Origin of the sequence: Roseomonas sp. HF4, from assembly GCF_005222755.1 — a bacterium.
In the GTDB taxonomy this organism is placed as follows: Bacteria; Pseudomonadota; Alphaproteobacteria; order Acetobacterales; family Acetobacteraceae; genus Neoroseomonas.
The window spans coordinates 1-55,807 of sequence record NZ_STGD01000017.1; the positions used below are offsets into that span (position 1 = coordinate 1).

Annotated in this window: 51 protein-coding genes and 2 pseudogenes (1 of these 53 cut by a window edge); 25 read left to right on the plus strand and 28 right to left on the minus strand. The window is 71.1% G+C overall.

Going from position 1 to position 55,807, the window contains the following annotated elements; translation table 11 throughout:
- Positions 1–443 precede the first annotated feature (443 nt).
- The 4 genes and pseudogenes from E8M80_RS21360 to istB all read left to right on the plus strand — a co-directional run.
- Positions 444–722, plus strand: a pseudogene (locus E8M80_RS21360) (DDE-type integrase/transposase/recombinase); the annotation flags it as partial.
- A gap of 85 nt (positions 723–807) precedes the next feature.
- Positions 808–1,167 (plus strand): annotated as a pseudogene (locus E8M80_RS21365) (transposase); the annotation flags it as partial.
- A 92-nt stretch (positions 1,168–1,259) separates the two neighbouring features.
- A complete protein-coding gene (locus tag E8M80_RS26735; protein WP_240790156.1) occupies positions 1,260–1,685 on the plus strand; it encodes a hypothetical protein in 426 nt (141 codons plus the stop codon).
- On the plus strand, positions 1,610–2,362 hold the full coding sequence (istB, locus tag E8M80_RS21370; RefSeq protein WP_305013425.1) for an IS21-like element helper ATPase IstB: 753 nt from the start codon (positions 1,610–1,612) through the stop codon (positions 2,360–2,362). The genes E8M80_RS26735 and istB overlap by 76 nt, the downstream gene beginning before the upstream one ends.
- 406 nt (positions 2,363–2,768) lie before the next feature.
- Here istB and E8M80_RS21375 read toward each other — a convergent pair whose 3' ends face one another.
- The 6 genes from E8M80_RS21375 to E8M80_RS21400 all read right to left on the minus strand — a co-directional run bounded on the left by E8M80_RS21375 (position 2,769) and on the right by E8M80_RS21400 (position 11,833).
- On the minus strand, positions 2,769–4,118 hold the full coding sequence (locus E8M80_RS21375; RefSeq protein WP_170979555.1) for an MFS transporter: 1,350 nt from the start codon (positions 4,116–4,118) through the stop codon (positions 2,769–2,771).
- 97 nt (positions 4,119–4,215) lie between these two features.
- Positions 4,216–4,548, minus strand: a complete 333-nt coding sequence (locus E8M80_RS21380) for an FKBP-type peptidyl-prolyl cis-trans isomerase (protein ID WP_170979554.1) — start codon at positions 4,546–4,548, stop codon at positions 4,216–4,218.
- A gap of 79 nt (positions 4,549–4,627) precedes the next feature.
- A complete protein-coding gene (glgX, locus tag E8M80_RS21385; protein WP_137127766.1) occupies positions 4,628–6,607 on the minus strand; it encodes a glycogen debranching protein GlgX in 1,980 nt (659 codons plus the stop codon).
- The gene (glgA, locus tag E8M80_RS21390; protein WP_170979567.1) at positions 6,600–8,030 is read right to left on the minus strand and encodes a glycogen synthase GlgA; all 1,431 of its coding nucleotides are present in this window, start codon (positions 8,028–8,030) and stop codon (positions 6,600–6,602) included. The genes glgX and glgA overlap by 8 nt, the downstream gene beginning before the upstream one ends.
- 9 nt (positions 8,031–8,039) lie before the next feature.
- Positions 8,040–9,308, minus strand: a complete 1,269-nt coding sequence (gene glgC / locus E8M80_RS21395; RefSeq protein ID WP_170979556.1) for a glucose-1-phosphate adenylyltransferase — start codon at positions 9,306–9,308, stop codon at positions 8,040–8,042.
- 83 nt (positions 9,309–9,391) lie between these two features.
- Positions 9,392–11,833 (minus strand): glycogen/starch/alpha-glucan phosphorylase, encoded by a 2,442-nt coding sequence (locus E8M80_RS21400; RefSeq protein ID WP_240790167.1) that lies wholly within the window; start codon positions 11,831–11,833, stop codon positions 9,392–9,394.
- A gap of 360 nt (positions 11,834–12,193) precedes the next feature.
- On the opposite strand from E8M80_RS21400, the gene E8M80_RS21405 reads away from it, so the two are divergent.
- The 9 genes from E8M80_RS21405 to E8M80_RS21445 all read left to right on the plus strand — a co-directional run bounded on the left by E8M80_RS21405 (position 12,194) and on the right by E8M80_RS21445 (position 19,578).
- Positions 12,194–12,550: an SH3 domain-containing protein gene (locus E8M80_RS21405; RefSeq protein ID WP_170979557.1), complete on the plus strand. Its 357-nt coding sequence runs from the start codon at positions 12,194–12,196 to the stop codon at positions 12,548–12,550.
- 410 nt (positions 12,551–12,960) lie between these two features.
- Entirely contained in the window at positions 12,961–14,112 is a 1,152-nt protein-coding gene (locus tag E8M80_RS21410; RefSeq protein ID WP_240790157.1) for a sigma-54-dependent Fis family transcriptional regulator, read from the plus strand.
- Positions 14,113–14,170: 58 nt separating this feature from the next.
- Complete coding sequence (locus tag E8M80_RS21415; RefSeq protein WP_137127770.1) at positions 14,171–15,511, plus strand: outer membrane protein; 1,341 nt, start codon at positions 14,171–14,173, stop codon at positions 15,509–15,511.
- Positions 15,512–15,925: 414 nt separating this feature from the next.
- Positions 15,926–16,903, plus strand: coding sequence for a hypothetical protein (locus E8M80_RS21420; protein ID WP_137127771.1), 978 nt, complete (start codon positions 15,926–15,928; stop codon positions 16,901–16,903).
- Positions 16,904–16,979: 76 nt separating this feature from the next.
- Positions 16,980–17,294, plus strand: a complete 315-nt coding sequence (locus E8M80_RS21425; RefSeq protein ID WP_137127772.1) for a hypothetical protein — start codon at positions 16,980–16,982, stop codon at positions 17,292–17,294.
- Positions 17,295–17,303: 9 nt separating this feature from the next.
- Positions 17,304–18,083, plus strand: a complete 780-nt coding sequence (locus E8M80_RS21430) for a C39 family peptidase (RefSeq protein WP_137127773.1) — start codon at positions 17,304–17,306, stop codon at positions 18,081–18,083.
- Between the two features lie 19 nt (positions 18,084–18,102).
- Positions 18,103–18,801 carry a hypothetical protein gene (locus tag E8M80_RS21435; RefSeq protein ID WP_137127774.1) on the plus strand — a complete coding sequence of 233 codons (699 nt, stop codon included), beginning with the start codon at positions 18,103–18,105 and terminating at the stop codon, positions 18,799–18,801.
- Positions 18,798–19,097 carry a hypothetical protein gene (locus E8M80_RS21440; RefSeq protein ID WP_137127775.1) on the plus strand — a complete coding sequence of 100 codons (300 nt, stop codon included), beginning with the start codon at positions 18,798–18,800 and terminating at the stop codon, positions 19,095–19,097. The genes E8M80_RS21435 and E8M80_RS21440 overlap by 4 nt, the downstream gene beginning before the upstream one ends.
- Before the next feature lie 28 nt (positions 19,098–19,125).
- Positions 19,126–19,578, plus strand: coding sequence for a hypothetical protein (locus E8M80_RS21445; RefSeq protein ID WP_137127776.1), 453 nt, complete (start codon positions 19,126–19,128; stop codon positions 19,576–19,578).
- Positions 19,579–19,593: 15 nt separating this feature from the next.
- On the opposite strand, the gene E8M80_RS21450 is transcribed toward E8M80_RS21445, so the two are convergent.
- The 4 genes from E8M80_RS21450 to E8M80_RS21465 all read right to left on the minus strand — a co-directional run bounded on the left by E8M80_RS21450 (position 19,594) and on the right by E8M80_RS21465 (position 23,857).
- Positions 19,594–21,342, minus strand: a complete 1,749-nt coding sequence (locus E8M80_RS21450; protein ID WP_137127777.1) for an ABC transporter transmembrane domain-containing protein — start codon at positions 21,340–21,342, stop codon at positions 19,594–19,596.
- Between the two features lie 178 nt (positions 21,343–21,520).
- Positions 21,521–22,300 (minus strand): SDR family NAD(P)-dependent oxidoreductase, encoded by a 780-nt coding sequence (locus E8M80_RS21455; RefSeq protein ID WP_240790158.1) that lies wholly within the window; start codon positions 22,298–22,300, stop codon positions 21,521–21,523.
- A gap of 92 nt (positions 22,301–22,392) precedes the next feature.
- Complete coding sequence (locus tag E8M80_RS21460) at positions 22,393–22,737, minus strand: hypothetical protein (protein ID WP_137127778.1); 345 nt, start codon at positions 22,735–22,737, stop codon at positions 22,393–22,395.
- 145 nt (positions 22,738–22,882) lie between these two features.
- Complete coding sequence (locus E8M80_RS21465) at positions 22,883–23,857, minus strand: tripartite tricarboxylate transporter substrate binding protein (protein ID WP_137127779.1); 975 nt, start codon at positions 23,855–23,857, stop codon at positions 22,883–22,885.
- Between the two features lie 61 nt (positions 23,858–23,918).
- Between E8M80_RS21465 and E8M80_RS21470 the strand changes: the two genes are divergently transcribed.
- From E8M80_RS21470 to E8M80_RS21480, 3 genes are read left to right on the plus strand one after another with little or no spacing between them, the layout of a single operon-like run.
- Entirely contained in the window at positions 23,919–24,932 is a 1,014-nt protein-coding gene (locus E8M80_RS21470) for a sodium-dependent bicarbonate transport family permease (RefSeq protein ID WP_240790159.1), read from the plus strand.
- A gap of 5 nt (positions 24,933–24,937) precedes the next feature.
- Positions 24,938–25,240, plus strand: coding sequence for a P-II family nitrogen regulator (locus tag E8M80_RS21475; protein ID WP_137127780.1), 303 nt, complete (start codon positions 24,938–24,940; stop codon positions 25,238–25,240).
- A gap of 57 nt (positions 25,241–25,297) precedes the next feature.
- Positions 25,298–26,224, plus strand: a complete 927-nt coding sequence (locus E8M80_RS21480) for a lytic transglycosylase domain-containing protein (protein ID WP_137127781.1) — start codon at positions 25,298–25,300, stop codon at positions 26,222–26,224.
- Here the strand turns inward: E8M80_RS21480 and E8M80_RS21485 are convergent.
- From E8M80_RS21485 to E8M80_RS21540, 12 genes are all read right to left on the minus strand, one after another.
- Entirely contained in the window at positions 26,193–27,311 is a 1,119-nt protein-coding gene (locus tag E8M80_RS21485; protein ID WP_170979558.1) for a glycosyltransferase family 87 protein, read from the minus strand. The two genes, E8M80_RS21480 and E8M80_RS21485, sit on opposite strands and share 32 nt — an antisense overlap.
- A 108-nt stretch (positions 27,312–27,419) precedes the next feature.
- Entirely contained in the window at positions 27,420–28,184 is a 765-nt protein-coding gene (locus E8M80_RS21490) for a tetratricopeptide repeat protein (protein ID WP_137127783.1), read from the minus strand.
- A complete protein-coding gene (locus tag E8M80_RS21495; protein ID WP_137127784.1) occupies positions 28,181–29,152 on the minus strand; it encodes a type II secretion system F family protein in 972 nt (323 codons plus the stop codon). The genes E8M80_RS21490 and E8M80_RS21495 overlap by 4 nt, the downstream gene beginning before the upstream one ends.
- Positions 29,152–30,111, minus strand: a complete 960-nt coding sequence (locus E8M80_RS21500) for a type II secretion system F family protein (RefSeq protein WP_137127785.1) — start codon at positions 30,109–30,111, stop codon at positions 29,152–29,154. The genes E8M80_RS21495 and E8M80_RS21500 overlap by 1 nt, the downstream gene beginning before the upstream one ends.
- Before the next feature lie 3 nt (positions 30,112–30,114).
- A complete protein-coding gene (locus E8M80_RS21505) occupies positions 30,115–31,482 on the minus strand; it encodes a CpaF family protein (RefSeq protein ID WP_137127786.1) in 1,368 nt (455 codons plus the stop codon).
- Positions 31,482–32,723: a P-loop NTPase gene (locus E8M80_RS21510; RefSeq protein WP_206035716.1), complete on the minus strand. Its 1,242-nt coding sequence runs from the start codon at positions 32,721–32,723 to the stop codon at positions 31,482–31,484. The genes E8M80_RS21505 and E8M80_RS21510 overlap by 1 nt, the downstream gene beginning before the upstream one ends.
- Positions 32,707–33,045 (minus strand): hypothetical protein, encoded by a 339-nt coding sequence (locus E8M80_RS21515; protein WP_137127787.1) that lies wholly within the window; start codon positions 33,043–33,045, stop codon positions 32,707–32,709. The genes E8M80_RS21510 and E8M80_RS21515 overlap by 17 nt, the downstream gene beginning before the upstream one ends.
- A 5-nt stretch (positions 33,046–33,050) precedes the next feature.
- Positions 33,051–35,315 carry a type II and III secretion system protein family protein gene (locus E8M80_RS21520; protein ID WP_137127788.1) on the minus strand — a complete coding sequence of 755 codons (2,265 nt, stop codon included), beginning with the start codon at positions 35,313–35,315 and terminating at the stop codon, positions 33,051–33,053.
- A complete protein-coding gene (gene cpaB, locus E8M80_RS21525) occupies positions 35,312–36,181 on the minus strand; it encodes a Flp pilus assembly protein CpaB (protein WP_170979559.1) in 870 nt (289 codons plus the stop codon). Before cpaB ends, E8M80_RS21520 begins: the two co-directional genes overlap by 4 nt.
- 15 nt (positions 36,182–36,196) lie before the next feature.
- Positions 36,197–36,706 carry a prepilin peptidase gene (locus E8M80_RS21530; protein WP_170979560.1) on the minus strand — a complete coding sequence of 170 codons (510 nt, stop codon included), beginning with the start codon at positions 36,704–36,706 and terminating at the stop codon, positions 36,197–36,199.
- A gap of 74 nt (positions 36,707–36,780) precedes the next feature.
- A complete protein-coding gene (locus tag E8M80_RS21535; protein WP_137127791.1) occupies positions 36,781–37,050 on the minus strand; it encodes a hypothetical protein in 270 nt (89 codons plus the stop codon).
- A 242-nt stretch (positions 37,051–37,292) separates the two neighbouring features.
- Entirely contained in the window at positions 37,293–37,481 is a 189-nt protein-coding gene (locus tag E8M80_RS21540; RefSeq protein ID WP_137127792.1) for a Flp family type IVb pilin, read from the minus strand.
- 578 nt (positions 37,482–38,059) lie between these two features.
- On the opposite strand from E8M80_RS21540, the gene E8M80_RS21545 reads away from it, so the two are divergent.
- Genes E8M80_RS21545 through E8M80_RS21560 form a run of 4 tightly spaced genes read left to right on the plus strand, consistent with a single transcriptional unit; the run spans position 38,060 to position 41,380 of the window.
- Positions 38,060–39,499 carry a TadG family pilus assembly protein gene (locus E8M80_RS21545; RefSeq protein WP_170979561.1) on the plus strand — a complete coding sequence of 480 codons (1,440 nt, stop codon included), beginning with the start codon at positions 38,060–38,062 and terminating at the stop codon, positions 39,497–39,499.
- Positions 39,496–39,954 (plus strand): TadE family protein, encoded by a 459-nt coding sequence (locus E8M80_RS27065; RefSeq protein ID WP_137127794.1) that lies wholly within the window; start codon positions 39,496–39,498, stop codon positions 39,952–39,954. Before E8M80_RS21545 ends, E8M80_RS27065 begins: the two co-directional genes overlap by 4 nt.
- Complete coding sequence (locus E8M80_RS21555) at positions 39,932–40,384, plus strand: TadE/TadG family type IV pilus assembly protein (protein WP_137127795.1); 453 nt, start codon at positions 39,932–39,934, stop codon at positions 40,382–40,384. Before E8M80_RS27065 ends, E8M80_RS21555 begins: the two co-directional genes overlap by 23 nt.
- A gap of 33 nt (positions 40,385–40,417) precedes the next feature.
- Positions 40,418–41,380 carry an oxaloacetate decarboxylase gene (locus E8M80_RS21560; protein WP_137127856.1) on the plus strand — a complete coding sequence of 321 codons (963 nt, stop codon included), beginning with the start codon at positions 40,418–40,420 and terminating at the stop codon, positions 41,378–41,380.
- A 108-nt stretch (positions 41,381–41,488) separates the two neighbouring features.
- Here E8M80_RS21560 and E8M80_RS21565 read toward each other — a convergent pair whose 3' ends face one another.
- Positions 41,489–42,460 carry a tripartite tricarboxylate transporter substrate binding protein gene (locus tag E8M80_RS21565; protein WP_137127796.1) on the minus strand — a complete coding sequence of 324 codons (972 nt, stop codon included), beginning with the start codon at positions 42,458–42,460 and terminating at the stop codon, positions 41,489–41,491.
- 114 nt (positions 42,461–42,574) lie between these two features.
- Here E8M80_RS21565 and leuC point away from each other — a divergent pair, with 114 nt between their 5' ends.
- Genes leuC through leuB form a run of 3 tightly spaced genes read left to right on the plus strand, consistent with a single transcriptional unit; the run spans position 42,575 to position 45,768 of the window.
- Positions 42,575–43,990 (plus strand): 3-isopropylmalate dehydratase large subunit, encoded by a 1,416-nt coding sequence (leuC, locus tag E8M80_RS21570; RefSeq protein ID WP_137127797.1) that lies wholly within the window; start codon positions 42,575–42,577, stop codon positions 43,988–43,990.
- Positions 43,991–44,002: 12 nt separating this feature from the next.
- Complete coding sequence (gene leuD, locus E8M80_RS21575; protein WP_137127798.1) at positions 44,003–44,629, plus strand: 3-isopropylmalate dehydratase small subunit; 627 nt, start codon at positions 44,003–44,005, stop codon at positions 44,627–44,629.
- Positions 44,626–45,768, plus strand: a complete 1,143-nt coding sequence (gene leuB, locus E8M80_RS21580; protein ID WP_137127799.1) for a 3-isopropylmalate dehydrogenase — start codon at positions 44,626–44,628, stop codon at positions 45,766–45,768. The genes leuD and leuB overlap by 4 nt, the downstream gene beginning before the upstream one ends.
- 21 nt (positions 45,769–45,789) lie before the next feature.
- Here the strand turns inward: leuB and E8M80_RS21585 are convergent, their stop codons facing one another.
- Positions 45,790–46,194, minus strand: coding sequence for a VOC family protein (locus E8M80_RS21585; protein ID WP_137127800.1), 405 nt, complete (start codon positions 46,192–46,194; stop codon positions 45,790–45,792).
- 82 nt (positions 46,195–46,276) lie between these two features.
- Positions 46,277–46,834, minus strand: coding sequence for a hypothetical protein (locus tag E8M80_RS21590; protein ID WP_137127801.1), 558 nt, complete (start codon positions 46,832–46,834; stop codon positions 46,277–46,279).
- 365 nt (positions 46,835–47,199) lie between these two features.
- Between E8M80_RS21590 and E8M80_RS21595 the strand changes: the two genes are divergently transcribed.
- Positions 47,200–48,537: a TAXI family TRAP transporter solute-binding subunit gene (locus E8M80_RS21595; protein WP_137127802.1), complete on the plus strand. Its 1,338-nt coding sequence runs from the start codon at positions 47,200–47,202 to the stop codon at positions 48,535–48,537.
- Between the two features lie 181 nt (positions 48,538–48,718).
- Positions 48,719–49,198 (plus strand): large conductance mechanosensitive channel protein MscL, encoded by a 480-nt coding sequence (mscL, locus tag E8M80_RS21600; RefSeq protein ID WP_137127803.1) that lies wholly within the window; start codon positions 48,719–48,721, stop codon positions 49,196–49,198.
- A 9-nt stretch (positions 49,199–49,207) separates the two neighbouring features.
- Here mscL and E8M80_RS21605 read toward each other — a convergent pair whose 3' ends face one another.
- From E8M80_RS21605 to E8M80_RS26120, 3 genes are all read right to left on the minus strand, one after another.
- The gene (locus tag E8M80_RS21605; RefSeq protein WP_137127804.1) at positions 49,208–53,863 is read right to left on the minus strand and encodes a DUF4011 domain-containing protein; all 4,656 of its coding nucleotides are present in this window, start codon (positions 53,861–53,863) and stop codon (positions 49,208–49,210) included.
- 163 nt (positions 53,864–54,026) lie between these two features.
- On the minus strand, positions 54,027–55,595 hold the full coding sequence (locus tag E8M80_RS21610; protein ID WP_137127805.1) for a Na+/H+ antiporter: 1,569 nt from the start codon (positions 55,593–55,595) through the stop codon (positions 54,027–54,029).
- A 46-nt stretch (positions 55,596–55,641) separates the two neighbouring features.
- Positions 55,642–55,807 carry the 3' portion of a hypothetical protein gene (locus E8M80_RS26120; protein ID WP_170979562.1) on the minus strand. Its footprint extends 5 nt past the window's final position, so 166 of the gene's 171 nt are visible here — the last part of the coding sequence; its start codon lies off the right edge, out of view; the stop codon is at positions 55,642–55,644.

Sequence of the window (55,807 nt, forward strand, 5' to 3'; positions counted from 1 at the left end):
CCCGACCAGGCGCCATTCGTCCCTCGGCTACCTCTCGCCCATCGAATTCGAAGCAAGGAAGATGCTCATGAAGGACTGACCACTGCCCGCAGACCGTCCACAGAACCGGGGCAACTTCACCCCGACCGTCCGCCGGGACACCAGTCTCCACCGTAGCGATACTGATCGGGCCCGCCATGCGCTTCGCGCTGTTACAATTCTACCTGTAGCGGCGCGGAATCCGCATCCGATAGAGTCTTCCCACGGTGAAGGAGTACGAGCGCAGCCCTCGCACCGCAGGCGCCCGGAGCCCACGGCCCGGGCGCTTTGCGTTGATGGGGTGAGCGCGATGGCGAGGCTCAGCATGCTGCCATCCCGCATCGCACGCCACGACACGCGCACCGTGCTGCCGCCGCCGAAGCAGCCTGACCCGCACTACGGTTCCACCGACCATCGCAACTGGCGTGCGGCCGGAGCGGCCGAACCACGTCTGGGCCTACGGCTTCGTTGAGGACCGGACCCGGGAGGGGCGGAAGTTCCGGATGCTGTGCGTGGTGGACGAGTTCACGCGTGAGGCGCTGGCGATCAGGGTGGCGCGCCGGCTGAGCTCGTCTGAGGTGATCGACGTGCTGGCGGACCTGTTTCTCGCGCACGGCACGCCTGTGCACATCCGCTCGGACCAGGGGCCGGAGTTCATCGCCGAGGCGGTGAAGACGTGGATCGCCAGCGTGGGTGCTTCGAACCTCACCTGCCCGAAATCCGTACTGTGCCTCGGCGCGCCACGGGACCAACCGCGCCGAAGCGATCAAGCGCCTGGTCGTGGCCGATGCCGAAGGCGCAAAGCGCCACTGGCGCACCGTCGCGGACCAGCTCCGCCACAGGGTGCCCAAGCTCGCCGCACTGATGGACGCCGCCGAGGACGACGTGCTGGCGTTCATGGCGTTCCCCAGGGAGCACCGCGCCAAGATCCACTCTACGAACCCGCTGGAACGGGTGAACGGGGAAATCAAGCGCCGCAGCGACGTGGTCGGCATCTTTCCCAACAAGGCCGCCGTCACCCGCCTCGTCGGCGCCATTCTCCTCGAGCAGAACGACGAATGGGCGGTGCAGCGCCGCTACATGAGCCTTGAGACGCTCGCGCCGATCAGCGATGCTCCCAATGTCAGCCTGCCCGCGGTGGCAGACTGACCGCGGCTCATACCCGCCAGGAGACCAGGGCGCTCCTACACCACGGTAAGGAACACGACCGCTACGCTTCACCGAATGTCAGGGGACGGCGCATGAAACGAACGATTCCTGCCGCTCTGATCGCCATCTTGGCGACCACTGCATTCGCAGGCGAGCCGTTCACCGGCACGCACACCTATCGGTTCGACCAGCAGACTTGGTCGCCGATGCCCGATGCCGGATGGCGGACAGTCACGATGGTGGGCGATTTTACGCCAGTTTCCGGCCCGATTATCGCCAGCAGGATCGAGTGCCGGGGCGCCAACTTCTGGAACGGTCCGATCCGCGAAGCGGACGGGGTCTGCGTGCTCGGCGAGGGTCGCGACACCTGGATGCTGCGCTACCGCATGACGCGAACGGACGTCGCCAGCCAGACGATCGATCCATTCCGGCGAAGCGGCGAGTGGACGGTCGTGGGGGGCACCGCGACGGCGTCGATCATCCGCGCTACCTGCTGCGGCTGCTCGAACTGGAGTTGATCGACCGCGAACGGCGCCTGGTCGAGCGGCGGATCCGCCAGGCGCGGTTCCCGGCGACCAAGAGCCTGGACAGCTTCGTGTTCACCGCCATCCCCAGCCTCAACAAGATGCTGGTCCTCGAGCTGGCGCGCTGCGAGTACATCCTGCGGCGCGAGAACATCATCGCGCTCGGCAACAGCGGCACCGGCAAGAGCCACGTCGCGCTCGGCCTCGGCCTGGCCGCGTGCCAGCGGGGGTTCAGCGTCGTGTTCACCACGGCGGCTCAGCTGGTACACCAGCTGATGGAAGCGCGTGACGAGAAGCGCCTGCTGCGGTTGCAGCGGGAGCTGCAGGCGGCGAAGCTGCTGATCATCGACGAGCTTGGCTATGTGCCGCTGTCGCCGATCGGGGCGGAGCTGCTGTTCGAGGTGTTCAGCCAGCGCTACGAACACGGCTCCACCATCGTCACCTCGAACCTGCCGTTCGAGGAATGGACCGCGGTGCTCGGCTCGGAACGCCTCACCGGCGCCCTGCTCGACCGGCTCACCCATCATGTCCATATCCTGACCATGAACGGCGTGAGCTACCGCCTGGCTCAATCCACCGCCCGGCGACGCCCCTCGACAAAGGCAGCGCCAGCCGACCCCGCTGCAAACGAGCAGATCGACCAGGATACAGGCGAGATCCTGCAGGACTGACCACCAAGGAAACCAGCCGCAGACTTGGCCGGCCCCCGATCGGGGGCCGGCCAAGTCTGATGCCGCCATGTCGCCAGTGGCCTTGTTTTACGCCGCCGCGCTGGCCTGGTTTTGCTCCGCCGTTGACACCAGGCGGGTTGCCGCGCTGCGACAGGCCATCGAGGGCGGCGACGCGCCGGAGGTGCTGGAGGCAGCACGTGCGCTGATCGACAAGGTGGTCATCAGCCCCGGCAAGGACCCCGATGATCCGTCGGAGATCGAACTCGTCGGCCACCTCATGGCCATGCTCAAGGCCGGTGGCGCCTTTCCCGGCCGCGAGGATGCCACCGCGACCCGGCTCGTGACAGGCGTGGCCTCAGGTTCGACAAAGGAGGGTATGGGGGAGGTTCCCCTCCCCCGACCTTCCTCACCCCCGTCCGCGCAGCAGCGGCAGCGCCAGCAGCGGCAGTGCGCCCGCCACCAGGAACACCCGGCGGAAGGCGCCGAGGAAGGCCGCGTCCGGCGCCGCGCCGGCGCCCAGCAGCGCGGCCTCCGTCGCGCCGAACAGCAGCGTCAGCAGCGAGGCCGCCAACACCACGCCCAGGGTGCGCGTCAGCATGGTCAGGCTGCCCGCGACGCCGCGGTCCTCCCGTCGCATCGTCCCCGTCACGACGTCCGTATAGGCCAGCGTGAACAGCCCCGTGCCGATGCCCTGCACCGCCAGCGCCACGGCGAGCAGCGCGACCGGCGTCCCCACGCCCCAGCCCGCGACGCCGAGCAGCCCTGCCGCGGTCAGCACCGCTGCCGCCCGCACCACCGCGCGCGCGCCGAAGCGCCCGACCGCCCGCCCACCGAGCGCCGCCCCCGCCATCGCGCCGCCATGGCTCGCCGCCAGGAGCAGGCCGAGGCCGAGCGCCGGCAGCCCCGCGATGCGCGCCAGGTAGAAGGGCCCGACCAGCATCACCGCGAAGGCCGCGAAGCTCACCATGGTGCTCGCAAGGTTGAGCGCCGCGAAGCCCGGGCGCCGAAACAGCCCGAGGTCGATGATGGGCCGCGCCGCGCGTGCGCTCCGCCAGGCGAAGCCGAGCGAACACGCCGCGGCGGCGGCGAACAGGCCGAGCGCGATCGGCGCCGGCGCCCGGTTCACCGCGAGCAGCAGCAGCGCGACGGCCGCGACCAGCAGCGCCGCGCCGGCGGCATCGAAGGGCTCGCGCGCCGGGGCCGCGGGCGGGTCCGCCAGGCGCCGCGCCAGCACCAGCGCCAGCAGCGCGAGCGGGGCCCGGAACCAATAGACGCCCTGCCAGCCGAAGGCACCCACCAGCACGCCACCCATCAGGGGCCCGGCGGCGGCGGCGGCCGCGAAGCCGGTCGCATAGGCCGCCAGCGCGCGGGTGCGGAGCGATTCCTCGAACATGTTGGCCGCCAGCGCCGGGCCGCAGCCGATGACGAGCGCGGCGCCGATCCCCTGCAGCACGCGTGCGCCGAGCAGCGCCCCGTAGCCCGGCGCCAGCGCGCAGAACACGAAGGCCGCCGCCGACCACGCCAGCCCCAGCCGGAACACGCGCAGGTGGCCGAAGATGTCACCGATCCGCCCGACCGCCAGCATCAGGCTGCCATAGGTCAGCACGTAGCAGATCACGACCCACTGGATCGCCGGCACCTCGAGCCCGAAGGCGGCGGCGATCGACGGGAAGGCGACGTTCACCGCGCCGTCCAGCGGCACGATCGCGGTGCCGAGGAAGATCGGCGCCAGCTTGAGGAGCCCGTGCCGCCCCATGGCGCGCCTAGGGCGGGCCGCATACGGCTGGACCCAGCCGCATGCGTGAAGATGCGCGCGCAACGGCGCGTGAGCGGCTTCCGGGCATGGAAACCGCTCAGCCGACGGCGAGCAGCTCCACCTCGAAGACCAGCGTCGCATTGGGCGGGATGACGCCGCCCGCGCCGCGCGCGCCGTAGCCCTGCTCGGGCGGGATCACGAGCGTCCGGTGGCCGCCGACCTTCATGCCGGCGAAGCCGTTGTCCCAGCCCTGGATCACGTGCCCGGCGCCGAGCTCGAAGGTGAAGGGGTCGCCGCGGTCGCGGGAGCTGTCGAACTTCCGCCCCTTGTTGTCCGGCGCGCCTTCATCGAACAGCCAGCCCGTGTAGTGCACGGTGATGACCTGCCCGGGCACGGCCTCCGCGCCGGTGCCGATCGTCGTGTCCGTCATGGTCATCCTCCGTGCCTGGGGCGCGGCGCGCGGCCGCTTCGGGGCATCCCGTACACGCTGCGCGCCGCGCGTGCCAGGGTCAGGGGGCCGATCGCGGCGCCTCGACGAACCAGGCGACGGCGCGGGGCGCGAGCGACATGTCGCCCGAGACGGCGCCCTCGCGCGCGGGGTCGCCGCTGTCGGCGAGGATGCGCCAGCCATGCCCGGCCCGCGGCGGCGGCAGTGCGATCCGCGCCGCGGCCGCGCCGCGATGGACCACGACCAGCACGCGGTCGCCGCCGGCCTGGAGCAGCATCGCGACACTCGCCGCGCCAGGGTCGGTCCAGTCCGCATCCGTCATCGGCGCACCGTCGAGGCGCAGCCAGCGCAGATCCGCCTCGCCTGCCGCATCGGGGGCGCCGGTCAGCGGCGCAGCGCCATGAAGGGCCGGGTGCGCGCGCCGCGCGGCCACCAGCCGCGCCGTGAAGTCCAGCAGCGCCGCATCCGCATGCTGCCAGTCGAACCAGGACAACGCGCTGTCCTGGCACCAGGCATTGTTGTTGCCGTCCTGGCTGCGGCCCGCCTCGTCGCCCATGTTCAGCATCGGCGTGCCGCGCGCGGCGAGCAGCGTCGCCAGCAGCGCCCGCACGTCGCCCGCGCGCAGCGCCAGGATCGCCGGGTCGTCCGTCGCGCCCTCGACGCCGTGGTTCCAGGAATTGTTGTCCCCGGCCCCGTCGCGCCCGTCCTCCCCATTCGCGCCGTTGCGCTTGCCGTGATGGCTGACCAGGTCGGCCAGGGTGAAGCCGTCATGCGCGGCCACGAAGTTCACGCTGTCCGTCGCCGGGCGCGGGCCGAAGATGTCGCGCGAGCCCGCGATGCGCGTCGCGAATTCCCCGAGGCTGCCCGCATCGCCGCGCCAGAAGCGCCGCACGCCGTCACGGAAGCGGTCGTTCCATTCGCCCCAGCCCGGCGCGAAGGCGCCCAGCCGGTGCCCGCCCATGCCCACGTCCCAGGGCTCGGCGATGATCCAGCGGTCGCGCAGCAGCGGGTCCTGGCGCATCGCCTGCAGCAGCGGCGCATCGGCGTCGAAGCCGTCGTCCCGTCGGCCGAGGGTGGTCGCGAGGTCGAGCCTGAGCCCCGCCAGCCCCGCCTGCCCCACCCAGTGCCGCATCGCATCCATGGCGAGCCTGAGCGGCCAGTGGCGGTCGAGCGCCAGCGTATTGCCGCAGCCCGCGTCGTTCGCGTAGGCGCGCTCCGCGCCGCGATACCAGGCCATGTCGCCGAGACCCCGCAGCGACAGCGTCGGCCCCGCCGCGTCGCCCTCCCCCGAATGGTTCAGCACGACGTCGAGAATGACGCCGATGCCGGCCTCGGCCAGGGCGGCGACGGCGGCGCGCACCTCGGCCATGCCGCCGGGGGCGAGCCGCGGGTCGGGCGCCAGCCAGCCGACGGGATTGTAGCCCCAGTAGTTGGACAGCCCGCGCGGCGGCAGCATCGGCTCATCGACCCAGGCCGCGGCGGGCAGGAGCTCGACATGCGTGACGCCAAGGCGCGTCAGATGCGCGATGGCGGCCCGGTGGCCGAGCGCCGCGAAGGTGCCGCGGATCGCCTCGGGAATGTCGGGATGGGCGCGCGTGAAGCCGCGCACATGCATCTCGTAGATCACGCGCGCGGCGGACGCGGCGGGCGGCGGCGGCGCGGGCGGCAGCGGCCGCGTCAGCACCGCCTTCGGCATGGCGGCCGCGCTGTCGGCGCCGGGCGCGAACATCGACGCGTCCAGCGCGAAGGGCCGGTCGATCTCCCGCGCCCAGGGGTCGAGCAGCAGCTTCGCCGCATCGAAGCGCGGCCCCGCGCCCTGCGCGCGCAGGCCGTAGCGGGCGCCCTCGGGCACGCCGCACACCAGGCCGTGGAACACGTCGCCCGTGCGGCCCGGCAGGCGATGGCGCGCGACCTCCCGCGTGCCGGTGGTGTCGAACAGGCAGAACTCGACGGCATCCGCGCCCGGTGCCGGGATCGCGACCTGCGCGCCCCCGGCCGCCGTCAGGTGGACGCCGAGCGGTTCCGCTGCGCCGTCACGCATGCCGGGCGGCGAGCCCCTTCAGGATCGCGGCGTAGCGCCCGGCGGAAGGCCCCCAGGAGACGTCGGTCGCCATCGCGCGGGCCTGCATGCCCCGCCAGGTTTCCCGGTCGCGGAACAGCGCGAGTGCGCGGCGCAGCCCCGCCGCCAAGGCATCCGCACGGCCCGGCGCCACCTGCACGCCGGTCGCGCAGCCGGCGGCCAGCGCCATGGGGCTCGCGTCGATCACCGTGTCCGCCAGCCCGCCGGTGCGCGCGACGACCGGCGGCGCGCCGTAGCGCAGCGCCGCGAGCTGCGCGAGCCCGCAGGGCTCGAAGCGCGACGGCACCACCAGCGCGTCGATGCCGCCATAGACGCGGCGCGCGAGCCCTTCGTCGAAGCCAATGAAGGCCGCCGCGCGGCCCGGATGCGCGGCCGCGAAGCGCCGGCAGGCTTCCTCGAGCGGCGCATCGCCCGAGCCGACCAGCGCGAGCTGCGCGCCCTGTTCCATCAGCACGCCCGCCGCCTCGAGCAGCAGGTCCGCGCCCTTCTGCCAGGCGAGGCGCCCGATGAAGCCGAACAGCGGCGCGTCCGGGTCGGGCGCCAGGCCGAGCCGCGCCTGCACCGCCGCCTTGTTCGCCGCGCGCGGCGCCGTATCGGCGGACGAAAAGCGCGCCGCTAGATGCGCATCCGTGGCGGGGTCCCAATCCGCCACGTCGAGCCCGTTCAGGATGCCATGCAGGTCGCCCGCGCGGCCGCGCAGCAGGCCCTCGAGTCCCATGCCGCCGTCCTGCGTCAGGATCTCCTCCGCATAGGATGGCGAGACGGTGTTGATGGCATCGGCGAACCAGAGCCCGGACTTCAGGAAGCCGACGCCGCCATGGTATTCGAGGCCGTCGCGCGCGAAGGCCTCCGGCGGCAGGCCCAGCGCGGGAAACAGCGTGGCCGGGAAGCGCCCCTGGAACGCCATGTTGTGGATGGTGAAGAGGCTGGGGATGCGCCGCGGCGCGAATCGCAGGTAGGCCGGCGCGAGCCCCGCCTGCCAGTCATGCGCATGCACCGCGCCGACGCCCAGCGCCGTCGCCATCGTCGCCGCCGCGCGGCCGAGTGCGGCGAAGCGCAGCCCGTTGTCGCGCCATTCGGCGCCGCCCGGCGCCAGATACGGGCCGCCCGCGCGGTCGAACAGATGCGGCGCGTCCAGCACCAGCAGGTCGAGGCCGCGATGCGTCGCCGCGAGCACCCGCGCCTGGGCGCCGAAGAAGGCGGGCAGGTCGTGCGCGACCCGCGGCCGGTCGAGCACGCGCATCACCTCCCGGTAGCCCGGGAGCAGCGTGCGGACCGCGACGCCGTGCGCCGCCAGCGCCGCCGGCAGCGCGCCGACGGCATCCGCGAGCCCGCCGGTCTTGACGAGCGGATAGGCCTCGGAGGCAACCGCGAGGACGGGCAGCGCCATGCGTCAGGCGAGCCGGTCGATCATCGGCTGCGTGATGAGGCAGATGCCCTGTTCCGTGCGGCGGAAGCGCGCCGCGTCGGCCTCGGGGTCCTCGCCCACCACGAGGCCGGGCGGGATGCGCACGCCGCGGTCCACCACGACATTCGTCAGCCGCGCGCCGCGCCCGACATCGACCTGCGGCAGCACGACCGCGCCGTCCAGCGCGGCGTAGGAATGCAGGTGGGTCCCCGTCGAGAGCAGCGAATGCCGCACGAGAGCGCCCGAGACGATGCAGCCGCCCGAGACGAGGGAGGAGATCGCCTCCCCGCGCCGCCCGTCGATGTCGTGCACGAACTTGGCCGGCGGCGTCACCTCGGCATGGGTCCAGATCGGCCAGGCGTTGTCATAGAGGTCGAGGTCGGGAACGATCTCGGTCAGGTCGATGCTCGCCTGCCAATAGGCGTCGATCGTGCCGACGTCGCGCCAATAGGGCGCGCGCTCGGCGCCGGACCGGACGCAGGAGTTCTCGAAGCGGTGCGCGACGGCGCGGCCGTGGCGGACGATGTGCGGGATGAGGTCCTTGCCGAAATCGTGGCTCGACGCGGCGTCCTCGGCGTCGCGGCGAAGCTCGGCCGCGAGGAAGCGCGTGTCGAAGACGTAGATGCCCATCGACGCCAGCGCCATGTCGGGCTGCCCCGGAATGCCGGGCGGGTCGGCCGGCTTCTCCACGAAGGCCGTGATGCGGTCGGCCTCGTCCACGTGCATGACGCCGAAGCCCGTCGCCTCCATGCGCGGCACGGTGAAGCAGCCGACCGTGACGTCGGCGCCGCTGTCCACGTGCTGGGCCAGCATCTGCTCGTAGTCCATCTTGTAGATGTGGTCGCCCGCCAGAACGACCATGAAGCGCGGCGCGTAGTCCTCGATGATGTCGAGGTTCTGGAACACCGCGTCCGCCGTGCCGAGGTACCAGGAACGTTCATCCACGCGCTGGCTCGCGGGCAGGATGTCGAAGGTCTCCCGCCGTTCGGGGCGCAGGAAGTTCCAGCCGCGCTGCAGGTGGCGGATCAGGCTGTGCGCCTTGTATTGCGTCGCGACCGCGATGCGCCGGATGCCGGAATTGAGCGCGTTGGACAGCGCGAAGTCGATGATGCGCGACTTGCCGCCGAAGAAGACCGCCGGCTTGGCGCGGCGGTCGGTCAACTCCATCAGGCGCGACCCCCGCCCGCCGGCCAGCACATAGGCCATGGCGTGGCGCGCATAGGGCGGGCCGATCGCGGGGCGGTCTTGTGACATGCGGTCCTACCTGTCGGTCCTGGCGCCATCATGCCCGGACCGGGCCGTCCGGGGAAACCCGGTCGGTCCGGCGCCCCCGGGGGTCATGACAGCGGCACGCCCCAGATGCCGGACGCGTACTCCGCGATCGAGCGGTCGGAGGAGAACCAGCCCATGCCCGCCGTGTTCATCACCGCCGTCCGGCGCCAGGCCTCGGGGTCGCGGTAGAGCGCCGCGGCGCGGCCCTGCGCCGCGGCATAGGCGTCGAAATCGGCCGCGACCATGAACCAGTCCTCGGCGCGGATCGCCGCGACCAGGTCGCGGTAGCGGCCGTGATCGTCCGGCGAGAAGACGCCGCCACCGACCGCGTCGAGCACCTCGGCCAGGCTGTCGGAGGCGGCGATCGCCTGTTCGCCCCGCCAGCCCGCGGCGCGCCGCTCCGTCACCTCCTCGGCCGACAGGCCAAAGAGGAACAGGTGCTCCGCGCCGATCTGCCCGGCCATCTCGACGGTCGCGCCGTCCAGCGTGCCGATGGTGAGCGCGCCGTTCAGCGCGAGCTTCATGTTCCCCGTGCCGGACGCTTCCATCCCCGCCGTCGAGATCTGCTCCGACAGGTCGGCCGCGGGCACGATCGCCTCGGCCGCCGAGACGTTGTAGTTCGGCACGAACACGACCTTGAGCAGGCCGCGCACGGCGGGGTCGCGGTTGATCACGCGGCCGACGTCGCAGGCGAGCTTGATGATCAGCTTCGCGCGGTGATAGCCCGGCGCCGCCTTGCCGGCGAAGATCTTCACGACCGGCGTCCATTCGCGCATCGGCTGCGCGCGCATCGCCTCGTACAGCGCGATGGTCTGCAGCACGTTGAGCAGCTGCCGCTTGTATTCGTGGATGCGCTTGATCTGCACGTCGAACAGCGCGGCGGGGTCGACGCGCACGCCCGCCTGCTCGCGGATCATGAGCGCGAGCGCCTCCTTGTTCGCGCGCTTGACCGCGGCGAAGCGGCCCTGGAAGGCGGCGTCGCCGGCCAGCGCGCGCAGCCCTTCGAGCGCATCGGGCTCGTCCAGCACGCGGGGCCCGATCGCGTCCACGATGAGCGCGGTCAGGCCCGGGTTGCACTGCATCAGCCAGCGGCGGAAGGAGATGCCGTTGGTCTTGTTGACGATGCGTTCGGGATGCAGCGCGTGCAGGTCCTGGAACACCGTCTGGCGCATCAGCGTGGTGTGCAGCGCCGAGACCCCGTTCACCCGGTGCGATCCCACGAAGGCGAGCTGCCCCATGCGCACGCGCCGCCCATGCTCCTCCCCGATCAGGGAGACGGAGGCGAACAGCCGGTCGTCGCCCGGATGCGCCGCGCGCACGGCGTCGAGGTGCTCGGCGTTGATCCGGTAGATGATCTGCATGTGCCGCGGCAGCAGCCGCTCCATCAGCGGCACCGGCCAGGATTCCAGCGCCTCCGGCAGCAGGGTGTGGTTGGTGTAGGAGGTGGCCGCACGGGTGATGCGCCACGCATCGGCCCAGGCGATGCCGTGCTCGTCCACCAGCAGGCGCATCAGCTCGGCGATGGCGATCGCGGGATGCGTGTCGTTCAGCTGGATCGCGACGCGGTCGGCCAGCGCCGAGAGGTCCGCCTCCTCCCGCAGGTGGCGGCGGATCAGGTCCTGCAGGGCGGCCGAGGTGAAGAAGTATTCCTGCCTGAGGCGCAGCTCCTGCCCCGCCGGGCTGTCGTCGGACGGGTAGAGGATCTTGGAGATCGCCTCGGCCCGGACCTGGCCCGCGAGCGCGCCGAGGTGGTCGCCGCGGTTGAAGGCGTCGAGGCGCATCGGGTCCGGCGCGCCGGCCCGCCAGAGCCGCAGCGTGTTCACCTGCCGGCCGCGCCAGCCGACCACCGGCGTGTCGTAGGCGATGGCGTCGACCCATTCGCCGGGGATCCAGCGGTGGTGCACCGGGCCGTCCTGGCCGTTGTCGCTGGTCACCTCGCCGCCGAAGCCGATCCGATGGCGGATCTCGGGCCGCGCGAATTCCCAGGGGTTGCCGAAGGCGAGCCAGTCCTCGGGGTATTCCTGCTGCCAGCCGTCGCGGATGAGCTGGCGGAACAGGCCGTGGTCGTAGCGGATGCCGTAGCCGAAGGCCGGGATGCCGAGGCTCGACATGCTCTCGAGGAAGCAGGCCGCGAGCCGGCCGAGACCCCCGTTGCCGAGCGCGGCGTCAGGCTCGGGGAGCCGCGCCTGGTCGAGCGTGAGGCCGAGGCTGGCGAGCGCCTCCCGGAGGTCGTCCTCGAGCCCGAGATTGGAGACGTTCTCGCGCAGCACGCGCCCGATCAGGAACTCGAGCGACAGGTAGTAGACCGTCTTGCCCCCGGCGCCGCGGCGGTCGTGCATCTGCGCGAGGAAGCGCTCGACGACCTTGTCCCGCACCGCGAGCGCCGTCGCCATGAACCAGTCCCGGTCGCGCGCCTCGGATGGCGGCTTGCCAAGCGTGTAGGTCAGCTTTCGGAGAATGAGGTCCCGCAAGGCGACGGAAGGCGCTTCGGCCGAGGGGGTAGTCATGGACATGGACAGAGCGAAGGTCTCCGACGCCGTGTTGATTCGTTCTGTCAGGCTACCAGAACGCCCGGACCGTCCAAAGGTCGAAGCGGCCGGCGCGCGCCGCAGGCGGCGCCGGGGCTGGACGCGGCGGCAAGGCTGCTGGTAGGCGCGCCCCGTGCGGAGCTGCCGGACGGGCAAGGAAGGCTGCATCCCGTGCGCCGCATTCCGCGCGCCGCGCGGTCGCCATCCCGCCCGGGGCCGGCCCGCATGGCGGCAGGAGGAACGACGATGCCGGAGCGATCGCCTTGCCGGCGCCCTCGGGCGCCATACCGTCCAGCGGCACGGATCCTGTGCGCGCTGGCGCTCGGCCTCGCGCCCTGCATGCCGGGGACGGCGTTCGCGCAGGGCGCGGCCGAGCCGCTCCGCCCCGGCCCGGCCGATTTCTGGTCGGATGTGCATCGCTGGACGGGGTCCGAGGCAACACGCCCCGTCGGCCCGGCCGCGCGCCCGGCGCCGGTTGGGGGAGCACGCGCGGCGCCGGGCGCGCTTCGCCAGGTGATCACGAGCCGCCGCAGCCGGGCGAACCTCCGCCGGGACCCGGGGCTGGACGCGCCGGTGCTCCGCGTCCTGCCGCCCGGAACGGCGCTCAACGTCTTCGCCGAGGCGGATGGCGGCTGGCTGCAGGTGGGCGAGGACCGCGCCGCCGGCTGGATGCACGAGTCGGTGCTCGACCGCTGACTTCGCGCCCGCCGGCGCGCCGTTCACGGCAGCGCGACGCAGAGGCATCGGATTGGCCGGCGCGGGGGTCCGCGCCGAGGCTTCCGACGCGCCTCCCTCCGCGCCGCGCCCGCCACGGCTCAAATGCTCACGCTCACACGATCGTGAATTCAGCGAACCAAATACGAGAATTTCAATTATTTGACACTATGTAAGGTAGCGACGCCCGCAATGTGATCTGCATCAATAAAAAGGGCTTTTCGTTTGAGACATCTTTGTTCGTCGTGTTATTCTTTCATTTATTAAAGTGTTTCCACGTTCAGGCCCGATCGGGGGCTCGCCCGGCGCGGCCAGACGCCTTCAGACGCTCCAGGGAGGCCGCTGTGCTCAAGAGAGATCAGGCCGCCAGCCTGACAGGCGGGATCGCGGACATGGCGGCGTTCGACCTCCGCGTGCTCGAATCCCTCCCGCGCCGCCGGGCCGCCCAGTTGCTGCTGGACGCCGCGGCGCGCGATCCGGCGACACGCCGGAAGCTGGCCGTCGCGCTTGCGGATGTCCGGGGCGCCGATGCCGCCGCCCTGCCCGCCTCCCTTGCGCCCTCGGAGGCCGAGCCGGTCGGCGACGACAACTTCATGATCGGGTCGAGCCCACCGATGCTCGAGGTCTTCGACCGGCTCCGGCGCTACGCGCGGGTCGAATCCCCCGTCCTGATCACCGGGGAAAGCGGCACGGGCAAGGAACTCGCGGCGCGCGCGATCCACGAGCGGTCCGGACGCGCGGGCGGGCCCTTCGTCGCCATCAACTGCGCGGCGCTGCCGCCGAGCCTTGTCAGCAGCGAGCTCTTCGGCCACGAGAAGGGCGCCTTCACCGGGGCCGTGGAGCGGCGCATCGGGCATCTCGAACTCGCGCACCGCGGCACGCTGTTCCTCGATGAGATCGGCGACCTGCCGCTCGAGATCCAGGGACATCTCCTTCGCTTCCTGCAGGACGGCCAGGTGCTGCGCGTGGGCGCGCGGCAGCCCGTGCCGGTCGATGCGCGGATCGTGGCCGCGACACATGTGCCGCTGTCCGACGCCGTGGCCGAACGGCGCTTCCGGGAGGACCTTTTCTACCGGCTCGCGGTCCTGACGCTCGAGATGCCGCCGCTGCGCGCGCGGGGCGACGACCTCGAGCTGCTGGCCACCATCTTCCTGCGTCGCGTCGCGGCCGAATGCGGCAGGTCGCCCCCCGGCTTCACGCCGGAGGCGCGCACGACGATCCGCGCCTATGCCTGGCCGGGCAACGTGCGGCAGCTCATCGCCGTGATCCGCCGCGCGGTCGTCATGGGCGACGGTGGACCGATCACGCCCGCCGATCTGTCGCTCGCGCCCATGCCGGGCGCCGAGACCGCGGCGCCCGCCCCGGTCCGGTCCGGCGCGGCGCCGATCCGCCCACGCCCCGGATCCGCGGAGGAACGCAGTCTCGTCGTCGCCGCGCTGGCGGCGAACGGGCACTGCGTGGCCGCGGCGTCGCGCGCCGTCGGTGTTTCGCGCGTCACCTTCTATCGCATGCTCGCACGCAACGACATCGCGCTGGACCGCTGAGGGGTCGGGATGCCTCGACCTGCCACGACGGCCCGGCCTGGGCGGAAGGGGCTCATCAATGTCAGGCAAGACGAAGGCTGGTTACGTCGCTCTGGCCCTGCTGGCCGGCGCAATACCATCGGGCGGCGCCTTCGCGCAGGGCGTCAGCGCGGAGGAGCTGCGCGCCTTCCGCGCGGCGCTCGAACGCCAGCAGCAGCAACTGCGCGAGCAGTCCGACCGCCTCGCGCGCCAGGAGCGCCTGATCCAGGCGCAATCGCGCGAGATCGAGACGCTGCGGGGCGCGGTGGGCGCTCCGCCGTCGCGCAGGACGGCGGCGGCGCAGCGCGCCCCGGCCGCCGCGCCGGTCGTGGTGCCGGCGCCTGCCGGGACGCAGCCAGCCGAGGCGCCGCGCGGTCCCTCCACCGCCGCCGAGGCCGCCCAGGTCGCCCGGCGCGAGGAACAGCGCGTGCTCGGCACCGACCCGACGCTGGCACGCGTCGGCGGTGTGCTGACGCCGCGCGGCGCGCTCTCGGTCGAGCCTACCCTCGAATACCTCTATGGCGAGAACATCCAGGCGACGGTGAACGGCTTCTCGATCGTACCCGGCATCACCTTCGGCAGCGTCGACATCCGCCGGTCCACGCGGCGCGCCGCGACGGCCGCGGTCACGCTCCGCTACGGCGTGACGGACCGCTTCGAGATCAACACGCGCATCCCCTACGTGTTCCGCAACGACACGATCGAGACCGGCCCGTCCGACATCACGGCCCAGCCGATCGTGATCGACCCGAGCGGCGACGGGCTCGGGGACATCGAGTTCGGCGCGTCCTACCAGATCAACGCCGGGCTCGCGGACTGGCCGATCTTCATCGCGAACCTGCGCGTGAAGTCCGACACCGGGCGCAGCCCCTTCGAGGTGCCGATCTATACGGTGAACGACATCCAGGGCGGCTTCCTGCGCGGCCTGGAGCGCGAGCTGCCGACCGGCACCGGCTTCTGGTCGGTCGAACCCGGCATCACCGTCGCCTGGGCGTCGGACCCGGCGGTGTTCTTCGGCGGGCTGCGCTACATCTGGAACATCGCGCGCGACGTCGACGTGCAGGACCCGGCGGGCGGGCCGTCGCGGCGGCTCAACCTCGACCCCGGCGACGGAATCGGGCTCAATTTCGGCGTCGGCTTCGCGCTGAACGAACGCACCTCGATCAGCCTCGGCTACGAGCACATCTTCGTGTTCCGCTCGAGCCAGGAGGGACAGAGCATCGCGGGATCCTCGACCGACATTGGGACCTTCAACTTCGGCCTGTCCTATCGCGCCTCGGAAGCCGTGAGCGTCAACCTCGGCGTCGGCATCGGCGTGACCGAGGGCGCGCCCGATGCGCGGCTGATCCTGCGCGTGCCGGTGCGGTTCAACCTGATCTGACCCGAAGCGCCGACGCGGCGAACGGGGTGCGGCCGCGCCATGCGGCCGCGCCGTCGCGCGCGGCCTTCGCGATCCGCATCCGGCGCTGTCGCCCAACCGCCGATCCACGCTGTTAACCGCGCGTTAAGGTTTACGTCGCGACACGCGCAGCGTGACGCGCCGGCACGGTGCGGCCGCACCTGCGGCACGTCTCCGCAGCGCCTGGATTCCCTGGACATGCCGCCTGTAGCGCTGCGGCCCGCATGGCTGGCACGCAGGTTGCTGTCCTCTCTCCTGCGCGAAGGAGAAGGTTGGACAAGGGACGACCATCGCGCGGCACGCATCGCCGCAGGTCCCGCCTTACTGCCGCTCCGCATGGCGCAAGCTCGGCGCACCTCGCGTCGGGCCGTGACAACACGGAACGAGGAGAGAGACATGCGAGCACTTCTTCTGGCGACGGCCGGCGTGGTCGTCTTCGGCGGCGCAGCGATGGCCAGCGACGACGGCTACAGCCGCTACCGCACGACCGTGATGGATCACTACGCCGCGGCGCTCGGCGTGAACCTCGGCGAGACGGCGGGCAACGAATCGACCACGGGCTACCGCCAGGCCAACAGCGTGCGCATGACCCGCAGCTTCGGCGGCGGCGCGCGCGGCGTGTTCAACGTCAACCAGAATGCGGGCGCGAATTCCGCGCAGCAGAACGCGGTCGCCGTGGCCTATGTGGAGGGCTGCGACTGCGAGGCCGGCTTCAAGTACGGCGACGGCGACGCCAACGCCGTGGCGGTGAATGCCGGCGCCGTCATCGGCAACCGGAGCCAGAACGGCTCCTACCGCTACGGCAGCGGCGGCACGAGCGCGACCGCCTCGCTGACCGACTCCTTCGGTGGCGCCACGGGCGTCGCGCAGGTGAACCAGAACGCCGGCGCGAACAGCCTGCAGCAGAACGCGACCGCCATCGCCTATGCCGACAACATCGAGGGGACCCGCCGCCAGACGCGCGACGCCTGGGCCATCTCGGCCAATGTCGGCGTGGTCACCGGCTCGGGCAACTGGTCGGACGACTACGACCACACCGCGCGCGGCCGGATCGACGGCTCGTTCGGCCGCTTCACCGGCCTCGCGAACGTGAACCAGAACGTCGGCGCCAACAGCCTGCAGCAGAACGCGGCCGCGCTCTCGGCCGTCGAGTTCTGCGAATGCGCGGCGAACGACCTGTCCACCACCATCGCCGCGGCGGCGAACATCGGTGGCGTGGTCGGCAACCACGCCAGCGCGCACAGCGGGTCGGCCGGCGTCTCGATGACCGGTTCCTTCAACGGGATGACCGGCATCGCGCAGGTGAACCAGAACGCCGGCGCGAACAGCCTGGCGCAGAACGCCGTGGCGATCGGCGCCGTCTACAACCGCTGATCCGTCCTGACCGTGCCGGCAGCCCCCGTGCTGCCGGCACGACCTCTATCCGACTTCACCAGAGGAGGGACGCAGAATGAGGATCATCGCCACAGCATTGGTGTTCGGCGCCGCGGTTGCGCTGCCCGCAACGGCCAGCGATCCGCTCGCGGGGCTCGAGCCGATCGGCGTGCAGGAACTGGCGGGCACCTCGGGCCGCGCCGGCCTCGACATCGAGGCCGCCAACCAGGCGCTGCTCCGCGACACCCATGTCGGCGCGAACAGCGCGACCGGCAGCAACATGATCTCCGGCTCCCTGAACGGGAATGCCGGCATCACGACGGTCTTCCAGAACACGGGCAACAACACGATCCTGCAGTCCGCGACGACCGTCACCGTCAACATGCGCTGAGGCCAGCCCATGCGCCGTGCGCTGACGCCGATCCTGCTCTCCGCCCTGCTTGCGGCCTGCGCCGCGGACGGGACGGAAGGCACGCGCGCGCCGCCGGCCCCGGGCGCCGCCGCGATGCCGGTGCCGGATTTCGACACCGGCGGGCCGAGCCTGTTGGTGCCGGTGCGCGACATCCGATCGCGCCGCTTCGCCCGCACCATCCGGCAGCGCTTCGACTATTCCTGCGGCTCGGCCGCGCTCGCGACGCTTCTCACGCACCACTACCGCCTGCCGACCACCGAGGAGGCCGTGCTGCAGGACATGGTCGCCGAGGGCGATGCGGAGCGCATCCGCACCCTCGGCTTCTCGCTGCTCGACATGCAGCGGTATCTCGCGCGGCGCGGCATCCGCTCGAACGGCTACCGCATGCCGCTGGAGCGCTTCGCCGAAGTGGGCGTGCCGGCCATCGTGCTGATCGACAACAACGGCTACCGGCACTTCGTGGTGCTGCGCGGCATCACCGGGGACCGCGTGCTGATCGGCGACCCCAACCTCGGCACGCGCACCATGCCGCGCGTACGCTTCGAGGAATCCTGGAACGGGGTGCTCTTCGTCATCCTCGACCGACCCGACCTCGGGCGCGCCGGCTACAGCCTGGCCGAGGACTGGGGCATCCGCTCGCGGGCGCCAGGCGTCCTGGTGCGGGACCAGATGGACCGCACCCTCGTCGGCCTCGGCATGCCGGCGCCGCTGGTGCTCTATTCCGGCGTGCCGGACACGCGCGGTTTCCTGCCACAACGCTTTTTCTGACACGGGAGGAGCTCGTCTCATGGCCCGACAGATCACCACCTTCATCGGCGCGATCGCGGCGACCGCGATCGCGGCGCCCTTCGCCGGAGCCGCCGAGACAGGCGCGGGGCGCGACATGCTCGAAACCTATGCCAGCGCGCTCGGCGTCGAGGTCGCGGCGGTGCCGCGGGCCGGCCGGGACGCGATGCCGCCGCAGGATCTCGCGGCCGTTCCGCACCCCGACGCGGAAGCCACGCCGCACGCCGACATCGCCGAGGGGCCGCGACTTGCGCTCGCGGCCGCGCCGCTCCCCCGCGACGAACTGGGCGGCATGCGGGCCGGCTTCGCCATGCCGGGCGGGATCAGCGTCGCCTTCGGCTTCGACATCGAGACGCGCCTGGCCGGCGTTCCGGTGCAGCGCATGACCCTGCCGCTGACCGAACTCGGCCCCGGGGCGCCGCAGGTGCAGATCGTCGAGGGCGGCGTCGTCCGCAGCGTCCAGGCGGGCACCGGGCCGATCGTCTCGGAGGGCATCTTCAACGGCGGCGGCACGCGCATCAGCACGGTGCTCGACGGCGGCATCACGAGCCTGGTGCAGAACAGCCGCGACGGCCAGGTCGTGCAGCGCAGCGCCGCCTTCCAGGTGGACATCGCCGGCATGGCCCGGCTGCTCGACGCCGCCGCGACGCGGCGCGTGATCGACGACGCGCTCGGCGCGCGGATCGGGAGGGGCCGGTGAAGGCGCTCCGCGCCGCCGGCGCCGCGCTCCTGCTCCTGGCGGGCCTCGCCACGGGGGCGCGGGGGCAGGAGTTCGACGCGGCGGCCGTCGCGCGCGTCGGCGGCTTCGAGGCGCTGCAACCGCTCGACCCGGTCGACCTCGGCAACCAGCGCGGCGGCAGGATGCCGCACAGCCTGCCGACGCCGCGCACGACCGCCGGCCCCGTCCGCCTCTGGGACGAGGTCGCGCGCCCGATCCGCCCGCCCGTCGGGGCGTCGCAGGGCACCATCACATCCACGAGCCGCGGCGCCCGGTGATGCGGGCAGCACGAGAGAGGAGATCCGTATGACCACCAGGTTCCGGGCCCTGCCGGGGCTTCTGCTGCTGCTGGCGGCCGGTTGCGCGGCAACGCCGGAACCCGCTGCCGTCGCGCCGGCGCGGCCGGAGCCGACGGTGGTCGGCGGCACGCGGCTGACCGGACCCGAATTCCGTCAGGCTGTGTTCGGCAATACCCTGGACCGAAGCCTGCCCAACGGCGCGCGCCTGCTGATGCATGTGGCCGCCGACGGGGAGCAACGCCTGCGCATCGTCGGCACCAACGGCCAGCGCGCGACGGACCGCGGCCGCATCGCCATCAACGGCGACGAGATCTGCACGAGCTGGGACAGGATCGATGCCGGCCGGCAGAACTGCTTCGCCTATTTCCGGCTTGGTGAATCGCTGGTGGCGATCGAGATGTCCGGCGCGATGACACCGACGCGCTTCAACCTGCTGCCGGGGAATCCCGAAGGGCTTTAGGCGCAGCCCTGCGCTTCAGGCGTCCGTGAACTGCAGCGCCGCCAGCCGCGCATAGAGCCCGCCCTCGGCCAGCAGCGCCTCATGCGTGCCGGTCGCCGCGATCCGCCCGGCCTCCATCACAACTATGCGGTCGGCGGCCCGCACGGTGGCCAGCCGGTGCGCCACCACGATCGTCGTGCGCCCCTTCGACAGCCTCGCCAGCGCCTGCTGCACGGCGTGCTCGCTCTCGGCATCCAGCGCGCTCGTCGCCTCGTCGAGCAGCAGCACCGGCGCGTCGCGCAGGATGGCGCGGGCGATCGCGATGCGCTGGCGCTGCCCGCCCGAAAGCGTGACGCCGCGCGCGCCGAGATGCGTCGCGAAGCCCTCCGGCAGCGCGGCGATGAAGCCGGCGGCCGACGCCGCCTCGGCGGCGGCGCGCACTTCCGCCTCGGTCGCGTCGGGGCGGCCGTAGCGGATGTTCTCGGCGACGCTCGCGCTGAAGATCACGGGGTCCTGCGGCACCAGGCCGATGCGGCCGCGCACGGCCTCGGGCGCCAGGCGCGCGGTGTCGACGCCATCCAGCAGGATCACGCCCTGCTGCGGGTCGTAGAAGCGCAGCATCAGCGCCAGCACGGTGGTCTTGCCCGCGCCGGACGGGCCGACCAGCGCGACGGTCTCCCCCGGCGCGACTTCGAGGCTGAAACCGTCGAGCGCCGCCGTCCCGGGGCGCGACGGATATCGGAAGGTGACGGCGCGAAAGGCGACACGGCCCTCGGGCGCCGGCAGGGCCAGCGGCGCCGCGGGGGGCGCGATGCCGGGGGTCACGGCCAGCACCTCGGCCAGCCGGTCGGCCGCGGCGGCGGCGCGCTGTATCTCGCCCCAGAGTTCCGAGACCGTCGCCCCCGCGCTCGCGAGCAGCACGGCGTAGAAGACGAAGGCCGTGAGGTCGCCGCCGCTCATGCGCCCGGCGATCACGTCCTGCCCGCCGACCCAGAGCGCGAAGGTGATGGCGCCGAAGCCGAGCAGGATCACGCTCAGGATCAGCACGCTGCGGTTGGCGACGCGCTTCAGCGCCGCCTGCACGGAACCCTCGGATTCGCGGCCGTAGCGCGCGCGCTCGGCCGCTTCGTGCGTGAAGGCCTGCACGGTGCGCATGCCGTTGATGGCTTCCTCGGCGGTGGCCGCGAGGTCGGCCACGCGTTCCTGCGCCAGCTTCGACAGGCGGCGTTCCCGCCGCCCGAACACCACCATGGGCAGCAGGATGACCGGCACCACCACGGCCATGAGCGCGGCGAGCTTGGCACTGGTCAGCACCAGCATGACAAAGGCGCCGCTGCCCGTCAGCGCGTTGCGCAGCCCCATCGAGACGGCCGAGCCGATCAGCGCCTGCAGCAGCGCGACATCCGCCGTCAGGCGCGACATCAGGTCGCCCGTGCGCGCCGTTTCGTAGAAGCGGGCATCGAGGCGCGTCAGGTGGTCGAAGACGGCGCGGCGAAGGTCGGCGGCCACGCGCTCACCGAGCCATGTGACGAGGTAGTAGCGGGCCGAGGTCGCGACGCCGAGTGCGGCGATGATCGTGCCCATCACGATCGCCGCCTGGTTCAGCGCGGCGGGGCCGCCGGCGAAGCCGTCGTCGATGATGTGCCGCAGCCCCTGCCCGACAGCGAGCGTGAGCCCCGCCGCCGCCAGCAGCGCGACGACAGCGCCGCCCGCGCGCGGCAGGTAGGGCCGCAGGAAGGGCAGCAGCATCCGGAGCGAGGCGACGCCCCGCGGCTGGTCGGACATGTGCCCTACCCTACCCGCCGAACCCTGCCGATCGCGCCTCGCCCATTCCGGAGCGCGGCCCGCCGCGATCCGCGAGCGCGAAGCGCGACCGCGGCCAGGCGGTCAGATCCCGCCGGCGCGACAGTGCGTGGCGCGAAGGCAAGCGGCCCGGATGGGCCGCGCCCGCCGTCCGAGGGCATCACACATGCTGCCCGCCGTTGATGTGGATCTCGGCGCCGTTCACGTAGGACGATGCCTCGGTGCAGAGGAAGTAGATCGCCTGCGCCACCTCCTCCGGCCGGCCGAGGCGGCGCATCGGGATCTGCTCCTGCACGATCTTCTCGGTGCCCGGCGAGAGGATGGAGGTGTCGATCTCCCCGGGGGAGATCGCGTTCACCCGGATGCCCAGCGGCGCGAAGTCGCTCGCCATTTCCCGGGTCAGCCCGGCCAGCGCGGACTTGGACGTGGAATAGGCGACGCCCGCGAAGGGATGCACGCGGCTGCCGGCGATCGATGTGACGTTGACGACCGACCCCTTCGCCTTCTGGAGCGGCTCGACCAGCCCGCGCGCCAGCATGACGGGCGCGAAGAAATTCACCCGGAAGACCTTGAGCCAGCCCTCGAGGTCCATCTCCAGCGAGCCGAGCCGCGCGCCGCCAGGCCCTTTCGGCGAGATCGCCGCATTGTTCACGAGGGCATCGAGCCGCCCGCCATCGGGCACCAGCCGCGCCTTGATTTCCTCGACCGCCGCTTCCGTCGCGCCCGGGTCGGTCAGGTCGAGCTGGATGTGGTCCTCGGGGCCCATCTCCCACGGGCATTGCTCCGGGAAGGGCTGGCGGGAGACCGTGATCACGCGCCATCCGGCGGCGGAAAACCGCTTCACCGTGGCGTGGCCGATACCGCGGGATGCGCCGGTGAGCAGCAGGACGCGCCGCGGCCCGTTGCCCGTCCTGCTTCGCGCACCCATGCTGCCGGCCATTGCGCTACCCCTTGCGTTCGGAAGCGCCGGGTATAGCGCGGATGCCACCGCGGCACACCCGGCGCGAGCGCGCCGGGTGCATTCAGGGATTTTCAGGCGGCGAGGCGGGCGGGCGCCGCGGCGAAGGCGGCGGCCCAGGTCGGCGCCGCGCGCAGCAGTCGATCGAGAGCCGCCTCGGGCAGTGCCTCGGCGTATTCGAAGGCGGTGACGGTGGTGTCGTCCCAGTGGCGGGCGATCTCGGTCACGGCCTGCACCGCCGGGTCGGCGGCGGAGGGCAGCGCCAGCGCGCCGCCCTCGGCCAGCCGGGCGGCGCGCCGCGCGGTGACGACGACGCGGGCCGCTTGTTCAAGGCGGATGCGATCCGACAGGCCGCCATCGGCCAGGTCGGCCAGGGTGCGGGCCAGGGCCGCGGTCTGCGTGCAGGCGAAGATGGTCATGCGTGTCCCCTCAGGGTGTTGGGCGCGGCCTTCCCCCTTGTTGCGCGCGCCTTGAGGGTATGGTGTCACCCCGTTGTCACGACAAGCAGCCAGCCACGCATTCCGTCATGGCCGGCATGCATGCCGGGGGCGAAGGCGGGGCAGCCTATTGCGGCTCGATCCCCGCCGCCCGCGCCTGCTCGCCCCAGAACGCGATCTGGTCGCGGATGAAGGCGCCGAACTCGGCGGGCGTCGAGGTCACGCGCTCGATCCCGAAGGTGCCGAGGCGCTCCGCCGTTGCCGGGCGTTCCCACACCTTGCGGATGGCGGCGTTCCAGGCGCCCGTCATCTCCTCGGGCATGCGGGCGGGGCCGACGGCGCCCATCCAGGACAGCAGCTCGAATCCCGGCAGCCCGACCTCGGCCAGCGGCGGCCAGTCCGGGAACAGCGGCGTCCGCCGGGCGGAGGTGATGCCGAGCGGGCGCATCTTCCCCTCGTTCAGGAACCCGCGGGAGGAGGCGATGTCGGCGAACATGCAGGTGATGCGACCGGCGATCAGGTCGGTCATGGCCGGCGGGCTCGACCGGTAGGGCACGTGCGTGACGTCCACACCGCCGATGCGGTTGAGCATGGCCGCGCCTACCACGCCCGTGGTGTTGCCCGAGGCGAGCGTGAGCTGCCCCGGCTGCGCCTTCGCCAGCGCCAGGAATTCCGCCATGGAGCGGACCGGCACCTGCTCCCCCACCACGAAGGCGAAGATGTAGGTGCCCATGCGGCAGATCGGCGTGAAGTCGGCGACCGCGTCATAGGTCGGCCGGCGCATCAGCGCGGGCGTCGCACCATGCGGGCTGTTGGTCGTGATCATCACGGTATGCCCGTCAGGCGCGGCGCGGGCGGTGGCGATGGCCGCGATGGCGCCGTTGGCGCCCGGCTTGTTCTCGACCACCACCTGGCTGCCCCACTCCTGTTCGAGCAGCGAGGCGAGGAGGCGGCTGACGGTGTCGGTGCCCGACCCCGCGCCGAAGGGCACGACCATGGTCACGGGGCGCGTCGGCTTCCAGGCGGCCTGCGCACGGGCCAGGCCCGGCACGGCGAGTGGCGCCGCCGCCAGCAGCGCGCGGCGGGACAGGGTGAAGGGCATGGGCGTTATCCTCCGGAAGGCTTTGTTGGCGGCAGCCTCGCAACGCCCGGCGGGATTGTCCATGGCGCCCCTAGACGCGCGCGGCGCGCCGGTCCACATGCGCGCGCCGATGTCCTTCGCCGAGCTCCTGCCGCCGCCCGTGCTGTTCTTCGCCCTCGGCTTCGCCGCGGCGGCGCTGCGCTCGGACCTTGCGGTGCCGGACGCGCTGGCCAAGGCGCTGTCGCTCTACCTGATGATGGCGATCGGACTGAAGGGCGGCATCGCGGTGGCGCAGCCGGGCGCGGCAGCGGCGATGCTGCCGGCGCTGGCGCTCGGCATCGGGCTCTCGGCGCTGATGCCGGTGCCGGCCTACGCCCTGCTGCGGGCCGGCACCGGGCTCGACCGCGCGACGGCGGCGGCGGTCTCGGCACATTACGGCTCGGTCAGCGTGGTGACCTTCGCGGCGGCGGCGGGGCAGCTCGACGCGGCGGGCATCGCTTATGAGGGCTTCATGCCCGCCGTGCTGGCCGCGATGGAAACCCCGGCCATCCTCACCGCGCTGCTGCTGGCGCGGCGCGGCGGCGAGGCGACCTCGGGCGGGCCCAGGGAACTGGCGCATGAGGTGCTGCTGAACGGCTCGGTCGTGCTGCTGCTGGGCGCCTTCGCGATCGGCTGGCTCGGCGGCGCGGGCGCGGAGCGGCAGCTCGGCCCCTTCATCGGCGCGCTGTTTCCCGGTGCGCTCTGCCTGTTCCTGCTCGAGATGGGGCTGACGGCCGCGCGGCGCCTGCGCGACCGCGGGCGGGGGCTCGACCGGCGGCTGGTCGGCTTCGCCATCGTGATGCCGCTGCTGGGCGGCGCGGCGGGGCTCGGCGCCGGGCTGCTGGCGGGGCTGTCGCTGGGCGGGGTCGGGCTGATGGCGGTGCTCGGCGCCTCGGCGTCGTACATCGCGGTGCCGGCGGCGATGCGCATGGCGCTGCCAGCGGCTGATGCGGGGATCTACGTGACCCTCTCGCTCGCGGTGACGTTTCCGTTCAACATCCTGGCCGGCATCCCCCTCTGGCTCTGGGCGGCGCGGGCGGCCTCGGGCGGGGCGTGACAGGCATGCACGGGCGCAAGCGCATTGAGATCGTGGTCGAGGCCGTACGCGCGGAGGCGGTCACGGACCTGCTCGACCGCCTGGGCGCCACGGGCTGGACGGTCCTGCCGGTGCTGGCCGGGCGCGGCCACCAGGGCATCCGCCGCGCCGGAGACCCGGGTGGCGTCGACGACAACGTGCTGATCCTCTGCATCGCCTCGGAGGAGGTGGCGGCGCGCGTCCTGGCCGCGCAGCGCGACCTGCTCGGCGCCCGCCCGGCGATCGTGACGCTGTCCGACTGCACGGTGCTGCGGGCGGATCACTTCTGATCCGCAGCCGGACAAGTTCAACCCTGGCGTGCTTGACCCGGCGCGGCGCCTGGGTCCATGACCGCGCCGATGGTGAAGGTCCTCCGCCCGGCCCTGAGGCTGCTCGGCCTGCTCCTGCCCCTGATGGCCCTGCCCGCCGAGGCCAATACGCCCCGCCGGACCGAGGCTGCGCCGCAGGGCGCGCGGCCCGTGCCCGTCGCGGCCCGCAGCGCAGCGGCGGCACCTGCCGCACGGCGTCCGGCTGCCGCCCGGCCCCCCCATGCGCTGCCTGCCGCGCCGCAGGCCGCCGCGGATGACCCCTGGGCGGCCTGCGCCGCCGCCATCGCCGCCGCCGAATCCGGATCCGGCCTGCCGCCCGGGCTGCTCGGCGCCATCGCGCGGGTCGAGACCGGCCGCCGTGCCCCGGGCGGCGGCGTCCAGCCCTGGCCCTGGTCCTACAATGCCGCCGGGGAGGGCCGCTATGCGGGCTCCCGCGCCGAGGCGGTCTCGGAGGTGCTGGCGCTGCAGGGGCGCGGCGTGCGCTCCATCGACATCGGCTGCATGCAGGTGAACCTGCTGCACCATGCCGGCGCCTTCCCGAGCGTGGAGGCCGGCTTCGACCCGGCGGCGAATGTCGCCTATGCGGTGCGCTTCCTGAAGTCCCTGCACGCGCAGACCGGGGACTGGGCGCAGGCCACCGCGCGCTATCATTCCGCAACTCCGGAACGGGGCCTGATCTATCACCAGCGGGTGATGGCGGCGCTGACCGGCCAGGGCTTCGTGCCGGGCCCGGCGCCAGGAATCATCCCCCTGCCCGGCCCGGCCATGGCGGGGCTCTGTGCCTCTGGCCGCGGGGCGGTGCTGCTGCTGGGCGGCCAGGCACCGAACCTGCGGCCGGTCGTTGCCGTGCCGGAAGTGCAACTGCGCATCCGCGGCCGGCAGCCGACGCCCGCGCGGCCGCGCATCCTTTGCCTCAGGACGCAGTCGCGCTCGGCGCCGGGCTGAACGCCGCCGCACGCCGCCAGGCGCGGTCCCGCCGCCAGGCGAGGCCCAGCACCACGAGGCACGCCGCAGGGCCGTGCAGCGAGACGTCGTTCGCCACGATCACGGCAGGCAGCAGCACCGCGACGAGAAGCAATGCTCGTTCTCCGGACAGAAAGCCGTCGCGCAGCCCCGCCCGGACCAGGAACAGCGCGGCGACGCCGAGGGCCGGCATGTCATAGGTCCAGACATAGGGCGTGACGAGGAAGGCGCCCGCGATGAGCGCCGCCGCCCGAGCCTCCTCCGGGCCCTCGGGGCGCCGGAGCCAGATCCGCAGCACCACCGCGGCGACGGCCAGGGCGACGGCGCCATGGCCGATCACGGCCAAGCCTGGCGATCCGGTCATATGAACCAGGAAGGCGTGGACGGACTGGATCTTCGGCAGCACCGGCGTGGCGTTCGCCAGGTAGCGCCCGGTGATGCTGCCGAGTTGCGCCACGAAGGCCGGCCAGGGTTCCGGGCCGAAAGCAAGCGCCGAGGTGCCTGCGGCCAATACTGCCGTTACGCAGGCGACGGCGAAGACGCGCCAGCGCCCCGTCAGGGCTAGGACGAGCGGAAAGAGCAGGCCGAACTGGGGCTTGATCGTCAGCAGGCCGAGCGCGATGCCGGCGACGACCGGCCGTCGGTCCAGAAGGCCGACCGCCGCGGCGAAAAGCGCCGCGACGAGCAAGCCGTTCTGCCCCACGCCAAGGCAGAACAGCGTCGCTGGAAGGGCGAGCACGGCAACGAGCGCAGGCGCACCGGGCATCACTGCCCGCAGCCCCAATGCAAGCGCGACGACCGACAGGAGGATCCAGAGTGTCCAACCGTGCGCATAGGACAGGAGCGCGGATGGGATCACGACGAAGAAGAAATGCGGCGGGTTCAGCCATCCGAGATAGCCGCCCAGCGCCTCCTCGGGAAGCGTCAGGATCTCCGCCTGGACTTGCCGCAGGCGTTCATCGTCATAAGCGGCCGCCGCGTCGCCGGCCAGCGCAAGACGTCCCGCCGCCTGGAAGGCAACGAAGTCGATCCAGCCGGGCCCGCCGTAAACAAGTCGGCTCCCTAGCATGGCAGCATACATTGCCACAAATACGCCGGAATATAGAATGACGCGCTCCGCTGTCAGCCAAGCGGCACCTCGCCCTTGCATCACCCATCGACGGCCCGGCCGCACGGGTCAGCCTGGCTGGTCGGCAGGCGTGACCTCGATCACCTGGCGGTTCGTGCGGAAACTGGCGGCCAAGCCGCCGAGATCCATGTCGGGGTCGCCGAGCACGGCGCGCGCGGCGGCCTCCTCCCCCGTGGCGGCGAGCGAGATCGCGTAGTTCGCGGTCACGCGCTGCGGCGCGTCCGAACGGCGGGCGAGCGGTTCGAGCACCGCGCGCGCCTCCTCCGGGCGGTTGTCGAGCAGCAGGGACAGGCCGAGGTTGTTCGCCACCGAGATCGCATCCGGCGCGATTGCCTGCGCACGGCGGTAGGCGTCCTGTGCCTCCGGGTGCCGGCCCATGAGGTCGAGCGCGACGCCGCGCCCGTCGAGCGCAGCCACGTTGCGCTGGTCCGATGCGAGGACGCGGTCGAAGATGGCCAGCGCCTCCCCGGCCGCGCCGGTCTGCAGGCGCATGCGCCCGAGTTGAATTGCCAGCCGGCGGTCACCGGGGTTCCGCCGCACCGCGGCCGCCAGCACCTGCTCGGCCTGCGCGCGGTTGCCGGCGCGCATCAGGGCGCCGGCGAAGCGGGCCTGCGCCTCCATGTTGTCGGGGTCGCGCGCCGCGGCGGCGCCGAACATCGACAGCGCCACATCCATCTGCCCGGAGGCCTCGGCCGCCGAGGCGACCCGGAGGCGCGAGGCGGCATCGGGCGATCGCGGGCTGTCCGTCTCGGCGCAGCCCACGAGCGCGACGGTGGCAAGTCCGCCGAGCACGGCGACCGTAAGACGCGTCATCGGCGGATTCCTTGGAAGATACCTTCGCTCAGCTGCAACACCGATGGCCCCAAAAGTGCTATAAAAACAGCCGGAAAAATGAAGAGGATAAGCGGAATTACGAGAAGTGCGGGGAGTCGAATTGCTTTTTCCTCGATCCGCAGCATCCTGTCGGTACGCATTTCATTGGCGAGCACCCGTAACGCCTGGGCAAGCGGCGTACCGTATTTCAGCGTCTGAGAAAGCGTGCTGCCCAGCCGCCGAAAACCATCGAAATCCGTCCGCTGGCCGAACCGTTCTAGCGCCACGCGGCGGTCCGGCAACATTCGCAGTTCCTGGACAAGGACCAGAAAGGAGACGGCAATTGGACGGTTAGTGTGCTCCATCTCACGCGCAACGCGATCGAGAGCAGTCTCGATGCCAAGTCCGGCTTCGGCAGTTACAACAAGAAGATCGAGCGCGTCTGGGAGGCCTTTTCGAATTTCCTGCTCACGTTTACCCTTGAAGTAGCGAACTATAAGATTTGGGAGCCAAATGGCACCGACAACACCAGAAATTGTCATCAGAGTCGTTCGGATGGTCGTGTAATCATTTGAAGCTGAAAAAATGAACGCAACCAACGGAAAAACTACAAGAAGAACCACTTTAGCACCGATAAGAGTGGAAACGGCTACGTTAGGGTTGAAGCCTGCGGCACCTGTTATCATTCGAAATTCTTGGATATCTTTATCTGAGACAAGAGCCGTATTGCGCAATGTCTCTCCAATCCAGTGGAATGGCGCAGAAGCCGCACTTGAAAGTCCACGCGCCCCGCGGAGCCGCCCCTTCTCCAAGTCGGGCCGCACGACACTCTGCACGCGCGTCGCGAGATCTTTATCCTCGGCGCCACGCGCTAAAACAACTGCGGCGGCGACTGCCATCGCGACAGCCGTCACAACAACCAGTAGAATAATAACGCCGCCATCAAAATGAAATTCAAACATCGGCATCAGTCCGAACCGGCCTTCTTAATCATCCACCGGATGATCAAAAATCCCATTAAGGAAAATCCTAATCCGACGAGCGCCATGCGCTGACCTTTCGGATTAAAAAACATCTGATCTACATAGAAGGGTTGTATTTGTGACATAGCAAGCGTCGCAATAAAAGGCAAAACCATGAGGATACCTGCCTGCATTCGTGCCTCCGCAGCAAGTGCTTTAGCACGTTTCGCCATTGCGACGCGTTTACGAACGATATCGGCAATGTTTTCCAGTGTCTCGGCAAGGTTGCCGCCTGTCTGGGACTGCATCCCAAGCGTCACGGCGAGGAAAGAAAATTCGGTCAAACCCGTGCGCCAGTAGAGCCGCATCATCGCCTGGTCGATCGGCCGCCCAATGGCTACGTCGCCGAGCAGGCGCCCGAACTCGTCGCGGAGCGGCGATGCGAGCTCGGTTGCAACGCCCCGAAATGCCTCCGCAACCGGCAGACCGGCGCGAATTGCCCGGACCATCTGTCCAATTGCGTCCGGAATCTGCAAGAAAATTTGATCGACGTATCGGTTGTGCTGCCAAGTGAAAATCAACCTAATCGTGAAAAAGGCGGTGATCGCTCCGGCGGGGATCGCGAAAGACATGTTAGTAAGCCGGTTAATAAAGAAGCCGGCAATCACACCCACAAGCACACCAACCACCACCACGACAGGCCAGGGGATTATTTGCTCCTGAGGCATGTCCGGATTGAAACGCAGGAACTTCAGAATACGGTCGACAAGAGGCAAGGATTCTCTGGACTTGAGGCGAATGCTTGGTAGACCGGTCGCGACTAGCTCAGTTTCCCTAATACTACCGGCGGTGGCGATCCTGTCCCTAAGACGTCGAGCTTGCCCTGCCTTAACGAAAGACAAGATCCCAGTGACCAACGCTAACGTTAAGAGCGCGCCTACGACGATTAGAAGGCCGCGGTCCATGTCTCAGGCCTCCTGAAGCGCGCGCATCCAGGGATCGAGCATGCCGAAATAGGTCAGGCGCTCGACGAAGGTCGGGCGCATGCCGGGCGACACCCAGGTGCCGCGCAGGCGCCCGTCCGCATTCTCCCCTTCGTACTGGAAGGTGAAGATGTCGTTCATCGTGATGACATCGCCTTCCAGCCCGCAGATCTCGGAGACCTGGGACACGCGGCGCTGGCCGTCGCGCATGCGCTCGATCTGGACGATCAGGTCGACTGCGGCGGCGATCTGCGTCCGGATGGCCCGCGACGGAAGGGTCGACTGCCCCATCATCACCATGTTCTCGATGCGGGTCAGCGCATCGCGCGAGGTGTTGGCGTGCACGGTACAGAAGGACCCGTCATGGCCCGTGTTCATCGCCTGCAGCATGTCGAAGGCCTCGGGGCCGCGCACCTCGCCCACGATGATGCGGTCGGGGCGCATGCGCAGCGCGTTGCGCACCAGGTCCCGGGCGGTGATCTCACCGCGGCCCTCCAGGTTCGCATGCCGGGTCTCCAGACGCACGACGTGCGGCTGCTGCAGCTGCAACTCGGCCGCGTCCTCGATGGTGACGACGCGCTCGCCATGGTCGATCAGGCGCGACATGGCGTTCAGCATGGTGGTCTTGCCCGAGCCCGTGCCGCCCGAGACCACGATGTTGAGCCGGCAGCGTGCCGCGATCTCGAGGATGCGCTGCACGGCTGGCGACATCGAGCCGTTGTTCGCCAGCGACGGCAGGTCGAAGCGCTTCTTGGCGAACTTGCGGATCGATATGCAGGGCCCGTCGAGTGCGAGCGGCGGGAAGACGATGTTGACGCGGCTGCCGTCGAGGAGGCGCGCGTCGCAGAGCGGGCTCGATTCATCGACGCGCCGGCCGACCGTGGCGGCGATCTTCTGCGCGATCGCCGACACCTGTGCCGAGGAGCGGAAGCGCACGTTCGTCCGGACCAGCTTGCCGCGCACCTCGACGAAGACGTGGTCCGGGCCGTTCACCATGATGTCGTTGATCGTGTCGTCGGCGAGCAGCGGCTCGAGCGGGCCGTAGCCCACCATGTCGCGAGCGATCTCCTCGGCGATCCGCGCCTGGTCGCGGGCCGAGATCTCCATACGCTCGCGGCTCGCGAGCTCATGGACCAGCGCATCAAGCTGCTGGCGAAGCGCCGCCGGCGGCAGTTCCCCGGCGACGACCGGGTCGATCCGCTCGAGCACGAGCATGCGCAGCCGCGCGAGCTCTGCGCTGTCGGACAGCGCGAGGTCGCCCGCGGAGATGTTGATCGCAGTCGAATCCAAATCGGCGCCGATCGGGACCGGAAGCAAATTGCCGCCCTCGGAGCGGCGACCGAAGGGCCGCATCAGCCGCCTCCCCGCCCGAACAGGCGCGCGAGGAAGGACGGCCGCGCCGTGCTGGACCGCACCGCCGCGATTTCCTGCGTCAGCTGCTCCAGCGCCCGCCGGAGCGGGCTGCTAGCCTTGAGCGCCGGCTGGCCGAGATTGCTGGCCCGCGGCAATTGACGCGGCAGGTCGGGAATGACGACGTCGGGCGGGCCGCCGATGCCCTCGGCAACCAACTTCGTCGGCAGGAACCCGCGCCGCCCCGCACCGTTCAGCACGGTGATGACGCGCCCGGGCGCTCCGGAGGCAGTCACCAGCTTCCGCAGCGAGACGGTGTCGCGGATGCTCGCGACCTCCGGACCCATCACGACCACCACATGCCGGGCGCGCGCCAGAACGGCTCGCTCCATCGGGCCGGGCGGCATCGGCAGGTCTACCACCACATGATTGAAGCGCTGCCGCAGCATGTCGATAACGCGGCGCACGCCGTCCTCGGTCGGCCGGACGTCGGCGTCCATCGCCTCCTCGGCGGCGATCAGCCGGACGCGGTCGTTGATCGGCACGGCGACGCGGTCGAGGAACAGGCTGTCGACGCGCTCCGGCTCCTCGAGTGCGATGCGCAGGCCCGACGTGACCTTGGCGCCAAGCATCATCGCCGCCGCGCCGCCGCGCAGGTGCAGGTCGAGCAGCGCGACGTGGCTGCGCGTCACCTCCTCGAGTTCGAGGGCCAGGTTGACCGCGATCGTCGTGCTCCCGACGCCGCCATGCGCGCCGCAGACCACGGTTACCTGGCCGCCGCGGTCCTGGCTGCTCTCACCGCTGCCCTGGACATGCGGGCCGAACAGGCGGGCGACGTTGTCCCGCGTGAGCGGCTTGTGGAGGTATTCGTGGACGCCGACGTTCCGCGTGATGTCGCGGTAGAAGCTGATCTCGGTGCGCTCCCCCACCACCAGCACGCGCACGTCCGGCGTGCACACCGTGGCCAGGTCGTCGAGCGCGGCGAACGGGTCGTCAACACCGCTGATGTCGACGATCAGCACGCGCGGCGTCGTTTCCTTCTCAAGCGACTTGACCGCGCTCCGCACCGTGCCACGCCGCATCTGGCCGCCCAGGATGTCGCCGAGGCCACCGCGGATCGCCGCCTCGCTGGCCTCGTCCGACACGAACACCACGAGCGCCGGGCGGTCGGCCGAGGTGATCGCCGTCCCACGTGCCGAATCCGGCACCTCGCGCAGCGGCTGTCGTTCAGTTCCGGCTTGCACCGCCACCTCCAGACGTCACGCCGCTCGCGCCAGTGGTCTGGCCGCCGATGTCGGACAGGCCGCGCGGCAGGGCGGGACGCCGCCCGGCTTCCAGCGCCGTGACCGCCGCCGTCCCCTGCGACCCGCGGTCGGACGCCGCGCCGACCCCCGCCGTGAGATGTGCCGGATCGGCCACCATGGCGCGAAGGTTGCGGTCGTTCACGCCCTCCGCCCCCTGCCAGGTTCCCGCACGCTCGAAGTCGCTGGGCGGGAAGTAGGTGTCCGGCGCGCAGGCGCCGAGCACCATAACCAGGCCCAGGATCGGTGCCGCTCGCCGTGCCATGCCGCTCACTCCACGATGAAACCGGCCGCCGCGGGCGGCCTGATCTGACGGTAGGGCGCGCCCGAGCCGGTCTGCCGGCGCAGCAGCACGCGCTCGAGGTCCGTCGCGGGACGGAAGCTGTCAAGCGGCGTGGCGAGCGCCTGCGGGTCCGACACCGGACGCACGAGGTAGGGCGTGATGATGATCACGAGTTCCGTCTCGTTCCGCCGGAAGCGGTCGGACCGAAACAGCGTGCCCAGCACCGGGATCTCGCCAAGCCCAGGCAAGGCGCTGTTGTTGATCGCGCTCGTGCGGCTCAGCAGGCCGGCGATGGCGAAGCTCTGGCCGCTCCCGACCTCGATCGTCGTCTCGGCACGGCGCACGGTCAACCCGGGCACGCGCACCGTCCCGCCGGCCACGGGGAAGACGATCGAATTCGCCTCCGACAGCTCGCTGACCTCGGGACGGACGCGCATGTTCAGGCGCTCGGGCGAGAGAACGGTCGGCACGAAGGACAGGCTCACGCCGAACTGCTTGAACTCGACCGTGATCGTGCTGCTGTTGTTGGACGCAGCGACCGGGATCGGGAACTCGCCGCCCGCGAGGAAGGAGGCAACCTCGCCCGACTGCGCCGTGAGGTTGGGCTCCGCTAAGATGGTGACCAGCCTGTCCTGCGCGAGCGCGTCGATGATGCCGTTGATGTCGAAGTTGCCGCCGCGATAGCCGAGCCCGACCAGGCCGCCGACACTGGACGTACCGCCGGTCAACGCACCGATGACAGTCCCCACAACGCCCGTGCCGGTGCGCAGGCCGATCTGCCAGGTCCCATCATTGAAAGCGCCGAGCCAGTTGAAGCCGAGGTCGCGCGTCACTTCGCGGGAGATCTCGGCGACCCGGACGCGAAGGTTGACCTGGATGCCCGACAGCAAGGTGAGGTTGTTGATGACTTCGCGCGTCTCGCCGCCCATCGCCTTGGCAATGGCCTCGGCGCGCTGCGCGTCGGTCGCGGCCGGCACCATGCCCGACAGCGCGATCGCACCGCGCCCGACCATGGTGACGCGCACGTTCTGCCCGCCACGCACCAGGCGGCGGATCATGCTCTGCACCTGGCCGGCGCTGACCGCGGGCGCCGCCGCGCGGGCGCCGGCCACCTGCGGTGCTGCCGTGGCGCTGGACTGCACGGTGATGTCGAATTCCGCCACGAGCGAACCGTCCTCGCGCGTCGCGATCAGGTTCGTGCGGCCGGCGTTGACGCCCATGATGAAAAGGCTCGTGGGCGAGGCCGGCTGCACGCGCGCGATCCGCGGGTCGGCCACCAGCACGGTCAGCGCCGGGCCGGGCAGTTCGACCAGGCGGCCCGAGCCCTGTTCCAGCACCAGCGGCCGGGTCAGCGACGCACCCGGCACCGGCGCCACGCCCTGGCCGACGCCGGGCATCGGGACCTGGGTGGGCTGGGCCTGGGCCTGGGAGATGAACGGGAAGCCCCCGCCTTGCGACTGGTCCGGCGCGACCAGCGGCACGCCCATGCGCGGGCCGGAGGGCGGCAGCACCTGGGCCATCTGGATCAGCGCAGGCTGCGGCTGCTCGGCCATGCGGATGAGCGCGGGCACCGCCGGCGCTGCGTCGGGCAGCGAAGCGATGGTGGCGGACGTGGCGATCAGCGGCGTCCCCTGCGTCGCACTCGCCAGGATGGCGGCGCGGGGCGGGGCGGCTTCCGGCGCACGCAGGCGGGTCGCATCGGCAAGGTCGGCGAGGATGGATTCGGTCGTAGGCGCCGGGGCGACCGCCGCAGGCGCAGCGGCGGCCTGCACCGGCGCGGCCGGGTCGAGCACGTCGACGACCAGCTTGGGCCCGTGGTGGAAGTGCCGGAACCGCGCGCCGTCCAGCGCCGTGATCCGCACCACGCCGTCCTCGACGCTGACGCCGGTCACGTTGCGTGGCAGGGCAAGGTTGCCACCGATCGCGATCCGCGCCGGCTCGGCGAAGCGGATCGTCAGGGCGCCGGTCAGCGGCTGCGCCTCATAGGAGGACTGGAATGGCCAGTCGAAAACCACGCGGCCATAGCCGGGGTGGCTGCCGACGCGCACCCCGACCTGGTGGGCTGACTGCTGCAGGCCGGGCGAATCGGGGGCGGCGCCGGAGGCCGAGGCCACCATCGGTGACGCGAAAGCGCCGAGCGCGAGGATCGCAACGGAGGCCCGCAGGACGATCTTCCGAGTGCGCCCCGCGTAGCCGTCGAGGCCGGAAAATGGCCGCGTACGGCGGGCTGGGCGGTGGCACACCTGGCTCATCGAAACGTCACCTCCTGCTGCGAACCACCCTGGATGACGCGCATCCTGGCGCCCGGTGCCTGCTGCGGCGCGCCGGTCAGCGCAGAGGATACATCGGAACCGAACACAAGCGAGGGTCTTGGATCGCGCGCCTCGGGCACGCCCTCGATGGAGCGCACGACCAGGGAGATCCGGCCGAGCTGCATCGCGACCGCGACTCGCTCGGCCTGCTCGGGGGAGACCTCGATCGTCACGGTTCGCGCCACGACGCGCGCCACGGAGGTTTCGGCAGCGGTGTGGCTGATCTGCTGGTCGACGGCGATGACCCGCACGCCCGAGAGGATCGTTTCGCCCACCACACGCCGGCCAGGGTCGTTCTGCTGCCCGCGCTGCTGCTGCTGCTGCAGGTTCTGGGTCAGGATCAGGTCCACCTCGTCGCCCGGCCAGATCAGGCCGGAGGCGCCGGTCACGACGTCGACGCCGATCGAGATGGCGCGCGTGCCGGGCCTCAGCACCGCGGCGAGGAAGCCGCGGTCGCGCGGGCGCAGCACGTCGGTCGTCACCACGGGCTGGTTCGGGTCGATGAAGCGCCGCAGCAGCGCGCCCCTGAGCTCGGCCCGGGACTCGGCGCCGTTCGTGAAGGCGCCCTCGGGGACCATCTCGGCGGTGACCTCCTGTTCACGGAAGTCGTCGTCCTTGAGCAGCGTGCCGATCGACAGCGGCCGCGCCGCCACCAGCATCCGGATGCGCGGCGCGGGCGCCACCACCGGCGGCGCCTCAACCCGCGCCACCTGCGGGCCCGACCCGGCCTGCCTCGGGTTCAGGAGCTGAAGGCCCACGATGCCGAGGCCGGTGGCGCTGAGCAAAAGGGAGAAAACGACCAGCATTCTGAGAAACATGGGTCAGGCCCTCGGAATGGAGAACAGGAGGAACATGCCTCCCGCGGCGATGGCGACGGCGTAGGGAAGCGGACCGCGGCGCCTTACACGCCAAGCCTCGAGCGCCACGACGCGACGCAGAATGGATGCGCCCGGGGTACGCCTCGGTCGCGATACGACGCGGCGACCAATGAGGTATGCGACGCCAAGGATACCGCCCGCCAGCACGGTCGCCACGATGAAGGTCCAGACATCAGGGGGCGGCAGGCCCATTGTCGTCGCCGCGATGAGCTTGACATCGCCCCCGCCAAGCAATCCCCGCATCGCGAGCAGGAGAAGCGAACAGAACACGACTGCCGCCAGGCCGACCGACGTGGCCGCGGCCGCCCAACCTTCGAAAAGCCGCAGCGAGAACCCTGCGGCTGCGATCGCGAGAGAAACGCCGTCGGGAATGAGGCGCGTCATCACGTCCCGCAGCGCGGCATAGGCCAGGAGGGGCGCCGCAACGAGCAAGAACATAAGGGTCGTGCTCACGATTTGGTAACCCCTGGATCTCTGCGGGACGGTAGCGCAGGCGATGGATTCAGACGACATCGCAATGCGCCCACCTACCTGGCTCCGACTGCGGCCCGAATATCCTCGAACATCCGAACAGCGATGAGCAGGTTCAATTCCTGAGCGAAGGCAGCGATGCCAACGCCAACCACGACAATAACAGCCACCGCGATGATCGCATATTCCGCAGCCGCAACGCCCCGGCGCGACGAGGCCGCCCGCAATGCCTTCCACAGCACCCCCTCCGGCCGGAGCCCCGCCTCGGCGCGAAAGCGCGCGGGCGCGAGCAAAGCCCGGAGAGTGTCAGATGCCGCGAATCGCATGTTTGCTCCATTCATCGCGCATAAACTCCAACCGCCCGGGAAGCCAAACTATAGCTTCCAGGGCCATTTGATTTCCGCCTCGCCCTTTAGCGGCGAAGCGTCTTTTTTTGATGCAAAAGGAATGAACGACATGATGGTACTATAATTTGGCAGAGAAAAAAATCCGCAATAAATTAAGCTAAACTAAATCCCGGTGGCGGGGTGGGGGCGCCGGCGCCCCCACCCCCGCTCGGGTGAAATGATCAGCGAGCGTTCGCGGACGCGATCGAGCTTGTCGCGGTCGAAAGCGCGAGCTCGACCTGATCCGCAAAGAGCCCGATGCCCAAGCCGACGACGACGATCACCGCCACGGCGATGATGGCGTACTCGGCGGCGGCGATGCCCTTGCGATCCTTGAGAGCAGCGCGAATCGTGTTCAGAAAGTTCGACATATCCCCATCTCCTTCACAGACATTGCATCAACGAGCATGACCCACCATCCCCTGAACCCGCTCGCCTGGGATCGACCGCGGGGATGCGATGTGGCTTTTCAACCGACTGGTTTGATCACCACCTCACGGCAACCAAAACACAGCCATTAACTATTCGTCAACGAAAAAAAACAGGCATGTGATTTATTTTTTAATCATCCATGAGGCACCCATCCACCGCGGACCGTGGGCGCCAAGGCGCAAACGGCGGATGGGCCGCCTGGCGCGCGGGCGCCCGCCGATCGAGATTTGGCAATATTACAACCTTCTGGCCAGCACCAGGATGCATGGGCCGTCCACCCCGATCACGAGCCGAACACGCATCAGATCGAAAAATGAGGCAGCGGTATTATTTTTTAAGAGATATTTCTTAATAAGATTCTTGCCCTTGCGACTGCGCGGGGAGTAGTTAATGAACAACAATGCTGGAGAGGGTTGTCGCCATGACGAGGAGGTCGGCGCCTTACGGTCAGCCTGTTCTGGGACGCCGTCGCTCGGGTCAGGCGTTGCGGGACCGGCGGGGTGTCTTTGGTGCGGCCATGGCTGTTGCCGCGGTCGGCCTCCTGGGCATCACGGCGCTCGCGACAGATGCTGGCCTGTGGCTCGTGTCGCGCCGCAACGCGCAGAATACCGCCGACGTTGCCTCTTACGGCGGCGTGCGGGTTCTAGCCGCGCGCGGCGCCGCGGAGGCCATCAATGCCGCGCAGGACAGTGTTCTGCGCAACGGGTTCGCCCTGGCCGACATCCAGGCGATTAATGTCGGACTGTGGAATGGCACGACATTCACGGCCATGGCCCTCGGTAGCGCCAATATTGCTGCGGCCAATGCCGTGCGGGTGGAGATCAGCCAGCCCCAGCGTCTGGGCTTGGCGCGATTGCTTCAAACAGTGATTCCCTCCGCCTGGGGGGGCGCGACCTCCGCGAACGAAGAAGGAGGGCCGGCATGCACCCTTTCGGTCAACCCACCCGGAGGCGAGACCAATCAGGTCGATGGCAGGACGATTGTCGGAGGAAGTGTCACTATCGAAGCCCCCGATTGCGTCATGGCCGCCAATGACACGAGCGGGAAGTCCGTCCAGTACAACGGCAATTCGGGTCCAAACATCGCGGGCTTTCGCAGCGCCGGGTCCTGCTTCAATTGCGATGGGGCGGGCGTGCCCTACCAGGAGGGCACCGCCACCCCGGATCCCTTCAAGTACCTCCAGAGCCTGACCATGGGATCGTTGACCTGCACGCGGCCGCGGTACTGGAATGGCGCACCGCTTGCCGACGGAAGCAACGAAGTCCTCGGCAGAAACATAGGATCCGCTCGCGATCCGCGTTGGGCGCCGCCAAACGCGAACAACTACACGCACATCACGATGCAAGGCAGCACGTCTGGTACCGCCCGTGCCATCTGTGCCGAGGTAGGGGATATCAGCCTGTCGTCAGGACAGACCTTGACCCTGGGAACTGGGACCCATTATTTTGACGGGACAAGTCTGTCGGCCAATGCGGGCGCGACGATAGAATGCGCCGGCTGCGGCCGCGACGTAGGCACCCAAACGGTGACCGGCGTGACCCTGGTTTTCACCAATACCTCCGGCGATCCGGCCGGGACGATCAGCATCAATGGCGGCGCGACTGTCCAATTGAATGCGCCAGGCGTTGGTCAAGGCGTCCCAACCCCCGCTTATGACGGCATCCTGATCTATCGAACTCCTGTCGGGGGCGCGGAGAATGGCTCGCCCGCCATGCAGATCAATGGCAATGCCGACAGCTGGCTGTTCGGCGGCATCTATGCGCCGACAAGCGAGATTGAGGTCAGCGGCAATTCGATCTCGAATGCGCCAGATGGCTGGGCCGGGCTTGATGGTGGTTGCACGTCCATCGTCGGTGGCCGGATCACGTTCTCCGGCAACGCAACCGTCAACATCAATGCGTGCGACGTCACCGGAACGGCGGTGGCGAAGCCGCTTGTGTCGAGATTGGTCCAATGACACGACCAAGAGCCCGCCGCCGTCGATCTCAGTCCGGGGCAGTTGCCGTTGAATTCGCGCTCGTTTCGCCCGTTCTTATTGTGATCCTGCTTGCGACGGCTGATATCGGGAATGCTATTCAGCAGATGATCAGGCTCGAGGTGGCTGCGCGCGCCGGCGCGCAAATTGCGATGACGAATCCGACGAACAGTGCTGGCATCCAAACAGCCGCCCTCCAGAATCTTAGCGACTGGGTTCCAGTTGGAGCGCAAAATTGTGCGCCTGGAGGGGTTTGTGTTTCGATCCAACACCAATGTGGCACGTCGCCAAATAGCCTTGTTTCATGTCCAGGAAATTTTACCGAAACCGATGTCGTCCTTGAGTATGTCAGCGTTTCTGTTAGTCGCCCCTATACTCCGCTATTCATCGTTAGCGAGAGGACATTGAGCGGTTATGTTGAATTTCGTCGGCGCTAAGAAAAAATTACGCTACGCCAGGTCACGCCGTGGCGCGTCCGCGGTGGAGTTCGCTCTGGTGGGTGCCGTTTTCTTCATCGGGCTTCTTGGCGCGATTGAAGTTGGACGTTATTTCGCCGTAACTCAAGGACTCCGAAACTTCATTGGTGATTCGCTGCGCTTCGGCATTGTAAACATGACCGATGGACAGCGTCTCTGCGGAGCGAATCTTGTGACCGCCGTAGATCGCGGCGGGGTGGTCGGCGGCCTTATTAGTCAGAGCCCAAATACATGCGTTACTAGGCGCAGAATCGTTAATCCGAATAATGAGTTCGATGTGCTTTTTGAAGTTGAAGTCGTTACAGATGTTGTATTTAATTTTACCATTTCATCCTTCGGATTTACGCAGCAGCGTTTTAGCAATACGTCTGTTTTAGGTTTTCGCTTATAGTTTTCTAGCTTTCGATCCTTGAAGGACCAGATCATGCGCCTTGGCCAGGGCCAGCCCACCCGCGCGACCACCCGCCTGCGCGCCCTGATCGCGGAGCACCGCCCGCTGGTCGTGCCGGGGTGCTTCAACGCCATGTCGGCCCGCATCCTCGAAGACGCCGGCTTCCCCGCCGTCTACATGTCGGGCTACGGCACCTCGCTCAACCTGCTCGGCCTGCCGGATGCGGGGCTCGCCACCCTGACCGAGATGGCGCTGAACGCGCGCCTCATCGCCGCCGCCGTCCGGGTGCCCCTGATCGCCGACGCCGACACGGGCTTCGGCAACGCCATCAACGTCGTCCGCACGGTCGAGGAATACATCCGCGGCGGCGTCGCGGGCCTGCACATGGAAGACCAGGTCGCGCCCAAGCGCTGCGGCCATGTCGCGGGGCGCGAAGTCGTGGCGCGCGAGGAGGCGGTGCTGAAGATCCGCGCCGCCGCCCGCACGCGCGATGCGCTCGACCCGGATTTCGTCATCATCGCCCGGACCGACGCGCGCGGCGCACACGGGGGCTCCCTCGACGAGGCGATCACCCGCGCCAACGCCTTCCTCGACGCCGGCGCGGACCTCGCCTTCGTGGAAGGCCCCAAGGACATCGACGAGGTCGCCCGCATCGGGCGCGAGGTGAAGGGGCCCGTCTTCTACAACATGACCGGCATCTCGCCCCGCCTGTCCGCCGAACAGATGGCCGAACTCGGCATCCGTGTCTGCATCCTGCCGGGGGCGGCGATGCGCGCGGCCATCATGGCGATCCACGACTTCGCCATGGCGCTCAAGCAGGACGGGCCGATGGCGGAAGCCGCCTACGACGAACGCTTCAAGGCGCACCCGAAGGGCAACCTGCACGGCTTCGCTGGCTTCGACCGCATCCGGGAGATGGAGGCGGAGTTCCTGACGGCGGACGCGGCGAAGAAATACGAAGGCGGCCTCGGCTACGCGCCGAAGGCAGCGGAGTGAGGGTGGGGGGAGAAGGGAACTTCTCCCCCCAAGCCCCCCTCAACCTTCCTTGGCATTTGGCAAGCCGGCCGGCTGCGAAGGTCGGGGGAGTAGCTTTTCCCCCGATCTCTACCCCACGCGCAGCCCCGTCGCCGCCACGATCCGCCGCGCGGTCTCCCGGTCCTGCCGGATGCGCGCCGCGAAGGCCGCCGGGTCGGACTCCACCGGATCCGCCCCGGCCGCCTCCAGCCGCTGCCGCGCGGCGCCGTCGGCCAGCGCCGCGCGGATCGCCTCCGCCACCCGCCGCATCGCCGCCTCCGGCGTGCCGGCCGGCGCAAAGACCCCGGTCCAGGAGGACATGTCGTAGCCCTGGAAGGTCTCCCCGATCACCGGGATCTGCGGCAGCGAGGCCTGGCGCCGCCCGGCGGTGCTCGCGATCAGCGTAGCGCCCCGCTCCACCGCCGGCCGAAGCGAGGAATAGGAGATGATCCCCGCATCGATCCGCCCGCCCGCCAACTCGCGCGCCACGTCCGCGCCGCCGCGGAAGGGCACGTGCTCGAGCCTGATGCCCGCCATCATCTGCAGGTTCTCGCCCATGAAGTGGCCGATATGGGCGACGCCGGGCGTGCCGTAGGTCACCTCCCCGGGGCGCCGCTTCGCCTCGGCCACGAAGCCCGCCAGGTCCTGCGCGGGAAAGCCCGCCCGGATGCCGATGATGTAGGGCTGTGTCGTCACCTGCACGACGGGGATGAAGGCCGCGCCGTAGTCGAAGGGCAGGTCGCGCCGCACCTCGGGCAGGGTCGCGAAGGTCGCGCCCTCGAACAGCAGCGTGTAGCCGTCGGGCGGGGCCTGCGCGACGACGCCCGCGCCGATCGCGCCGGAGGCGCCGGTGCGGTTCTCGATCACGAAGGACTGGCCGAGGTGCTCCGCGATGCGCGGCTGCAGCGTGCGCGCGATGGTGTCGGCGACGCCGCCGGCGCTATAGGGCACGACGAGGCGAACTGGCCGCTCGGGCCAGGCGGCGCGCGCGGCGCCGGGGCGCAGCAGCGCCGGCGCGGCAAGCACGGCTGAGGCAAGAGCGCGGCGCGGCAGCGCGACCATGGACGACTTCCCTTTCCGCGGGCGCTTGACCGCGCCCGTCCCGCGCGGCGTGATGCCGCCGCTGCGCCGGAACGCTCCGCTGCCGTTCGGCCAGCGTCAAGGAGGAAGCCGCCAATGCCGAGCGCGATCCCGGCGACGATGTTCGACAAGATCTGGGACCCGCATGTCGTGGCCGACCTCGGCGGCGGCTGGTCGCTGCTGCATTGCGACCGCGTGCTGGTGCACGATCTCTCGGGCGGGCGGGCGCTGCAGGAAGTGGGCGAGGCCGGCTATGCGGTCGCCCGCCCCGACCTCGTCTTCGCGACACCCGACCACGCCGTCTCCACCGCCCCCGGCCGCACGGCCGAGACCTTCGCTCAGGGCGGGCGGCTGATCGCGGGGCTGCGCAAGCGCGCGGCCGAGACGGGCGTGCGGCTGTTCGACCTCGGCCAGGATGGCAACGGCATCGTGCACGTCATGGCGCCCGAGCTCGGCATCGTGCTGCCGGGCACGGTGCTGGTCTGCGGCGACAGCCACACCTGCACGAACGGCGGCGTCGGCTCGCTGGCCTTCGGCATCGGCGCGTCGGAGCTCAAGCATGTCCTGGCCACGCAGACCCTGCCGCAGCGCAAGCCGCGCACCATGCGCATCCGCTTCGAGGGCACACCCGGGCCGGGCGTCACGCCCAAGGACATGATCCTCGCCGCCATCGGGCGCTTCGGCGCTGCCGCGGGCACAGGATACGCCATCGAATACGCAGGCTCGGCCGTGCGCGCGCTGTCGGTCGAGGGGCGGCTCACGCTCTGCAACCTCTCGATCGAGATGGGCGCCAAGGTCGGCATGGTGGCACCGGACGAGACGACCTTCGCCTGGCTCGCCGGCCGCGACTTCGCGCCGAAGGGGGCGTCGTGGGACGCGGCCCTGGCGGATTGGCGCGCCCTGCCCTCGGACGACGGCGCCGTCTTCGACCGCGACCTCCTCATCGACATGCGCGACGTCGCGCCGCAGATCACCTGGGGCACGAGCCCCGAGCAGGTGCTGCCCGTCACCGGCCGCGTGCCCGACCCGGCCGATGCGCCGGATGCCGAGAAGCGCGCCGCCTGGGAAGCCGCGCTGGCCTACATGGGCCTCACGCCCGGCGCGGCACTGGAGGGGACGAAGGTGGACTGGGTCTTCATCGGCTCCTGCACCAATTCCCGCATCGAGGACCTGCGCGCCGCCGCCGCCGTGCTGAAGGGCCGCAAGGTCGCGCCGCACGTCACCGCCTGGGTCGTGCCGGGCAGCGAGCGCGTGAAGCACGCGGCGGAGGCCGAGGGGCTCGACGCCGCCTTCCGCGCGGCCGGCTTCGAATGGCGCGAGCCCGGCTGCGCGCTCTGCGTCGCCGCGAACGGGGAGGCGGTGCCGCCGGGTGCGCGCTGTGTCTCCACCTCCAACCGCAACTTCGTGGGCCGGCAGGGGACGGGGGCGCGCACGCACCTCGCCTCCCCGGCCATGGCGGCGGCGGCGGCGCTGGCCGGCGCCATCGCCGATGTCCGGTCCTTCGCGGCGTAGGGGGGCCGCCACATGCAGAAATTCACCGCCGTCTCCGGCCCCGCCGCGCCCATGCTGAGCGCGAACGTGGACACCGACGTCATCATCCCGATCCAGCGCCTGGTCGGCTCGGGCCGCACGGGGCTCGGCCCCCATGCCTTCGAACGCCTGCGCTACAACAAGGACGGGTCGGAGAACCCCGACTTCATCCTGAACCGCCCGCAATACCGCGACAGCCCGATCCTGCTGGCGGGGCCCAACTTCGGCTGCGGATCCTCGCGCGAGGGCGCCGTCTGGGCGCTGATGGGCATGGGATTCCGCGCGGTGCTGGCGCCGTCCTTCGGCGACATCTTCTTCAACAACTGCTTCCAGAACGGGATGCTGCCGATCCGCCTGCCCGAGGAGACGATCCGGCAGATCGCAGCCGAGACCGAGGCCGCGCAGGGCGCCCGCCACACGCGCGTGGACCTCGCGCGTCAGGTGGTGGTGACGCCGGACGGGCACGAAATCCCCTTCGACGTGGATGCGCGCAAGAAGGACGCGCTGCTCGAGGGCCTGGACGACATCGCGCTGACGCTGCGCCTCAAGGACCAGATCCTGGCGTGGCAGAAGGCCGACCGCGCCGCGCGCGCCTGGGCCTGGGAGACGGTGGAGCGATGAGCGGCACCCCTGACCGCCGGACGACCGAGCCGCGCGACACGCTGAACATCGTCGTGCTGCCGGGCGACGGCATCGGCCCGGAGGTCACCGCCGAGGCGGTGCGCGTCCTCGACTGGTTCGTCACACGGCGCGGCGTGCCGCTTGCGATGGAGCCGCGGCTCTTCGGCGCCGCCGCCTGGGCGGCGGAAGGCACCACCATGCCGGAGGCCACCTGGGACGCCATCCTGTCGGCCGACGCGCTGCTGTTCGGCGCCACGGGCAGCCTCGACCAGCAGCACATCCCGCCCGAGGAGCGCCGCAAGGGCGCGCTGCTGACCATGCGCCGCGCGCTCGACGTCTTCGCGAATCTCCGTCCGGTGAAGGCGCAGCCCGCGCTGGCCGAGGCATCGCCCTTCAAGGCGCGCACGATCGCGGGCGCCGACCTCGTGTTCGTGCGGGAATTGACCGCCGGCGTCTATTTCGGCACGCCGCGCGGCATCGAGACGATGGCGGACGGCACCCGCCGCGGCGTCAACACCCACGCCTACACCGAGGCCGAGATCGCGCGCGTCGCGCGCTTCGCCTTCGAGCTCGCGCGGACGCGCCGCAACCACGTGACCTCGGTGGACAAGGCCAATGTGATGGAGGCCGGGCGCCTCTGGCGCGACGTGGTGACCGAGGTGCATCGCGCGGAGTTCGCGGACGTCACGCTCGAGCACATGCTGGCCGACAATTGCGCGCTGCAGCTCGGCCGCGCGGCCACCCGCTTCGACGTGATCGTGACCGACAACCTGTTCGGCGACCTGCTGTCCGACTGCGCCGGCGCGATCAACGGCAGCCTCGGCATGCTGCCCTCGGCGGCGCTCTCGGCACCGGGGCCGGACGGGCGGCGGCGCGCGCTCTACGAACCGATCCACGGCTCGGCGCCCGACATCGCGGGCAAGGGCATCGCCAATCCGCTCGGCGCCATCCTGTCGGCCGCGCTGCTGCTGCGCTGGACGGCCGGGGCGCCGGCCGAAGCGGACCGCCTGGAAGCGGCGGTCGAGGCGGCGCTGGCCGCCGGCGCGCGCACGGCCGACATCGCCCTGCCCGGCGAGGCGGTCCTGTCCACGCGGGCCATGGCCGATGCCGTGATCGGGGCGCTGGAGGCCGCGGCGTAGCGCCCGCCGCGCGAAGGCCGGTCAGCCCGGCGCGGGCCAGTCGGGGCGTTCGAAGCGCTGGACCTCGAGCGTGTAGCCGGCCGGGTCGCGAAAGAAGAAGGATGTGACGCGGTAGGTCTCGGAATATCCTGGGGCCTCCGCGATCTCGACGCCCGCTGCCTTCAGGCGCTCGTGCCAGCCCTCCACGTCGGCCGCGACGAAGGTGACGACGCAGCCACCCTGCACGCGGGGGTTGTCGGTCACGCGCGGCGCACGCGCCCTGCACACACCGAGGAAGGCGCGCGACCCCGGCGCGACCTCGTAGATGCGGCAAGAGCCCTGGTCCTGCGCGAGCGGCAGGCCGAGCACCTCCTCGTAGAAGCGCCACGACGGCGCGGGATCCTCGGCGTAGAGGAAGGTGACGTGCTGGTCGAAGGGCGCGGGCATGATGCGGAGCCTCCCTGGTCGCGCGGATGAAGGCGGCATCGCCGTGGGCGTCTCGGCCGATGCGCGACAAACCGGCCGGGCGTCAGCGGGCAGGCGACGTCTCGGCAGGCGCCGTCGCTTCGTGTCCGCCGCTTGCGCCGTCGGCAAGGGTTCCGTGGCGCAGGCTGCGGTAGCCGGCGCCTTCGAAGGCGGCGGACCAGGCTTCCTCGTCGCCCTGATACCCCACCATGTACTCCGGGCGTTCCGACACGCGCAGATGCCTCAGCCGGGGTTCGGGGACCGGCGCGTTGACGATGACGGCGTCGATCTCGGCGTAGCGGAATGCCCGCCGCAGCGTCGGCATCAACGCCGCGAGATCCTCGGCGCGATCGACGAACCTTCCCCCCGGAATGGCGTAGCGGACGAACAGGATCCGTCGTCCCGGCCTGTCGAGCCCCACCCAGTTCGAGGCCGCGTGGGCGAACCTGTCGCGCGCCTTCTTCACGTGGTCGCGCCAATCCTCGGCGAACGAGCCGCCGACCGACGGAAAATCATGGATATGGTGAAACCCGAAGCGATCGTTGCGGATGTTGGATATCCGCCCATCCGGCCCGTGGTCGGCGACGAGGTTCTCGCTCCGGTAGACCAGGTCGGGGTCCATTCCGGCGTCTATTGCCCCGAGAAGGCCTCCGAGGGGGGAAATGAACCAGTCGATTGGAAACGCGGTCGAAAACCCGAAGACCCGTCGGACGTTATGGGTGTTCTTGCAGTTCGATCCGAGGGGAACGACGTCAGAATACGGTTCCATGCGCCCCTCTCGCCTTTGGCATCCGGAATACGGCAAAGCCGCCATGGCGCCAAGCAGATGGCAGGCAGCGCCAGGACGCCGCGGGATCCTCGGCACAGAGGACGGTGACGTGCCGGTCGAACGGGCGGGCAGCACGGCGAGGCAGCGGGCCATGCCAAGCCGCGGCGGCGCGCGATGCCCGTTGCGCCGCCGCATGGGCTGACGCAGGCTCGCGGCCGATGCAGCGCGTCCTTGCCTGGGTCCTCCGCCACTGGCTGCCGAGCGCCGCGGCACTCCTCCTCGCCTGCGCCGCGGTCGGCTATTTCCTCGCCGCCGCGCCGCCGCCGCGCGAGATCCGGATCGCGACCGGCACTGTGCCCGGCTCCGCCTATACCCACGCGGCCGAGGCCTACGCGGCCCGGCTGGAGGCCACCGGCTTCCGCGTGCAGCGCCGCCCGACGGCCGGCACGGTCGAGAACATCGCCCGCCTGCATGCACGCGAGGTGGACATCGCGCTCATTCAGGGCGGCATCGCCGACCGGGAGCGTGACGCCGGGCTCGAATCCCTCGGCGCCGTCTTCCCGGAGCCGACCTGGATCTTCGTCCGCGCGGGAACGGACGCGCCGCGGCTTGCCGCGCTCAAGGGCCAGCGGGTCGCGATCGGGCCAGAGGGCAGCGGCACCCGCGTGCTGGCGCTCGCGATCCTGGCCGCCAACGGCCTGGCGCCAGGCGATGTGACGGCGCTGCCCCTCACCGGCCCGGAGGCGGCCGAGGCGCTGCTCGCGGGCGAGGCCGATGCGGCGGTCTTCGTCGCGGCCGCCATGACGGGCGCGATCGAGCGGCTGCTGAACGCGGCGCCGGCGATCACGCTGATCGACTTCGCGGGGCGCGCCGCAGCCTACGGCGTCCGGCTGCCCTACCTCTCGCCGGTCGAGTTGCCGCGCGGCGGGCTCTCGCTCGGCGCCGACCTCCCGTCGGCGCCGGTCACGCTGCTGGCGCCGGTCGCCTCGGTCGCCGTCCATGCCGACATCCACCCGCAGGTGGTCAGCCTGATGGTGGGCATCATGCAGGAGGTGCATCGCCCGCGGACGCTGTTCTCGGCGGAGGGCGCCTTCCCGAACATGCTCGCGCAGGACCTGCCGATGCACGAGGATGCCGAGCGCTACTACGCGCGCGGGCGGACCGCGCTGCAGCGCTGGCTTCCCTTCTGGGTCGCCGTCTGGGTCGAGCGGCTGTTCTTCATCCTGCTTCCCGTCCTCGGCATCGCGGTGCCGCTGATCCGCTTCGGCCCGGCGCTCTACGCCTGGCAGATGGAGGCGCGGGTCTGGCGCCACTACGAGACGCTCCGCGGCATCGAGGCCGAAGCCGAGGTGGCCACGCAGCCAGCGGCGCAGGAGGCGCTGCGCGAGCGGCTGGAGGCGCTGGAGAGCCGCGTGGCGCGCCTGGCCATGCCGGTCAATTACCGGCGCCACATCTTCGCGCTGCGCCGCGACATCGCCTATGTGCGCGCGCAGCTCCGCCGGGACCGCCCTTCCGCCCCGCATCGACCGCTGCCCGAGGGGCCGGCGGACCTCTGATGCCTGGCACACGAAGGTCTCACCTTCGTGCCACTCGAACGCCGGGCGGGCCGAACCGGCCGCCCGCACCTCGCGACCGTTCCCGCAACGGACGCCCCTGGCACGCCGCGGCCGGCGGGGCGATGATCGCGGCGGAACGACCCCCCGCCCGCGGGGTGGCCGATGACAGGGACAGGACGGCATGAGCGACCTCTCGAACAAGATCACGAACCGGATCCCGCTGAAGGAGCCCGCCTGGCTGCGGGAGTTCAAGACCTTCATCATGCGCGGCAACGTCATCGACCTCGCGGTCGGCGTCGTGATCGGCGCGGCCTTCACCTCGATCGTCACCTCGCTGGTGACCGACCTGATCAACCCGCTGGTCGGCATCCTGATGGGCGGCATCGACTTCTCGAACCTGTTCATCGTGCTGTTCGGGGAACGCCGCGCCTCGCTCGAGGCGACGCGCGAGGGCGGCGCTTCGGTGCTCGCGATCGGTGCGTTCCTGAACGCTGTCATCAAGTTCGTGATCGTCGGCTTCGCGGTGTTCTGGCTGGTCAAGGTCATCAACCGCCTGCACGGGCCGAAGGAAGCGCCGAAGCCGGCCGGGCCCACGCCGACCGAGGCGCTGCTCGCCGAGATCCGGGACGAGCTGAAGGCGCAGCGTGGCGGCGACGCCTGACGCGCCGCGTCAGAGCCTGATCGTCCCAGCCCCCACCAGCGCCGCGATCCGCGCCGCCACCGCGATCTCGGACCCCGCATCGAGCCCGAGCGTCGCGAGGATGGCGCGCGCAAGCTCCGCCTCCGTCATCGGCACGCCGCGCGCCAGCAGCGCTTCGGCCGTCGCGGCGATCTCGGCCGGCGGCACGGAGGCCGCGCGCCGCAGATGCGCCGCCGCCGCGCGCCGGTCGCGCGGGACGATGCGGGCCTCGGCCATGGACAGAAGGCCCGCGGCCTCGGTCACGCCGTGCTGCGCGCGGGCGATGGGCAGCGCGCTGCGCAGCGCGGCGCGCTCGGCCGGGGACAGCGCCTCCCGCCCGGCGGCGAGGCGAAGCCGCTCGGCCAGGCTGTCCAGCGTGACCGGCGCCTCGGCCGCGACAACCGCCCCGATCGCGGCGGCGAGGGTCGCGGCGGGCAGCGCGTCCAGCGCGCCCTGCGGCAATTCGGGCGCGGCCTCCCGGTAGGGCTCGGCGATGCCGGGCACGGGGGGCGCGGCGGCGGGTTCGGGCGGCGGCGCGGCGGCGAGCTCGGCGCCGAGCGCCGCGGCGATGCGCGCGGCCTCGGCCTCGGGCCGCGCATACCAGGCGAGCGACCAGGCGCGCGCCAGCTTCCAGCCCATCACGGCGAGCGCGCCGGGGCGGCCGCGCTCCCGGTCCCGCGCGCAGCGCAGCGCCGCCCAGTCGCCGGCATCGGCCTCGATGCCGAGCTCGTAGCCCGCCTCCCCCTTCGCCGCGACGTCGAGGAAGAGGCCTGCGAGCCCGACCCGCGTCACGGGCTCGCGCCCGGCGGCGCGCACGGCCTCGGCGATGGCGTCGGCGATCGGGCTCGGAAGCGCCACCTCCCCGCCGCGCGGGGCGGCCGCGGGGCCGGCGGCGAAGCCGAGGAACGCCTTGAGCGCGGCGACGCCCCGGCCGGACGCGCGCTCGAGGTCGATGTCGTCCGCGCCGATCCCCGCGAACACGATGCAGCGCTTCTTGGCGCGGGTGATCAGCACGTTGAGCCGCCGCTCGCCGCCCTCGGCCGAGAGCGGGCCGAAGCGCATGGCAAGCCTGCCATCCTTGTCGCGGCCGTAGCCGACCGAGATCAGGATCGCGTCGCGCTCGTCGCCCTGCACGTTCTCGAGGTTCTTGACGAAGAAGGGCTCGTCGGCGTGATCGGCGAAGAAGGCGTCGGCCGAGGGGTCGTCGCGGCGCGCGGCCTCGATCGCGTCCATGATCGCGTCGCGCTGGCGGATCGAGAAGGCGGCGACGCCCAGCGTATCGCCCGGCGTCTCCTTCGCGTGGCGCATCACGGCCTGCGCCACGGCCACGGCCTCGGCGCGGTTCACGCCCTCCCCGGTCTCCCAGGCGCCATCCACGCGCACCAGCGACAGGCCGAGTTCCGCCGAGCGCGGGCGGGGGCTCGGCAGCACCAGCAGCCGGTTCTCGTAGAATTCCTGGTTGCTCGTCGCGATCAGGCTCTCGTGCCGGCTGCGGTAGTGCCAGCGCAGCATGGCGCGCGGGATGCCACGCGCGTTGCAGAGGCCGAGGATGCTCTCGACATCGCGCGCCGCCACCGCGTCGGGCGCGTCCTCGGGCGCGGTGTCCTCCGCCTCCTCGGTCATGCGCTGGAAGAAGCGGGTCGGCGGCATCTGCCGGTCGTCGCCGACCACCACCACCTGGCGACAGCGCGCGATGGCGCCCAGCGCATCCACGGGCTCGACCTGGCTCGCCTCGTCGATCACCAGCAGGTCGAAGCTGAGGCCTGGTCGCAGCCCGTGCGGAGGGCTGAGGAACTGCGCGACGCTGAGCGGGCTCATCATGAAGACCGGCTTCACGCCCTGCACGGCACCGGCGGCGCGGAGCAGTAATTCCCGCACCGGCAGGTGGCCGCGCTTCTTCTCCATCTCGCCGCGGATCACCTGCATCTCGGGCGCGGTGTCGCGCACGCGCTTGACCTGCTCGGCATGGGCGCGGGCGGCCTCGGCGCGGGTCAGCGCGATGCGCGCGCGGTCGGCGTCGCGGAACTCCTCCACCGTGCGGTCCCAGGTGCCTGCGTCGAAGCCCGCGAGCGCGGGGAAGCGCGCGGTCGCGGCGCGCAGCAGGGCTTCGTGCACGGCATAGGCGAAGGCGTCCTCGGCCGCGGCGGCGGACAGCCGGCCATCCTGCAGGCGCGCTACCAAGGGCTCGAGCCCCTCGGCCGCGGCCAGCGCGCGGCGCCAGCCCTGCCAGGTGGGCAGCGCCTCGGGATGCATCGCCCAGGCGCCGAGCCGTTCGGCCAGCGCGGCGAAGGACGGGTCCGGCGTGCCGAAGGCCGCCACGGCGTCGAGGCCGGTCGCCTGCTGCAGGTCGCGCCAGGCGGCGGCCGCGGCGTCGAGCGTGGCGGCATCGCCGGCCGGCGTGCCCTCGGCGAGGGCCGCGGCGGCCCCGGGTCCGTGCTTCTGCCGCCAGAGGATCAGCGCCGACATGGCCGACGGATCCGTCTCCTCCCCCCGCCACAGCCGGCCGAAGGCCGCGGCGCCGAGCGCGCCGCCCGCGCGGACGCGGTCGCGCGCCTGTTGCCCGGCCAGGGCTGCGTCGATCGCGGCGAGCGGGTCCGCCCCGTCGCGCGCGACGCGGCCGGCAACCTCCTGCGCCGCGCGGCGCCCGGCATTGAGGAAGCCGAAGAAGCCGCCCGAGCCGGCGAGCGCCCCGCGCGCCTCGGCCAGCCCCGCGACGTCGAGCGCGCCGGGCTTCAGCCGCGGGTCGCGCCGGGCGATGGCGAGCTTCGCGACCGCCTCGGTCAATGCGACCAGCGGAGCGGGGTCGGCGCGCCAGGCGGCGCTGGCCATGGCGGCGGGGTCGTGCGGCGGCGCTTCCCGCAGCGCGGCCGCCGCGGCCAGGTGGCGCGCGACGCCGGCCGGTCCCGCGCCCTCGCCCGCGGCGGCGCCGGCGGCGGCGAAGGCGCGGATCCAGCCGGGCAGGCGCGCCATCAGCCGCTCGGTATCGGCCGGGCCGAGCTCCGCGGTCACGCCGCGCCAGGGGTTTTCCGCGCCGCCGGATTCGGCCGCCCGGCCGGCGAGGTCGCGCAGCGCGTCGCGGCGCGCGGCCAGCGACGGACCGTCCCAGCCCGCGGCATCGAGGGTGAAGTCGGGCGCGGGCACCCCGCGGCGGCGCAGCCCGACCAGCGTGCCGATGACCGCATGGACCGGCAGGCCCGAGGCACCCGCCGGGCTGCGCATCGCCTCCGCATGGCCATTCAGGCGGGCGCGCAGATCCTCCAGCCGCCCGACCACGCCGGCGCGGTCCGGCCGGGCCGGCGGCGGCAGCAGCGCCATCGTCGCGCGGAGCTCGTCCAGCACCGCGCGCTTCGCCTGCTTCTCGGAATGCAGTTCCAGGCAGGCGGGGCCGAGGCCGAGGTTCTCCAGCCGCCGCTTCACCACTTCCAGCGCGGCCAGCTTCTCGGCGACGAACAGCACGCGCACCGGCCGCAACGTCCAGCCCTGGCTGCCCAGCACGGCGGCCTCGGCGAAGCCGTCGGTGCCGGGGATGCCGGCGCCGGCGATGCGGCGCGGCGCCTCGGCGCGGCCGCGCGGCGGCTCGGCGACCCGGTCGAGCACCGCCTGTGCGAGGATCGTCGCGATGGTCTGCGACTTGCCGGTGCCGGGTGGCCCCTGGATCACGACATGCCCGCCGCGCCGCACCGCCTCCGCCGCCAGCGCCTGGGAGCCGTCCATGTCCACCACGTGGTCGAGCAGCGCGGGCGGGATCAGCGCATCGACATCGGCGTCGTCGGGGAAGGTGGGTTGCGTCGCGAGCGCCGCGCCGCCGACCAGGGCCTGCACCAGCGGGTGGTCCGCGAGGCCGGGATTTTCCTCCGGCCCGAGGTCGCGCCACATCAGGAACTTCGCGAAGGAGAACAGGCCGAGCGCCAGGGCGTCGGCCTCCACCGTCCAGTCCGCGCGGTCCTTCACGGCCGCGGCGACGGCCTCGGCCCAGGCGGTCGGGTTGTAGGCGGCCTCCTCGAAGGGCGGCAGGTCGGTGCCGAAATTGACGCGCAGCATCTCCCGCAGGCTGAGGTTCTCGGCCGGCTCCTCGGCGCCGGCGCGCAGGCGGAAAGTCTGGGAGACGCCTTCGCGCTCCAGCACCGCCGGCAGCAGCGCGAGCGGCGCGCGGCGCTCGGTCCCGGGCGTCGCCGGGTCGCGCCAGACGAGCGCGCCAAGGGCGAGGTAGAGCGTCGGCACGCCCGTCTCCTCGCGCGCCGTGCGGGCATCGGTCATGAGGTCGCGCAGCCGGCGCGTGAGCTCGGCCGCCGACATGCGCACGCGCAGTCGGTCGTCGCGCTGGTAGTCTTCCCGGCTGGCGGCGGCGTCCGCCTGGCTCACGCCGCCGGCCCTGGCGGGCCTGGCGGCGCGACGGGCGCGGCGCGGCTTGCCCGGTTCCGACGCGGCGGGCTCGGCCGCCGGCGCCTCCGCCTCCGCCTCCAGCCAGTCGAAGCGGAAATCCTTGCCGGCGGCAAGGCGCGCCTGAACGAAATCGGCGTCCTCGTCGTCAAGGATGACGACGCCGCGCGATCGCCCCGGCTTCGGCAGCGACAGCAGCCGGTTGCGCGTCGAGAGGTCGAGCAGCGCCCGGCGGGCGTCCTCGAGGGCCTGGCGAAGGTCCGTCATGGCATCCCCTTTAGCGCGACCGGCCGAGTCTCGCGCCGATCGGAGCGCTTTCCGCTCTGGCGGAACCGGCAACGGTCCGCCCCCCCGACCGGGACCTCAACGACAGTATCCCGGATGGGCGAGCGCGTGGTGGCGACGCCGGTGCCGGTCATGCGCGGAACGCTCAGGCATCCGACGCGCCCAGCAGGCGACGCAGGCGGAGTTCCTCGAGGTCGATCTCCTCGGTCAGGCGGGTCATCAGCTCCTCCTCGACCGCGGCCTCGTCGCGGTGGAGCAGCAGCTGGCCACGGGCGGCGCGCAGCGCGTGCAGGCGCAGTTCGAGGCGCGCGGCGCGCTCGGCCGCGACCGCGCCATGGCCGATGCCGTCCAGCAGTCGCACGCGGTCGCGGTATTCGGGCAACAGGTCGCGCGCGATGGCGCCGGACAGGATGTCCTCGGCGCGGCGTTCCATCTCGGCCAGCGCGGCATGGGCGAAGGCGGCGCGGGCGGCGGCCTCGGGCGCGGGCATCCCCGGGCGGCGGCGCTCCTCGGCGCCGAGGCGGCGGATCAGCGCCTCGAGCGTCGTGCCCTGCAGCACAAGCGTCGCCAGGATGGCGCAGAAGGCCAGGAAGACGATCAGGTCGCGCTCCGGGAAGCCCGCCGGCAGGGCGAGGGCAGCGGCGAGCGAGACGACGCCCCGCATGCCGGCCCAGGAGACGATCGCGGCTTCCTTCCAGACCGCGCGCGGGCCGCCCGTGTGCCGCAGTCCGAGCGCGCATTCGATGGCGGTGGCGGGAAACACCCAGAGGAAGCGCGAGGCGATCAGCACTGCCGAGAGCGCGACCGCCAGCCCCGCGAGTTGCAAGGTGCCGTAGGCGCCGAGCCGGCCGAGGATGGCATTGAGCTGCAGCCCGATCAGGATGAACACCAGGCTGGTCAGCACGAATTCGATGAAGCGCCAGGCCGCGACGGAATCCCGCCGCGTCGCGGCCGAGAAGGAATGCTGCGCGCGGCCGAGCATCAGCCCCGCCGTGACCACCGAAATGACGCCGGAGGCACCGAGCGCCTCGGCACCGAGGAAGGCGCCGAAGCAGGCGACGAAGGACGCGGCGGTCTCGAGCATCGTGTCGTCCAGCCTTCGGACGGCCTGGATGGCGAGCCAGCCGACGCCTGCGCCGAAGGCGATGCCGCCGGCCGCCAGCAGCACGAAATTGGCGCCGACCGACCACCAGGAGACCGCGCCCGCCGCGACGGCCGCGAGCGCCAGGCGATAGAGCACGAGCGCCGAGGCGTCGTTCACCAGGCTCTCGCCCTCGAGCACGGTGACGAGGCGCCTCGGCAGCGACAGCCGCTTGAGGACCGCGGCGGCGGCCACGGCATCGGGCGGCGCCACGATGGCGCCGAGCGCGATCGCCGCCGCCCAGGAGAGCCCCGGCACCAGCGCCTTGGCCGCGGCGCCGACCACGAGGGCCGTGAATATCACGGCACCGACCGCCAGCAGCAGGATCGGCCGCAGGCTGCCCCGGAAGGCCGGCCAGTCGGTCCGGTAGGCGCTGGCCTGCAGCAGCGGCGGCAGGAAGAAGGCGAGCGCGATGTCGGGGTCGAGTTCGACCTGCGGCACGCCTGGGATGAAGGCGAGCGCCATGCCGCCCAGCACGAGCACCACCGCGTAGGGCAGCCGCGCGCGGCGCGCGAGCAGGGCAAAGCCGATGCAGGCCGCGATCAGCGCGAGAAGAGCCTCGACGATCGGCATTGCAGTTAAGGTGGCGGTACCGGAACGTCCTGGGAAGGGGGCGGCGCTACTCGTCCTTCTTCCAGCGCCAGAGCACGATGATGCCGACGATGCAGGCCAGCACGATGGTCGAGAGCATCCCCTGCACGACGCCGAAATTCGGGCTGTCCCGCGCGACGAACAGCGCCGCCAGGCTGCCGCCGGCGGCGAGCACGATGCGGACGACGAGATTG

Coding starts and splice junctions, on each gene's coding strand:
- E8M80_RS26735 (WP_240790156.1), top strand. CDS start 1,260: ATGAAACGAACGATTCCTGCCGCTCTGATCGCCATCTTGGCGACCACT.
- E8M80_RS21375 (WP_170979555.1), bottom strand. CDS start 4,118: ATGGGGCGGCACGGGCTCCTCAAGCTGGCGCCGATCTTCCTCGGCACC.
- E8M80_RS21380 (WP_170979554.1), bottom strand. CDS start 4,548: ATGACGGACACGACGATCGGCACCGGCGCGGAGGCCGTGCCCGGGCAG.
- glgX (WP_137127766.1), bottom strand. CDS start 6,607: ATGCGTGACGGCGCAGCGGAACCGCTCGGCGTCCACCTGACGGCGGCC.
- glgC (WP_170979556.1), bottom strand. CDS start 9,308: ATGTCACAAGACCGCCCCGCGATCGGCCCGCCCTATGCGCGCCACGCC.
- E8M80_RS21400 (WP_240790167.1), bottom strand. CDS start 11,833: ATGACTACCCCCTCGGCCGAAGCGCCTTCCGTCGCCTTGCGGGACCTC.
- E8M80_RS21405 (WP_170979557.1), top strand. CDS start 12,194: ATGCCGGGGACGGCGTTCGCGCAGGGCGCGGCCGAGCCGCTCCGCCCC.
- E8M80_RS21410 (WP_240790157.1), top strand. CDS start 12,961: ATGGCGGCGTTCGACCTCCGCGTGCTCGAATCCCTCCCGCGCCGCCGG.
- E8M80_RS21415 (WP_137127770.1), top strand. CDS start 14,171: ATGTCAGGCAAGACGAAGGCTGGTTACGTCGCTCTGGCCCTGCTGGCC.
- E8M80_RS21420 (WP_137127771.1), top strand. CDS start 15,926: ATGCGAGCACTTCTTCTGGCGACGGCCGGCGTGGTCGTCTTCGGCGGC.
- E8M80_RS21425 (WP_137127772.1), top strand. CDS start 16,980: ATGAGGATCATCGCCACAGCATTGGTGTTCGGCGCCGCGGTTGCGCTG.
- E8M80_RS21430 (WP_137127773.1), top strand. CDS start 17,304: ATGCGCCGTGCGCTGACGCCGATCCTGCTCTCCGCCCTGCTTGCGGCC.
- E8M80_RS21435 (WP_137127774.1), top strand. CDS start 18,103: ATGGCCCGACAGATCACCACCTTCATCGGCGCGATCGCGGCGACCGCG.
- E8M80_RS21445 (WP_137127776.1), top strand. CDS start 19,126: ATGACCACCAGGTTCCGGGCCCTGCCGGGGCTTCTGCTGCTGCTGGCG.
- E8M80_RS21450 (WP_137127777.1), bottom strand. CDS start 21,342: ATGTCCGACCAGCCGCGGGGCGTCGCCTCGCTCCGGATGCTGCTGCCC.
- E8M80_RS21455 (WP_240790158.1), bottom strand. CDS start 22,300: ATGGCCGGCAGCATGGGTGCGCGAAGCAGGACGGGCAACGGGCCGCGG.
- E8M80_RS21460 (WP_137127778.1), bottom strand. CDS start 22,737: ATGACCATCTTCGCCTGCACGCAGACCGCGGCCCTGGCCCGCACCCTG.
- E8M80_RS21465 (WP_137127779.1), bottom strand. CDS start 23,857: ATGCCCTTCACCCTGTCCCGCCGCGCGCTGCTGGCGGCGGCGCCACTC.
- E8M80_RS21470 (WP_240790159.1), top strand. CDS start 23,919: ATGGCGCCCCTAGACGCGCGCGGCGCGCCGGTCCACATGCGCGCGCCG.
- E8M80_RS21475 (WP_137127780.1), top strand. CDS start 24,938: ATGCACGGGCGCAAGCGCATTGAGATCGTGGTCGAGGCCGTACGCGCG.
- E8M80_RS21480 (WP_137127781.1), top strand. CDS start 25,298: ATGACCGCGCCGATGGTGAAGGTCCTCCGCCCGGCCCTGAGGCTGCTC.
- E8M80_RS21485 (WP_170979558.1), bottom strand. CDS start 27,311: ATGCTAGGGAGCCGACTTGTTTACGGCGGGCCCGGCTGGATCGACTTC.
- E8M80_RS21490 (WP_137127783.1), bottom strand. CDS start 28,184: ATGACGCGTCTTACGGTCGCCGTGCTCGGCGGACTTGCCACCGTCGCG.
- E8M80_RS21495 (WP_137127784.1), bottom strand. CDS start 29,152: ATGCCGATGTTTGAATTTCATTTTGATGGCGGCGTTATTATTCTACTG.
- E8M80_RS21500 (WP_137127785.1), bottom strand. CDS start 30,111: ATGGACCGCGGCCTTCTAATCGTCGTAGGCGCGCTCTTAACGTTAGCG.
- E8M80_RS21505 (WP_137127786.1), bottom strand. CDS start 31,482: ATGCGGCCCTTCGGTCGCCGCTCCGAGGGCGGCAATTTGCTTCCGGTC.
- E8M80_RS21515 (WP_137127787.1), bottom strand. CDS start 33,045: ATGGCACGGCGAGCGGCACCGATCCTGGGCCTGGTTATGGTGCTCGGC.
- E8M80_RS21520 (WP_137127788.1), bottom strand. CDS start 35,315: ATGAGCCAGGTGTGCCACCGCCCAGCCCGCCGTACGCGGCCATTTTCC.
- cpaB (WP_170979559.1), bottom strand. CDS start 36,181: ATGCTGGTCGTTTTCTCCCTTTTGCTCAGCGCCACCGGCCTCGGCATC.
- E8M80_RS21535 (WP_137127791.1), bottom strand. CDS start 37,050: ATGCGATTCGCGGCATCTGACACTCTCCGGGCTTTGCTCGCGCCCGCG.
- E8M80_RS21540 (WP_137127792.1), bottom strand. CDS start 37,481: ATGTCGAACTTTCTGAACACGATTCGCGCTGCTCTCAAGGATCGCAAG.
- E8M80_RS21545 (WP_170979561.1), top strand. CDS start 38,060: ATGGCTGTTGCCGCGGTCGGCCTCCTGGGCATCACGGCGCTCGCGACA.
- E8M80_RS27065 (WP_137127794.1), top strand. CDS start 39,496: ATGACACGACCAAGAGCCCGCCGCCGTCGATCTCAGTCCGGGGCAGTT.
- E8M80_RS21555 (WP_137127795.1), top strand. CDS start 39,932: ATGTTGAATTTCGTCGGCGCTAAGAAAAAATTACGCTACGCCAGGTCA.
- E8M80_RS21560 (WP_137127856.1), top strand. CDS start 40,418: ATGCGCCTTGGCCAGGGCCAGCCCACCCGCGCGACCACCCGCCTGCGC.
- E8M80_RS21565 (WP_137127796.1), bottom strand. CDS start 42,460: ATGGTCGCGCTGCCGCGCCGCGCTCTTGCCTCAGCCGTGCTTGCCGCG.
- leuC (WP_137127797.1), top strand. CDS start 42,575: ATGCCGAGCGCGATCCCGGCGACGATGTTCGACAAGATCTGGGACCCG.
- leuD (WP_137127798.1), top strand. CDS start 44,003: ATGCAGAAATTCACCGCCGTCTCCGGCCCCGCCGCGCCCATGCTGAGC.
- leuB (WP_137127799.1), top strand. CDS start 44,626: ATGAGCGGCACCCCTGACCGCCGGACGACCGAGCCGCGCGACACGCTG.
- E8M80_RS21585 (WP_137127800.1), bottom strand. CDS start 46,194: ATGCCCGCGCCCTTCGACCAGCACGTCACCTTCCTCTACGCCGAGGAT.
- E8M80_RS21590 (WP_137127801.1), bottom strand. CDS start 46,834: ATGGACCCCGACCTGGTCTACCGGAGCGAGAACCTCGTCGCCGACCAC.
- E8M80_RS21595 (WP_137127802.1), top strand. CDS start 47,200: ATGCAGCGCGTCCTTGCCTGGGTCCTCCGCCACTGGCTGCCGAGCGCC.
- mscL (WP_137127803.1), top strand. CDS start 48,719: ATGAGCGACCTCTCGAACAAGATCACGAACCGGATCCCGCTGAAGGAG.
- E8M80_RS21605 (WP_137127804.1), bottom strand. CDS start 53,863: ATGACGGACCTTCGCCAGGCCCTCGAGGACGCCCGCCGGGCGCTGCTC.
- E8M80_RS21610 (WP_137127805.1), bottom strand. CDS start 55,595: ATGCCGATCGTCGAGGCTCTTCTCGCGCTGATCGCGGCCTGCATCGGC.